51 protein-coding genes, 3 pseudogenes and 2 riboswitches (1 of these 56 cut by a window edge) are annotated in these 57,671 nt (G+C 40.9%); of the genes and pseudogenes, 47 read left to right on the forward strand and 7 right to left on the reverse strand.

What is annotated here, in order from left to right:
- Positions 1-487: pseudogene (locus tag ACFSMW_RS20380) on the reverse strand (transposase); the annotation flags it as partial.
- 140 nt (positions 488-627) lie between these two features.
- Here ACFSMW_RS20380 and ACFSMW_RS18985 point away from each other — a divergent pair.
- The 8 genes and pseudogenes from ACFSMW_RS18985 to ACFSMW_RS19020 all read left to right on the forward strand — a co-directional run bounded on the left by ACFSMW_RS18985 (position 628) and on the right by ACFSMW_RS19020 (position 7,401).
- On the forward strand, positions 628-819 hold the full coding sequence (locus ACFSMW_RS18985) for a GNAT family protein (RefSeq protein WP_390358134.1): 192 nt from the start codon (positions 628-630) through the stop codon (positions 817-819).
- Between the two features lie 399 nt (positions 820-1,218).
- Positions 1,219-1,320, forward strand: a pseudogene (locus ACFSMW_RS18990) (transposase); the annotation flags it as partial.
- A 431-nt stretch (positions 1,321-1,751) separates the two neighbouring features.
- Positions 1,752-2,444, forward strand: coding sequence for a response regulator transcription factor (locus ACFSMW_RS18995; protein ID WP_390357888.1), 693 nt, complete (start codon positions 1,752-1,754; stop codon positions 2,442-2,444).
- Positions 2,441-3,418: a sensor histidine kinase gene (locus tag ACFSMW_RS19000; protein ID WP_390357889.1), complete on the forward strand. Its 978-nt coding sequence runs from the start codon at positions 2,441-2,443 to the stop codon at positions 3,416-3,418. The genes ACFSMW_RS18995 and ACFSMW_RS19000 overlap by 4 nt, the downstream gene beginning before the upstream one ends.
- Positions 3,419-3,812: 394 nt before the next feature.
- Entirely contained in the window at positions 3,813-4,574 is a 762-nt protein-coding gene (locus ACFSMW_RS19005; RefSeq protein WP_390357890.1) for an ABC transporter ATP-binding protein, read from the forward strand.
- Positions 4,564-6,411: an FtsX-like permease family protein gene (locus tag ACFSMW_RS19010; RefSeq protein WP_390357891.1), complete on the forward strand. Its 1,848-nt coding sequence runs from the start codon at positions 4,564-4,566 to the stop codon at positions 6,409-6,411. Before ACFSMW_RS19005 ends, ACFSMW_RS19010 begins: the two co-directional genes overlap by 11 nt.
- Before the next feature lie 515 nt (positions 6,412-6,926).
- Positions 6,927-7,046 carry a PadR family transcriptional regulator gene (locus tag ACFSMW_RS19015; protein ID WP_390358135.1) on the forward strand — a complete coding sequence of 40 codons (120 nt, stop codon included), beginning with the start codon at positions 6,927-6,929 and terminating at the stop codon, positions 7,044-7,046.
- A gap of 73 nt (positions 7,047-7,119) precedes the next feature.
- Complete coding sequence (locus tag ACFSMW_RS19020; RefSeq protein WP_390358136.1) at positions 7,120-7,401, forward strand: hypothetical protein; 282 nt, start codon at positions 7,120-7,122, stop codon at positions 7,399-7,401.
- Between the two features lie 667 nt (positions 7,402-8,068).
- Here the strand turns inward: ACFSMW_RS19020 and ACFSMW_RS19025 are convergent.
- Entirely contained in the window at positions 8,069-8,605 is a 537-nt protein-coding gene (locus ACFSMW_RS19025; protein WP_390357892.1) for a dihydrofolate reductase family protein, read from the reverse strand.
- 105 nt (positions 8,606-8,710) lie between these two features.
- Between ACFSMW_RS19025 and ACFSMW_RS19030 the strand changes: the two genes are divergently transcribed.
- From ACFSMW_RS19030 to ACFSMW_RS19050, 5 genes are all read left to right on the forward strand, one after another.
- Complete coding sequence (locus ACFSMW_RS19030; RefSeq protein ID WP_390357893.1) at positions 8,711-9,673, forward strand: helix-turn-helix transcriptional regulator; 963 nt, start codon at positions 8,711-8,713, stop codon at positions 9,671-9,673.
- 828 nt (positions 9,674-10,501) lie between these two features.
- Positions 10,502-11,431, forward strand: a complete 930-nt coding sequence (locus ACFSMW_RS19035; RefSeq protein ID WP_390357894.1) for an L-lactate dehydrogenase — start codon at positions 10,502-10,504, stop codon at positions 11,429-11,431.
- 1,657 nt (positions 11,432-13,088) lie between these two features.
- The gene (locus tag ACFSMW_RS19040; RefSeq protein WP_390357895.1) at positions 13,089-14,093 is read left to right on the forward strand and encodes a metal ABC transporter substrate-binding protein; all 1,005 of its coding nucleotides are present in this window, start codon (positions 13,089-13,091) and stop codon (positions 14,091-14,093) included.
- A gap of 85 nt (positions 14,094-14,178) precedes the next feature.
- Positions 14,179-14,898, forward strand: coding sequence for a metal ABC transporter ATP-binding protein (locus ACFSMW_RS19045; protein ID WP_390357896.1), 720 nt, complete (start codon positions 14,179-14,181; stop codon positions 14,896-14,898).
- Entirely contained in the window at positions 14,832-15,668 is an 837-nt protein-coding gene (locus ACFSMW_RS19050; RefSeq protein ID WP_390357897.1) for a metal ABC transporter permease, read from the forward strand. Before ACFSMW_RS19045 ends, ACFSMW_RS19050 begins: the two co-directional genes overlap by 67 nt.
- A gap of 179 nt (positions 15,669-15,847) precedes the next feature.
- Here the strand turns inward: ACFSMW_RS19050 and ACFSMW_RS19055 are convergent, their stop codons facing one another.
- A complete protein-coding gene (locus ACFSMW_RS19055; RefSeq protein WP_390357898.1) occupies positions 15,848-16,402 on the reverse strand; it encodes a TetR/AcrR family transcriptional regulator in 555 nt (184 codons plus the stop codon).
- Between ACFSMW_RS19055 and ACFSMW_RS19060 the strand changes: the two genes are divergently transcribed.
- The 3 genes and pseudogenes from ACFSMW_RS19060 (at position 16,393) to ACFSMW_RS19070 (ending at position 20,038) form a co-directional block, all read left to right on the forward strand.
- On the forward strand, positions 16,393-16,869 hold the full coding sequence (locus ACFSMW_RS19060) for an MFS transporter (RefSeq protein ID WP_390357899.1): 477 nt from the start codon (positions 16,393-16,395) through the stop codon (positions 16,867-16,869). The two genes, ACFSMW_RS19055 and ACFSMW_RS19060, sit on opposite strands and share 10 nt — an antisense overlap.
- A gap of 308 nt (positions 16,870-17,177) precedes the next feature.
- Positions 17,178-18,428, forward strand: coding sequence for an N-acetylglucosaminidase (locus ACFSMW_RS19065; protein ID WP_390357900.1), 1,251 nt, complete (start codon positions 17,178-17,180; stop codon positions 18,426-18,428).
- 407 nt (positions 18,429-18,835) lie between these two features.
- Positions 18,836-20,038: pseudogene (locus ACFSMW_RS19070) on the forward strand (Bcr/CflA family efflux MFS transporter).
- Between the two features lie 95 nt (positions 20,039-20,133).
- Here the strand turns inward: ACFSMW_RS19070 and ACFSMW_RS19075 are convergent.
- Positions 20,134-20,370: a helix-turn-helix domain-containing protein gene (locus ACFSMW_RS19075; RefSeq protein WP_390357901.1), complete on the reverse strand. Its 237-nt coding sequence runs from the start codon at positions 20,368-20,370 to the stop codon at positions 20,134-20,136.
- Positions 20,371-20,678: 308 nt separating this feature from the next.
- On the opposite strand from ACFSMW_RS19075, the gene ACFSMW_RS19080 reads away from it, so the two are divergent.
- From ACFSMW_RS19080 to ACFSMW_RS19145, 14 genes are all read left to right on the forward strand, one after another.
- On the forward strand, positions 20,679-20,840 hold the full coding sequence (locus tag ACFSMW_RS19080) for a Spo0E family sporulation regulatory protein-aspartic acid phosphatase (protein WP_390357902.1): 162 nt from the start codon (positions 20,679-20,681) through the stop codon (positions 20,838-20,840).
- Between the two features lie 439 nt (positions 20,841-21,279).
- Positions 21,280-21,600 carry a PTS sugar transporter subunit IIB gene (locus ACFSMW_RS19085; RefSeq protein ID WP_390357903.1) on the forward strand — a complete coding sequence of 107 codons (321 nt, stop codon included), beginning with the start codon at positions 21,280-21,282 and terminating at the stop codon, positions 21,598-21,600.
- Positions 21,597-21,926 (forward strand): PTS sugar transporter subunit IIA, encoded by a 330-nt coding sequence (locus ACFSMW_RS19090; protein WP_390357904.1) that lies wholly within the window; start codon positions 21,597-21,599, stop codon positions 21,924-21,926. The genes ACFSMW_RS19085 and ACFSMW_RS19090 overlap by 4 nt, the downstream gene beginning before the upstream one ends.
- 5 nt (positions 21,927-21,931) lie before the next feature.
- Positions 21,932-23,179, forward strand: a complete 1,248-nt coding sequence (locus tag ACFSMW_RS19095; protein ID WP_390357905.1) for a PTS sugar transporter subunit IIC — start codon at positions 21,932-21,934, stop codon at positions 23,177-23,179.
- Between the two features lie 5 nt (positions 23,180-23,184).
- Positions 23,185-24,636 carry a glycoside hydrolase family 1 protein gene (locus ACFSMW_RS19100; RefSeq protein WP_390357906.1) on the forward strand — a complete coding sequence of 484 codons (1,452 nt, stop codon included), beginning with the start codon at positions 23,185-23,187 and terminating at the stop codon, positions 24,634-24,636.
- Positions 24,637-24,889: 253 nt separating this feature from the next.
- On the forward strand, positions 24,890-26,806 hold the full coding sequence (locus tag ACFSMW_RS19105; RefSeq protein ID WP_390357907.1) for a BglG family transcription antiterminator: 1,917 nt from the start codon (positions 24,890-24,892) through the stop codon (positions 26,804-26,806).
- A 292-nt stretch (positions 26,807-27,098) separates the two neighbouring features.
- Positions 27,099-29,048 (forward strand): BglG family transcription antiterminator, encoded by a 1,950-nt coding sequence (locus ACFSMW_RS19110; protein WP_390357908.1) that lies wholly within the window; start codon positions 27,099-27,101, stop codon positions 29,046-29,048.
- Positions 29,049-29,071: 23 nt separating this feature from the next.
- The gene (locus ACFSMW_RS19115; protein ID WP_390357909.1) at positions 29,072-29,509 is read left to right on the forward strand and encodes a PTS sugar transporter subunit IIA; all 438 of its coding nucleotides are present in this window, start codon (positions 29,072-29,074) and stop codon (positions 29,507-29,509) included.
- A 16-nt stretch (positions 29,510-29,525) separates the two neighbouring features.
- The gene (locus tag ACFSMW_RS19120) at positions 29,526-29,816 is read left to right on the forward strand and encodes a PTS sugar transporter subunit IIB (RefSeq protein ID WP_390357910.1); all 291 of its coding nucleotides are present in this window, start codon (positions 29,526-29,528) and stop codon (positions 29,814-29,816) included.
- Positions 29,817-29,839: 23 nt separating this feature from the next.
- Entirely contained in the window at positions 29,840-31,114 is a 1,275-nt protein-coding gene (locus ACFSMW_RS19125; RefSeq protein ID WP_390357911.1) for a PTS ascorbate transporter subunit IIC, read from the forward strand.
- Positions 31,115-31,130: 16 nt separating this feature from the next.
- Entirely contained in the window at positions 31,131-31,877 is a 747-nt protein-coding gene (locus tag ACFSMW_RS19130; RefSeq protein WP_390357912.1) for a sugar isomerase domain-containing protein, read from the forward strand.
- Between the two features lie 118 nt (positions 31,878-31,995).
- Positions 31,996-32,400 (forward strand): DUF1259 domain-containing protein, encoded by a 405-nt coding sequence (locus tag ACFSMW_RS19135; RefSeq protein WP_390357913.1) that lies wholly within the window; start codon positions 31,996-31,998, stop codon positions 32,398-32,400.
- 317 nt (positions 32,401-32,717) lie between these two features.
- A riboswitch (purine riboswitch) is annotated at positions 32,718-32,819 on the forward strand.
- 16 nt (positions 32,820-32,835) lie between these two features.
- Positions 32,836-32,994, forward strand: a complete 159-nt coding sequence (locus ACFSMW_RS19140) for a hypothetical protein (RefSeq protein WP_390357914.1) — start codon at positions 32,836-32,838, stop codon at positions 32,992-32,994.
- Between the two features lie 76 nt (positions 32,995-33,070).
- Positions 33,071-34,402: an NCS2 family permease gene (locus ACFSMW_RS19145; protein ID WP_390357915.1), complete on the forward strand. Its 1,332-nt coding sequence runs from the start codon at positions 33,071-33,073 to the stop codon at positions 34,400-34,402.
- A 138-nt stretch (positions 34,403-34,540) separates the two neighbouring features.
- On the opposite strand, the gene ACFSMW_RS19150 is transcribed toward ACFSMW_RS19145, so the two are convergent.
- Positions 34,541-34,969 (reverse strand): cell wall hydrolase, encoded by a 429-nt coding sequence (locus ACFSMW_RS19150; protein WP_390357916.1) that lies wholly within the window; start codon positions 34,967-34,969, stop codon positions 34,541-34,543.
- 509 nt (positions 34,970-35,478) lie between these two features.
- On the opposite strand from ACFSMW_RS19150, the gene ACFSMW_RS19155 reads away from it, so the two are divergent.
- Entirely contained in the window at positions 35,479-35,814 is a 336-nt protein-coding gene (locus ACFSMW_RS19155) for a GNAT family N-acetyltransferase (RefSeq protein WP_390357917.1), read from the forward strand.
- Positions 35,815-35,977: 163 nt separating this feature from the next.
- Positions 35,978-36,376 carry an SRPBCC family protein gene (locus tag ACFSMW_RS19160; protein WP_390357918.1) on the forward strand — a complete coding sequence of 133 codons (399 nt, stop codon included), beginning with the start codon at positions 35,978-35,980 and terminating at the stop codon, positions 36,374-36,376.
- A 215-nt stretch (positions 36,377-36,591) separates the two neighbouring features.
- Here the strand turns inward: ACFSMW_RS19160 and msrA are convergent, their stop codons facing one another.
- A complete protein-coding gene (gene msrA / locus ACFSMW_RS19165; protein ID WP_390357919.1) occupies positions 36,592-37,119 on the reverse strand; it encodes a peptide-methionine (S)-S-oxide reductase MsrA in 528 nt (175 codons plus the stop codon).
- Between the two features lie 211 nt (positions 37,120-37,330).
- Here msrA and ACFSMW_RS19170 point away from each other — a divergent pair, with 211 nt between their 5' ends.
- Positions 37,331-38,038, forward strand: a complete 708-nt coding sequence (locus tag ACFSMW_RS19170) for an MOSC domain-containing protein (protein WP_390357920.1) — start codon at positions 37,331-37,333, stop codon at positions 38,036-38,038.
- A gap of 1,361 nt (positions 38,039-39,399) precedes the next feature.
- Here the strand turns inward: ACFSMW_RS19170 and ACFSMW_RS19175 are convergent.
- Positions 39,400-39,834: an Hsp20/alpha crystallin family protein gene (locus tag ACFSMW_RS19175; protein WP_390357921.1), complete on the reverse strand. Its 435-nt coding sequence runs from the start codon at positions 39,832-39,834 to the stop codon at positions 39,400-39,402.
- Between the two features lie 234 nt (positions 39,835-40,068).
- Here ACFSMW_RS19175 and ACFSMW_RS19180 point away from each other — a divergent pair, with 234 nt between their 5' ends.
- From ACFSMW_RS19180 to ligA, 14 genes are all read left to right on the forward strand, one after another.
- A complete protein-coding gene (locus ACFSMW_RS19180) occupies positions 40,069-40,731 on the forward strand; it encodes a DUF2179 domain-containing protein (RefSeq protein ID WP_390357922.1) in 663 nt (220 codons plus the stop codon).
- A 155-nt stretch (positions 40,732-40,886) separates the two neighbouring features.
- Positions 40,887-40,986, forward strand: a riboswitch (purine riboswitch).
- Between the two features lie 230 nt (positions 40,987-41,216).
- Complete coding sequence (gene purE, locus ACFSMW_RS19185; protein ID WP_390357923.1) at positions 41,217-41,708, forward strand: 5-(carboxyamino)imidazole ribonucleotide mutase; 492 nt, start codon at positions 41,217-41,219, stop codon at positions 41,706-41,708.
- The gene (gene purK / locus ACFSMW_RS19190; RefSeq protein ID WP_390357924.1) at positions 41,695-42,816 is read left to right on the forward strand and encodes a 5-(carboxyamino)imidazole ribonucleotide synthase; all 1,122 of its coding nucleotides are present in this window, start codon (positions 41,695-41,697) and stop codon (positions 42,814-42,816) included. The genes purE and purK overlap by 14 nt, the downstream gene beginning before the upstream one ends.
- Before the next feature lie 122 nt (positions 42,817-42,938).
- Complete coding sequence (gene purL / locus ACFSMW_RS19195) at positions 42,939-45,167, forward strand: phosphoribosylformylglycinamidine synthase subunit PurL (RefSeq protein ID WP_390357925.1); 2,229 nt, start codon at positions 42,939-42,941, stop codon at positions 45,165-45,167.
- A gap of 66 nt (positions 45,168-45,233) precedes the next feature.
- A complete protein-coding gene (purF, locus tag ACFSMW_RS19200; RefSeq protein WP_390357926.1) occupies positions 45,234-46,604 on the forward strand; it encodes an amidophosphoribosyltransferase in 1,371 nt (456 codons plus the stop codon).
- A gap of 22 nt (positions 46,605-46,626) precedes the next feature.
- Positions 46,627-47,646 (forward strand): phosphoribosylformylglycinamidine cyclo-ligase, encoded by a 1,020-nt coding sequence (gene purM, locus ACFSMW_RS19205; RefSeq protein WP_390357927.1) that lies wholly within the window; start codon positions 46,627-46,629, stop codon positions 47,644-47,646.
- The gene (gene purN, locus ACFSMW_RS19210; protein WP_390357928.1) at positions 47,643-48,218 is read left to right on the forward strand and encodes a phosphoribosylglycinamide formyltransferase; all 576 of its coding nucleotides are present in this window, start codon (positions 47,643-47,645) and stop codon (positions 48,216-48,218) included. The genes purM and purN overlap by 4 nt, the downstream gene beginning before the upstream one ends.
- A gap of 57 nt (positions 48,219-48,275) precedes the next feature.
- Complete coding sequence (gene purH / locus ACFSMW_RS19215; RefSeq protein ID WP_390357929.1) at positions 48,276-49,808, forward strand: bifunctional phosphoribosylaminoimidazolecarboxamide formyltransferase/IMP cyclohydrolase; 1,533 nt, start codon at positions 48,276-48,278, stop codon at positions 49,806-49,808.
- Positions 49,809-49,957: 149 nt separating this feature from the next.
- Positions 49,958-51,199 (forward strand): phosphoribosylamine--glycine ligase, encoded by a 1,242-nt coding sequence (gene purD / locus ACFSMW_RS19220; RefSeq protein ID WP_390357930.1) that lies wholly within the window; start codon positions 49,958-49,960, stop codon positions 51,197-51,199.
- Positions 51,200-51,526: 327 nt separating this feature from the next.
- Positions 51,527-53,266, forward strand: a complete 1,740-nt coding sequence (locus ACFSMW_RS19225) for an adenine deaminase C-terminal domain-containing protein (protein WP_390357931.1) — start codon at positions 51,527-51,529, stop codon at positions 53,264-53,266.
- Positions 53,267-53,377: 111 nt separating this feature from the next.
- Positions 53,378-53,689: a YerC/YecD family TrpR-related protein gene (locus ACFSMW_RS19230; protein ID WP_390357932.1), complete on the forward strand. Its 312-nt coding sequence runs from the start codon at positions 53,378-53,380 to the stop codon at positions 53,687-53,689.
- Between the two features lie 391 nt (positions 53,690-54,080).
- The gene (pcrB, locus tag ACFSMW_RS19235; protein ID WP_390357933.1) at positions 54,081-54,767 is read left to right on the forward strand and encodes a heptaprenylglyceryl phosphate synthase; all 687 of its coding nucleotides are present in this window, start codon (positions 54,081-54,083) and stop codon (positions 54,765-54,767) included.
- Positions 54,768-54,804: 37 nt separating this feature from the next.
- Positions 54,805-57,039 (forward strand): DNA helicase PcrA, encoded by a 2,235-nt coding sequence (gene pcrA / locus ACFSMW_RS19240; RefSeq protein WP_390357934.1) that lies wholly within the window; start codon positions 54,805-54,807, stop codon positions 57,037-57,039.
- Positions 57,040-57,056: 17 nt separating this feature from the next.
- A protein-coding gene (ligA, locus tag ACFSMW_RS19245) for an NAD-dependent DNA ligase LigA (RefSeq protein WP_390357935.1) crosses the window boundary here: on the forward strand, positions 57,057-57,671 show its 5' end (the start). Its footprint extends 1,392 nt past the window's final position; 615 of the gene's 2,007 nt are visible here — the first part of the coding sequence; the start codon lies at positions 57,057-57,059; its stop codon lies off the right edge, out of view.

Below are 57,671 nucleotides of genomic sequence, written 5' to 3' on the forward strand. Positions count from 1 at the left end.
ACTGTCTTTTGCGACACATTCCAGCCATTCTCATTTAGTATTCTAGTGATTTTCGGACTTCCATATCTTTTCTCAGATTCAACAAATATTCGTTTGACCTGTGCTGCAAGCTTTTTCTTTCGCTTTTTTCGTTTGGACTGGGGTCGATCCCTCCAATGGTAATACCCACTTTTGGACACTCCCAACACCTGACACATCCTCGCTACACGAAACTCGTGGCGGTGTTTTTCAATGAAGTCATAAATCACTTCTGGTTTTTTGCGAAGATGCCCATAGCCTTTTTTAAAATAGCTACTTCCTCTTCCAAATCACGAATTCGTTTGTCCTTTTCATATTCTGCTTTATCATTCGGGCTTCGGTTTCCACTGCCTACAAAACCATCTCCCTGCTCCACTTTATATTTTGCAACCCATTTGTGCAATGTCTGATGCACCAAATCCAATTCCCTTGCGACTTCCGCAACCTTCTTGCCGTCTTCCACTACCAATTTGACAGCATATAGTTTAAACTATTTATCGTAACCTTTAGTCATTTTGGACACTCCCAGAAATTATTATTTACAGTATAAAAATCTCCATTCTCTGTGTCCAATTATTAGATTAGCATCACTATTTAGCAGCCCTCTTTATTGACGTAACGCATCAAAGTAATGGGTATGGAAAAGAACTGTTGAATTTTGTAAAGAAACAAAGAGATGTAATTCAACTGAAAGTATATAAGGAAAATGCACCCGCAGTAGGCTTTTATTTTAATAATGGCTTTGTATTAAAAGAAGAATTAAGAGATGAACAGACAAGAGTATTTAATGGAGTGGAATAAAAACTAACATGTTTGTGCAACAACGGGCCATTTTCTACAGTAATTATTTATCGTATTCAACGTATACAAACATAGAACTTTACGTGGAGAGGTGGGTATGATAGGCTTGATTGCCTGATGAAACACTGTTTCAGCCTTTCAAGACAAACCGTACCCACAGGGGCTTCACATCAATTTCTTAACCACTTAACTTCGCATTCATGTACACGATAATAAAAGGTGCATTCTATCAACCTTTTTTCCATGTTACTGGAGATAATGGCCCTTTTGCGGAATAAGACTTCTAAGCGTATCCCCCCGCTTTAACTTACAAATGCGTGGTCTAACTCCACCGTCTTTAGACGGTATAAGCTTTTAGCCTTCTCCTTCTATGTCTATACTAGTATATGAGGTGAAAGTATGGACGGATACAGAAAGAGTGGTCATGCAGTTTATGATATCAAGTATCATGTAATATGGGTGACAAAATATAGATATAAGGTATTGCGAGGCCAAATTGCATAGAGAACAAGAGAGTTGATTAGGCAAGGCTGTGAGGTAAGGATAATTTTGCGCCACAGTTGGTTCGACAACAGATGAAATAATAAGAAATTATATAGCAAATCAATTCAATGAAGGTAAGGATGAAATATTCAGGATTGAAGAATGAGTTTACTCAGTATTAGTGTGTGCTTCAGCATATGGACTTTGAGCAGGTCTTCAGCCTGTAAAGCGACTTTAGTCATCGATATTTATGTCTAAATCCACCTGCTTTTGCAGGTGGTCGTTTAAGACTGTTCGGTAAATCTTTTGCTAATGCACCTTCATAGTAAATCTCAACTTCTGCTTTATCATCTGTATAGGTTAAGAGCGACAACGAAGGCACAGGAACGACTGGAAAAAACTTTTTCTATAATATTGAAATGGCGATTCAAAATACACAGGAGGATGCAATGTATAAACTATTAATCGTTGAAGATGAAATGAATATTGCGAATACATTAAAGAATCATTTTGAAAAATATAATTATGATTGCCATACTGTAGAGGACTTTAAAAGAGTCCTTGATATCTTCAATGAATTCCAACCGCACCTCGTCATAATGGATATTAATCTTCCAGCTTTTGATGGCTATTATTGGTCTCGAAAAATTAGGCAAGTATCAAATTGTCCCATTATGATACTTTCTGCCCGTATGAGTGAGTTAGATCAAGTTTATGGTATTGAAAATGGGGCAGATGATTTTATAATAAAACCTTTTTCAATGGATGTAGTTCTAGCAAAGGTAAAGGGACAAATTCGTCGAGTATATGGGGAATATGCGAAGGATTTGCAAACCCGAATATTGAAAGAGGGCAATACAACTTTAAATTTAGATACTGTTCGATTATTTACACCTGAACAAGAGACAACATTGACAATAAAGGAACTACAGTTATGCTCTGTACTTTTCGAATCATTCCCAAAAGTTGTGACAAGGCAGCAGTTGCTCGCAGCCATTTGGGATGATGAGACATTCGTTGAAGAAAATACATTAACAGTCAATATTGTTCGATTACGCAAAAAATTAGAATCTATTCATTCATCATTGGAAATAATAACTATCCGAGGGATTGGCTATCAATTAGCGGTGAAAAGCTTATGAAGCTTTTTTTACGTGATCATTTGAGTTTTATAACGCTTTACATGATAACGGTGATTGGCTTACCAATTGTTATTCATCTGCTGGATGACTTTAGGAATCATTACGCTTACTTTATCTTTTTAGCTATTATTTTATTAGCCATTCTTCTTTTATTTCGATATATTCGACGCAAAAAAATATATGCACACTTGAATGAAAAGGGATTAGATGCAGATAACTTATTGATTCACTATCCAAAAGCTGCCGTTGAAACGGCATATGCAAATCAAATGCGGTTCATTCATTCCCTTTTTCTATCAAAAGAGGACGAACATAAAGCTTCCTTACATGAACAGCAACTTATGGTTTCGCAAACCGTTCATCAAATGAAAACACCGCTTTCCGTCATTCAATTACTTATAGAAACCAATCAATTAAAAGAACCAAGTTTATTCCAAGAATGGCAAAAAGTAAAAAAGGAATGTGACAAAGTAAATTTTTCTTTAAATCAACTGCTAACTTATAGCCGATCATCCCAATTATTAGCTGATTTAAAGATTGAACCGATATCTTTAAAGAGTATCGTTCAAGAAGTCGCTAACGATTTAAAAGATTACTTTATTGAGATGGAAGTATACCCTAAAAGTACAATCGAAGAAAATATCTTCGTTTATTCCGATCGCAAATGGCTTGGAGTTGTTATCCACCAGCTACTAAGTAATGCTGCTAAATATGGCGAAAAGCAATCCTCTGTTCTCATTTGTTATGAAAATGGTCAGTTGTGTATTAAGAACAAAGGCGAAGGGATACCAGAAAGTGAAATTAACCGTGTATTTGAATTGTTTTACACTGGAACAAAGGGACGCATCCAAGGTGAAGCGACTGGTATCGGCCTATATTTAGTCAAAAAAATACTCTCTACACTACATCACCCATATAAGTTATCCTCTACTCATAATGAAACGACCTTTATGATTGATTTTTCCGGAGTATAGACGGCTGCCAAATAAGGTAGCCTTTTTTGATCGTCCAGCTCTAGTGCTAAATCCGTAGTGGACTTCCTTCACCTCCGTAATCTAAATCAACATCGGCTCAGATAATAAAGTAGGTCGGCTAAGTTCGGGCTTTGTGCCCGACGCCGACACTTCTCTATGAAGAGGCGTGTTTCCTTTATCTCCTTCGGGATGAATGTTCTATTAAAAGTATCGCTCCTGTGCTCCAACATCGAACCGCCTTGCTTGGCAAGGCGCAGTTCATACGTCGCTAAACTAGCTTTAAGCTTTTGCTTTATGACAAATTTGTCATGTTGCTGTCATGTTTAAAGATTTTATGGGGAAACCAGTTTGTTTATACTAGATGTATCAAAGAACTCCAAGGAGTGAAATCGTAATGACAGATACAATTTTAAATGTAAAGCAACTACAAAAAGAATATACAGGAGAAGTCACATATAAGGCATTAAAAGGCATTGATTTTCATTTAAGGGAAAAAGAATTTGTTGCGGTGATGGGCCCATCTGGCAGTGGAAAAACGACCTTTCTTAACTGCGTTTCTACCATCGATCGCCCTTCGAATGGTTCCATCATAATCAATTCGAAAGATCCGTATGAATTAAATGATGATGAATTAGCAAGGTTCAGACGTACCGAATTAGGATTTGTATTTCAGGATTTTAACCTTGTCCATACATTAAGAGTGGAAGAGAATATATTACTTCCTTTAACACTTGATTCTGTACCCGAAAAAGAAATGAAACAGAATTTGGAGAAAATCGTAGACTTTTTAGGGATAGAGGATTTATTAAAAAAGCGAACGTTTGAAATTTCTGGTGGACAGAAGCAACGTGTAGCGATTGCAAGAGCGGTTATTCATAAACCTCAATTATTATTAGCAGATGAACCGACTGGAAACCTGGATTCTAAATCTGTGAATGGTGTTATGACATTATTTGAATCGATAAATAAATCTTTTGATACAGCTATTTTAATGGTGACACATGATGCCTACGTTGCTAGTTTTGCTCAGCGTGTCATCTTTATACAAGACGGTATTCTCTATAATGAGATACATCGAGGTAACAATAAACGACAATTTTACCAAGAAATTATGGACACACTCACATTTCTAGGTGGTGGTCAGCATGAATTTTAATCATATTGTTGTTCAAAATATTTTACGGGATAAGTCGACATACGTTTCCTACTTTCTAAGTAGTGTGTTTTCTATGATGGTTTTTTTCCTGTTTTCAACCATAGCTTTTCATCCAATGCTGGCGGAATTGGATCCATCAAGTACATTAGGAATAACAATGGTGCTTGCCAGCTTCTTTATTTATGTTTTTTCTATTGTCTTTATTATCTACTCGTTGTTCGCTTTTTTGAAAAAGAAAACGAAAACGTTAGGTACCTTTATGATGACGGGTGCTTCCATGAGGCAAATCCGCAAAATGGTTTTTAGAGAAAATATGATCATTGCTGGTGTAGCGATTATCACGGCTATTGTGTGCGGGCTTGTTATTGAGCCATTATTTTTAATGGTTGCTAAAAAGATATTACGTGCAGAAATATTTGGCATGTATGTCCCCATTCAAGCCATTCTACTAACGGTTGTTTTATTTTCTCTATTATTCTTGATTGTTACTAAAATAATGACACGTATGATTAAAAAAGAAGAGATTGTTCAACTATTAAAAGCAGATATGACACAGGAAAAGCGGATTAAACCAGCACCATTTAAACTGATCGTATCTATCATCGTGAGTGTTTTCATGCTCTTTTCTATGCTAAAGGAAATGAATTGGGTGGAATCCTTTGGGATTATCGCGTACATTGTGTTGTTTATCAGTCTGCTATTAGCCATTTACTTTACGATCACACAAGGAATGTTATTAGCCATTCGTATATGGCAAAAGCATCCATCGTATTTTAGAAAAACCAATATGCTTTTTGTATCTAACTTAAAGGCAAAAGAGCGTTCACATGCCCATATCATTTACTTATTAACCATCTTACTATTAGGTACCTTTGTATCTACAAGCGTACTATACAGCTCTTACTACAATGTAGAGGAAAAAACAGAAGCGTTATATCCTTATAGTTTCCAATATACATCAGTCCCCGGTAACGAATTAGAAGCTCAGAAAGATATAGCATTTATTGAAGAGACCTTAGATGAAACAGGAGATAATTATGAGGCTTATTATTCGTCCTTTAAAACCGATGATGAGCGTAGGATTGCTTTTATGTCCGTTTCGAATTTTAATCAACTGGGTCAGCATACGCCTTTAACGTTAAACGATAATGAATATTTTGTTGTAGCTGGTAATGAAGGTGTTCACCCCGATGAAGAATCTATTTATGATTACCCATTTGGTAACCTCGAATTTGCAGGGGTAGAAAAGAGAAATCTTTTAGTAACCGGGTTACAAAATGTATATTATATCGTTCCTAATGAAGTATATGAAACCATTGCGTATCCAGAATATAAAATATTCGCTTATGAATTGGATGATTGGACAAACAAGACTCAAGTGGCTGAAACTATTTCATCAAAAATTACTACAGAACTCGGTAAAAACTTAATAGCTTCTAAAATTGAATTATATGAAGCAGAGAAGTTTGTAAAAAGCATTACGTTCTTCATTGGCTTTATGCTTAGTCTGATTTTTATGAGTGCAGCAATGAGTATTCTTTATTTTTACCTTCAAACATCACTTGAACAAGAAAGAGAAAAATTCTCAGGCATTAGAAAAATTGGTTTTTCCATGAAAGAATTAACATCTGTTGTGACAAAAGAGCTGGCTACCTTAATTTTTATCCCATTTACAATTGCAGCTTTGATTTTATTTGCAACGGTGCTCGGTATGCATAACCATATTTCCTTGGCATTTTATCAACTAACAGCAATTGGTTTAGTTATATTTTTACTACTGTTTATAATAAGCTTTTTCTTTATACGAAAGGGTTATATAAATAAACTTGTGAATTAATGTTGCCCCATTTTATATGATAATCCCGATATATTCATTGGCAAAAAAATAAAATGGTATATCAGCTAAAAACTTAATAAAGTACCGTTAGATAGCTTAGAAATGGCTATATTTCGCTATTCATTTTTATTTACGTTTATACTGACTGGAGTATGGTAGTGAAAGTACTTTTGGGACTATTACTACTTATAGCTGGTTTAGTTCAGCTAATTTATAATTTCAATATGTGGAAGAGAACTGAAAATAGCTAAAGCCAAATTCAATTATCGGGCGCAGTTGTTGAATATGCATTGTGCCCGAATTGGGCCATTTAATTTAGAAGGGAATTAAACTCGACAATAAAAAGCTGATACAATTTACATTAGTAGACATTATTGAGAGGAAAATCCATTTCACAAAAACGAATACCATTTATGATAAAAAAGATTTTGAAAGTGATAATGAAGGTGCATTAATGGCTTACAATCAACTATTAGAAGATGCCAAAAAGATGAATGAAAATGAATTTGTAAGCAATACGAGAACCGTTAAGCGGATATGAAATGAAGCAGCAAATCAACAGCAGAATTACTCATTTCTATAAAATAAACAATAATCAGCTTTATCCATCTCTATCGAAATTGGAAAAATCCTGATTTATTGAATTGCAGGCCATTGAACAAGAGTCTTATCGTCCACCTCAGTGCCATTGACACTTTAAAGTCATGGGTGCGAGAGCTTCCCGAAGTTGAGGATTCAAAGACCTTTCTGTTGAAGCAGTACAGTTCATGGTTATTAAAGCCAGATGAATTGTTTAGCCTGATACAGAAGAATAAAGAACAACATGAACGTACGCTTGCGGATTATAAAAAGAGAATTTCTTCCTTCGAAGAACAGAACCCTGGCGTCAACCATCCCTTGTTCTCCACAATTTCTGTAATTAAAATGGGGATAAACTTAGAAGAGGCAAGTATTCTTTGGTGTGATAGGATGCTTCAGTTGTTAAGATAACATTTGTTTACTAATAGGTAGTAGACACCTAGAATAAAGGTAAACGCTTATTGCTCCAAGCTGCATCATTGGATTCCTGCCTGCGTCAGTGAACCTAAGTGATCATTTAAGACGAATTGAATAGGTTTTTAGGAGGGGATCATACATGTTTGATATACCAGACACACTAAGATCTAATGTAATCACAGCTCTCGCCAATGAAATTGTGTCACTAAACTTAGTCCCCCCAACAAGAGTTGCAGTAGATGGTCGATCTGCTGCAGGAAGGACTACATTAGCCGACGAGCTGGCGGAGGCAGTTCGCAAACTTACACCCAAAGCTATTACGATTATCTAAATAATTGTCTCCAAGCTGCTGATATTCCGTTAATCTGTTGGGGTAAGTATTTCTACATGTAGTGTGGGTGGACGCATTACTTTAACATAAACAGCTGTGTTACATGGCTGCTTGCGGTATTAACCAAATCTGACCTTGCTTTATGATATCGTTTTTGTGAATCCTTAAAAAGAATTAAACACTCCAAAATGAGGTGAATAACAAAACTTAAGATCGATTTTTGATTATGAATACATGTGTATTTTTCTATTCTACACGTTTCAAATCGTAAAGGGGACTTTAAAAAATAGCCCTCCTTATTAAAGCTGTTTATTTGCTAAGTCAGATAGTTTACCTTTTAACCTCATAATGCAATTCTACAAATTGATTAAATCGCCTTGTTCCTTTTAACAATAATTCTAAGTGGTAATCGCCATTGTTGAACAAAGGAATCCCTTTCCCTATGAGGGTTGGGGCAATGGTTATGATGATCTCGTCAACCATATTCTCTTTTAGGAAGGAATATAGCAGTTTTCCTCCTCCAACCATCCAAATATTTTTCCCTTCTTGTTTTTTTAATTTGCTTACAAAATCTTGAATATCAGGGCTTATAAATTTTACCTGCTCCGTATCAGCAATCGAAGACCGTGTGAACACATAACAATTTTTATCAGAATACGGCCAGCTATTGCCACCCTCATGTTCCATAATCCAATCGTAAGTTGCTTTCCCCATTAAAACGGTATCAATCGTGTCTAAAAACTCGGAAATGCCATTATCCCCTTCTCCCTCTACTTTAAACAACCATTCAAGTGATTCCTCTTTTGTCGCAATATATCCATCTAAACTCGATGCAATGAATAGTACTACATTTCGTTTTTGATTCATAATTATTCTCCTTTCCTTAGCTCTAAAATAAGTATATGGTTAAAACACGACACCTTCTGTCATATAAATATAAGTAATTATTATTTTATCGAAGGGGTGTATTTTATGAGAGCAGATAGATTAATGAGTATTATGATCTTGTTACAGAACAGAGGGAAAATGACGGCAAAAGAACTAGCTAATGAACTGGAGGTATCGAATAGAACCATTCTTAGAGACATGGATGCGTTAACAAATGCAGGAATTCCAATTGTTTCTCAAAGAGGTAAAGAGGGAGGATGGCATCTATTAGATAATTTTCGGAGTAAATTAAGTGGACTAAACATAGATGACATGAAATCTTTGTTTCTTTTTCCATCTGGTGAACTACTTGAAGATTTAGGGTTAAACAACCAGCCGCTTGATACGAGGCAAAAGCTGCTTGCAGCTATCCCAGATACTTATCGGGAGGAAGCGCAGGCAATGTGGGAAAGAATTCATATAGATTCGGGCACCTGGAGACAATCCAAAGAAAAGAAGCATGCTCTTAATGTTGTGCAACAAGCCGTTTGGGATAGTAAAAAGCTGAAAATTCACTATGAACAGCAAGGTGGTGAACAAAAGGAAAGGTTAGTTGAACCATTAGGGTTAGTGGCAAAAGGGAATAAGTGGTATCTTGTTGCTTTAAAAAATGGAGAGCTGCGTAATTACAGGGTATCACGTATACACAGTGCAAAAGTTGAAAGTGAAACTTTTAGGAGACCGCTTCATTTCAATTTGGCCACATACTGGGAACAATCAAAAGCAGAATTTGTACAAAACTTACCGAAATACGATGTACAAGTAGAAATACATACAAAAATTATTAAAAGAATTAATTTTACAGACAAATTTGTTAAAGTTATCAAAACAGAAAATCCAAATGGGGGCAAATGGATACCAGCAACGCTAAGATTCAATGATAAGCAAGAGGCTATAGAGTTTATATTGGGATTCGCAAACAAAATAAAGGTCGTTTCCCCAAAATATCTTCAGGATAAAGTCGTAGCTTTGGCCATGTCCGTTATTGATTTTTATAATGATGAATAATTATTTGCAGGATGCTATCAATTAATAGCACTGGATCAGGAAGAATTAACCATTCAAGATTGTAAATCGTTTCTATAAAAAACGATTTAGGAACCCATAGTTTTATCCACTTTCACCAGTATTTCATGTTTGCATGAGATGGTTCAATGATAAGTTATTGAAAAACCATCTTATTGTTTCGGTGATTAAGGATTTTTATTTATAGGTGAAACCACTCATATGAATGTTTATTGAAAATGTAAAGAAAAATAAAATGTACGGTCAGTGGAATGATAATGGTCGCCTCATCAATTATTGAGAAAAGTACATGCACTCTTCGAAGCTGACGGATGAACATTTTTTGGCAGGGTAAACTGAACTTTGAAAGTGAGAGTGCGTACGGCTCTTACTTCGCTGTTCAGTTTTTTATGGTTAGAATGAAACGAATTCACACGGAAGGTTATTTTAATGGCGAAAATGAGATGAAGTGCATGTACTGATTTATCTTTGAAACTAGTAGATTTGCCCACGCTAACAACTACCCATATTCATACAGAAGTATGAGGTAAATGCAAAAAATACATAATGATCGGATATAAATTAGAAAGAGAGGGTATAGTAATTGTGTTTACTTTGAGATATTTTCGACCGTATTGGAAGCGGATTTATTTTTAGAGTCTGATTTTCTATTGCAAATTTCTTTGTAAGGAATATAATTAGTATGTGAAAACATTCACATATTAATTATAGAATTTAACCTATTGGTTATTATTAATCATAGATAAATATCATATGTTCTTTTATTATCTGTGAAAATAATAACATATACAGAATTGGAGATGAGAATAAATGGAATTTACCCAAGGAAGCAAAACGGTGTTGGTTGGGACAGGTACAGTTGGCTCAAGTTATGCATATGCATTGTTAAATCAAGGGTTATGTGATGAATTAGTGCTTGTTGACCTAAATGAAAAGAGAGCAAAAGGCGAAGTAATGGACTTAAACCATGGCGTATTATATGCACCTAGCACGGTAAAAATCAAATTGGGTACGTATGAGGATTGTAAGGATGCCGCTGTTGTAGTGATTTGTGCTGGTGTAGCACAAAAACCTGGAGAAACAAGGCTGGATCTAGTTAGCAAGAATATGAAAATCTTTAAAGCGATTGTAGAAAATATTATGGAATCTGGTTTTAACGGTATCTTCTTAGTAGCAACAAATCCAGTTGACATTCTTGCTCATGCCACATGGAAATTCTCTGGTCTTCCGAAAGAAAGAGTGATTGGATCCGGTACGATTTTAGACTCTGCAAGATTCCGCTATTTATTAGGTCAGGAATTTGGAGTCACACCAACAAGTGTCCACGGTTATATTATTGGTGAACATGGAGATTCAGAACTTGCTATTTGGTCTTCTGCAAATATTTCTGGTAATCCAATAGCTCAAAGGTTAACAAAAGAAAGAAGAAATGAAATCTACATTCATGTTCGAGATGCAGCATATGAAATAATTGAAGCCAAGGGAGCTACTTATTATGGAATAGCTATGGGACTTGTCCGAATTACAAAGGCAATATTAAAAAATGAAGAAGTTGTATTGCCAGTTGGAACATTACTTGATGGGGAATACGGTTATGATGATGTGTTTATAGGGGTACCTACCGTTATTAATCGTAAGGGTGCAGTAGAAATTATTGAACTCTCACTAGATGAAGAAGAAAAGGAAAGATTAGGAAACTCTGTAGAATCGTTGAAAAAAATACAAGGTTTATTCTGGTAGTAGTTGATTTATTCGTAGTAACTCGTCTAACTTCAGGACGAGTTAAACAACAGGTTAGTAGAGACATGTGATCCGTTTGGAGTATATAGATTTCCACAACTGTTGTTCAAACAACTTAGGTACTAGGAGTGTAAACTGAGCTGTGTAAGTGAGAGTGCGTACGACTCTTCCTTCGCAGTTTAGTTTTTATTGTTAGATGAAAATAATTCAGATGGGAGGTTATCCTAATAGCGAAATAAAGCGAAATGAAAAATTTGTCAAGCTAGCGAACCCTAAAAGATAAATGAAATCGCCCGCTTGAAGCTTTATATCTGCATCTGCGGATTCAAGAACTGGAATCTCAGCAGGAAGAGGACCATATATAGAACTGGGGCGATGGTAATGAGCCAGTTATCACTTACACACTTTATTCGACAAACCCTCAGAGGAGAAGACGGACGAACACTTTATTTGTAAAGCCTCACTGCCTCCTCCAAAAAGGACAAATAATTAGCAATAAAATCTCCAGGCTCCATGATTTTAACTTTATTGACAAATCCTGCTAGAAACTGGTAGGCAATTGATTCTCAGGCAATTCAATGGTTGCAAGGTAATTTCTTTCAGTCATTTTTGTAACGGCGTTTTTTCCATATCTCTCAATAAATTGATCTCTTACAGCAATGTCTACCAGCAGCTGTTCACTAACTGTTGTTGTTTATGATGTTGTTTTTTTCTTCAACCACCTTATTAGGTTTTGGAACAAAAAAACGTCTTTTCGGATATTTATTATCCTTGCCAATTTAAATGTTCGGTAGGTTAATTTGCATTAACAGCGCTATACCTCGCCTGGAACATTTACTCTAAGCCATTAGTACCAGGCCCTGAAGTCCATTTAATGGGATTTCAGGGTTTGTTTTGTTTCTACTATCAAAATGAAAGTTGAGATGTGAATGGGTAAAAAATACTTTTATGGTGGGAGGAGGCTGGGAGGCAACGGAGTACTTCATTGGTCCTTTATGCAAGACGGCCTTTGTGAGGTTTAGTTTTATGTATGTATCAATCAATTTACCTTCCAGGTCTGTGGCTTCCTTATTTGTATATCCTATATCGATGGCCAAATGGAAGAGTATTAATAAATGTAATCTCTTGTCAAAATCAAAAAAGCATGGTAAGATCACAAATGTAAATCGTAATCGTTACGTTTTATTCAAAGGAAAATTGGAATGCTATAGCTGACTTTCCAAAAAGTACCGGAGGAGAAGGGTGATGACTAAAAATCCCAGATTGTTAAAAAAGGCAAGAGACAGTGGTAAAATATGCTGCGCAGCATATGAAGAAAAAAGAACAAGTTTCTGGTGAACAAATCCAACGGGTAAATTTGCTCTTCTATGACTGATTGATAAAGCAGGAGTGAAGTGGCGAAATCATTTTTCTGAAGCAAAAGAGTGTTTCAATCACATTGGTCCAAATGTATTTATGATTACAAAGTTTAATGCATACATTTTATATAGCCTGTGTCTTAACAGAAAGACATTCTGTTTGTACATAGGGCGGTTTTTGTTTCAACATAGAAATCTATCTTCAGCCAATTGTTTGGCTTCGAAACAAAGGATAGCTGCACGCTTTCAATCGTAATCATTACGCTTTGATTCGCAATAGAAACGGGGGAATACGAAAAATGAAACACTTAAAGGGAATTATTTTACTTCTGTTTGCTTGTATTTTGGTAATGGCGGGCTGCAGTAATACAACAAGCAAGTCAGAAGGTAAGAACAAGCAAGGTGAATCATCCGGCTCAAAGAAGCTTCATATTGTGACAACCTTTTATCCGATGTATGAATTCACGAAAAACATTGTCAATGGCGAAGCCCAAGTTGATCTTTTGATCCCATCTACAGTTGAACCACATGATTGGGATCCTTCGCCAAAAGATGTGGCAAACATGCAGCAGGCAGATTTGTTTGTATATAATAGCCCTTCAATGGAAACATGGGTGCCTTCTGTTGAAAAGAGTATGGGAGACAAACACCCGCAAATGGTAATTGCCAGTGAGGGTATTGACTTAATGGAAGGTACGCCACATGACCACGGAGATCACGGTGACGAAGAGGACCATGACCACGAAGATCACAAAGGTGAAGAAGATCACGATCACGGCGGCTTGGATCCGCATGTTTGGCTCAGTCCAGTATTAGTGCAAAAAGAAGTAAAAAACATTACAAAAGCGATTATCAAACAAGATCCAAAGAACGAGGAAGTATACAAGAAAAACAGTCAAAAATATATTGAACAGCTGCAAAAGCTTGACCAGAAATACAGTAAAACGCTTAAAGATGTTCCAAACAAAGAATTGATCACACAGCATGCCGCTTTCGGGTATTTAGCAAAAGAATATGGCCTGGAACAAGTTCCGATTGCGGGGTTATCTCCGGAGCAGGAGCCAAGTCCAGCAAAACTGGCTGAACTGAAGAAATTTGCAAAACAGCATGATGTGAACACTATTTTCTTTGAAGAATTGGCTTCACCTAAAGTTGCGGAGACGCTTGCAGAGGAAATTGGGGCGAAAACAGAAATACTGCATACACTTGAAGGCTTAAGCAAAGAAGAACAGGATAAGGGAATGGATTATATAAAGGTAATGGAAGAGAATCTGAGCATTCTTAAGAATGCATTACAAAAATAAAATAATATATAAAGAAGGGAAAGGGTGTGCATATGCAGCATTGCGCACCTTTTTCTGATGAATATTTAAGAGGGGGGAATACGTTATGAATCTTATTACCTTGGAAAACCTTGTGTTTGGTTATTCGCATGTTCCAGTTATAAACGGTGCATCATTTGAAGTGAAGAGCGGGGAATTTATCGGAATAACAGGACAGAATGGCGCTTCGAAATCGACATTGCTGCGATTAATGCTTGGATTATTAAAGCCCTGGCAAGGCAGAGTTACGATAAACAAAAGAAACGATCAAGGACAGCGCTTGAAAATCGCTTATGTGCCACAGCAGATTGCTTCGTTTAATGTCGGATTTCCAAGCACGGTGCAGGAGCTTGTTAAATCGGGCAGATATCAGAAGGGTAAATGGTTTAAACGACTGGATAAAAAAGATGGTGAACTGGTGGCAGATGCACTGGAAATGGTAGGTATGTCGGAATATCGCCATTCTAAAATTGGTTCGTTATCAGGCGGGCAAAAACAAAAAATATGTATCGCCCGCGCTTTAGCGTCTGAACCAGATGTGTTCGTATTGGATGAGCCTACGACTGGAATGGATGCAGAGAGCCGTGTGAATTTCTATCAGTTCATGCATCATCAGGTGAAAGTGCATAACAGAACAGTCATTATGGTGACACATGATCTTGACGAGGTGCAAAGTTATTTAGATAAACATATTTCTTTAGAGAAGGAGGCGCATGGAGAATGGAAATGTTTGATCTCGGATTCATGCAAAGAGCATTCTGGGTCGGTGGATTCATCGGCGTTATAGCACCAATTCTAGGTGTTTTTCTTGTCTTGCGAAGACAAGCGTTAATGGCGGATACGTTGTCGCATATTTCCTTGGCGGGAGTGGCCATCGGTTTTTTCTTCCATACAAATGTTACCTTCTCCAGCATACTTGTTGTCATTGTTGGGGCCATCGGGATTGAGTATATGAGAAGGGCATACCAAAGCTATTCAGAGGTATCTATTGCAATCTTGATGGCTGCCGGTTTATCGCTTGCTATGTTTTTGATAAGTTTAACGGAGGGCGGGATGACGACAACTATTGATCAATATTTATTTGGATCCCTTGTAACCATCAGCCAGGAACAAGTTTATATTATTTCCATCATAACCGTACTAATACTACTTTATTTCTTTATTTTGAGAAAGCCTTTGTATCTATTGACATTTGATGAAGATACAGCCCATGCCAGTGGTGTGAATACACATCTTCTATCACTATCTTTCAGTATGGCGGCTGGATTGGCGATTTCAATCATTATCCCAAGCGTTGGCGCCCTGCTGGTTTCAGCACTTTTGGTATTGCCTGCTGCATTTGCGATACGTGTTGCGAAAGGATTCATTATGGTACTTACTACGGCTGTGATTGTCTCGTTATTTGGTATTTTCACAGGGCTGGTTTCTTCTTATCAGTTGGGAACACCACCAGGTCCAACCATCACGTTATTTCTTGTCATTCTTTTGCTGATTGCTTTCCTTATTCAGAAAGTGATTGTGATGACCATGCAGCATCGCATAAGAAAAAGAATATAAAAATCGTGATCGGCGGTTCGTTATCCATCCAACAAGCCGAAACAAATTAAAATTAGAAAATCTGTCTCACGGATTACTAAAAATCACATATATTTTCGCTAAAACCCTGCCAGGAAAAATTCTTGGCAGGGTTTTTTGTCAGTGTTTTAGCGTCAAAAAGGGAGGATGTTATCGTGTGCTTATTGAATCAACGGAAGAAATATATCATCTACAATTTCTACAATTGTCTTTTCTGTTACAGGTTCATATGTGGTTAACAGCTCATGTCTGATCAGGTCAACAGGAAGCTTTGTTATCCTGTCTGTGACTTTTTCTACTTTAATTTCTCCCCGCTCTGCAGCCCGTTTTAAAATTGTCTGCATCGTATTCGTTCTTCGCAAATGTAATAACTCGGAAAATGGAATACCTGCAAGAACAGACATTAATCCATGTATGGTCTCGGGGCCAATTGTAGATATGAGATCATTGAGTCGTTCCAATACAATGATAACGTCATTTCTTATATTCCCAGTATTGGGAATGTCATCTGCTGGTTTTGGTATGTTTTTCCCAATAGCAGCTAATACAAGTTCTTCACGACTATCCCATCTGCGGTAGATCACTGGTTTACTTGTTTTCGCCTTGATAGCCACTTCTTCCATTGTTAAGTTTTGATATCCCACGTTCATTAGTTCATTCCAGGCGGCTTGCAAAATGGCATCTTCCAGCTCCGTACCTCTTCTCCTTGTATTCATTATTCCCTCTCCTTGCTATTTTTTATCTGCACAATCCAAATAAAAAACGTTGCGTTTCTTATATAGGGACTGCTCTTACGATCCTTGGTACACTTCCATTTGTCTTTAGCCAGGCAGATACATCCACCCTGTTCATTTCCCTGGCTCTGATTTTGCGTGGTGCAGGGCTTGGTGCTGTATTGCTTCCGGTTATGGCAACCGCTTATACCGGGTTAAGCAGGGAAGAAGTACCACATGTAAGCAGTATGACGCGGATCCTCCAACAAATTGGCGGAGCATTTGGGGCTTCTGTGCTTGCCATTATTTTACAAAGTCAGTTTGGTTCACTGCATGCGGCCGATATTGCTGCCAGGAATACGGCTTTTAACCATACGTTCATGTGGACGACCGTCTTTACAGCAATCTCCCTGATATTTGTTGTCATTTTGCCTAATCAAGCAGGTGAAAATCACTCTTTATCAGAATAAAAATTAACAGAAGGGGAGAGATAAAATGTCTTTCCCCTTCTGTATATTTAAGGTGCTGTTTCATTCCTCGCTGCCTCTTCAATCTTTCTATATTAAATTTCCCGTATCCGATCTACGCTAGATTGAGCATTCATAAATAGATTTTTCAAATGAAGACGTCGGTGAAGAATAATTGATCAAGTCCACAATAAATAAAATGAAATACCTTTCACAAAAATATCCCTCAATAAGTAATTATTACGTTTTAAGTTTCATAGCATAAGAATAGAAAAAAGCTAACGGATATTCATCTCTGAAAGGGGAAAAACATGAATCGCAGATCTTCATTCAACTTGTATGCTGTAATCATTGCCATTGTATCCGCAGAATTTATATTGTTACTTTTGTTTATCAGAACGGATTTATCATCCTTAATGGAGGGGGTAAACAAAGTAACAGAAGACTACATGCCGATGGAAGAAGGATCAACCCCGACAGAAAACAAGGTGCAGGAAGGGAAACAAGACAATGCAAAGGGATTTCAACCGTCTTCCGCCGAAGAAAAGAACACGTCCAAAGCTGCACTTTGGGATCCAGCCATGGCAAAAGGGAGCTCCTATTATTATGTGGAGGATGATATGCTGTATCATCACGTCAAGGGCGGCGCAGGGGGATCGTTTATATACGGACCAGCACCCGATTTCATGTCACAAAATCAAAAATACTACAGCCCGAATGGCAGCACCTTTTTTAGTGAAACAGGGAAGGAAAAAGGAACAGCGTATCAATACTTTGAAATTTTGCCGCTAAATACGGAAACATCGTATACGGCCGAACAACTGAATCAATATATTAAAAGTCATATCCCTGAAACGTATCAAAACAAAATGAATGGTTCCGGACCGCTTGCAACCCTTGGAGATAGTTTTATCGCGGCTCAGAATCAATATGGTGTTAATGCGCTTTATTTGTTGGCACATGCCATTCATGAAAGTGCGTGGGGAAGCAGTGCCATCGCACAAACGAAGTATAATTTATTCGGCTTTGGTGCGGTTGACAGTGATCCATACAACGGTGCAAAGAAGTTCAATTCTTACCAGGACGGCATCAATTATGTTGCCCAATACGTGGCTCATCAATATCAAAATCCGAAAGGAAGCTACTATCATGGAGCCATGCTTGGAAATAAGGCAGCGGGCATGAATGCGAAATATGCCTCCGATCCGTTATGGGGCCAGCAGATTGCCGGATACATGTACCGGATTGATAAAGCACTTGGAAAAAAAGACTTTGGCAGATATACTTCCGGTTCCTATAAGCTCGCAGTATCCACTGTAGATGCGCCATTGAATGTGAGGACACAACCATCCGCTTCAGACAGCAAAGATATCTCCTACCATTTGCCAAGCAGTGGAGCCGCCATGATTGTTTCCGGTCAGGTCAGCAATAGGGATGGTACATGGTATAAGATTTTTTCGGATCAGTCTAATTTTCTCGATAGGGAAACAGCCTATATCTATCACAATGGACCACGGGGCACACTATCCGAAATTGTAAATGTAGCCGGGGAGAAGCAATAATCTTTTGGGCTGCCATGGCTTTACCAGGTTTTCCATTTGAATAGAGGGATGGCTTTTTCAAGATGTATGAAAGCTCATAAATATGATAACAAGGTACTGGCTTTTGAAAGTTGGATTCTCCACTTTAACTTTCGGAAGCTAGTACCTTTCGTTTATTCTAAGGGTGTTTATAAATTTCCGGGAAAGGTTTTGTAAACTTTCTAATAAGCCTTGAATAGCACCTTTGTCTCGATATTAATATAAATAATCATGTTATAATGAGTGTTCTAATAACACTTATTAAAAGAAATGAAATAAATATTGCGTTGCCAGGCTCAATAGGATGCGTGATTTGATATGACATCAACTAGAAATGACAATGACGTGGTTAGGAATGATGATTAATGAACCTTGAAAAAGAAGTGACCATACAACATAACCCGACTGGAACAACTCGGCTGGAATTAGCATTGCTCCTCGGATTGCTGGCTTTTTTGGGGCCACTTAATATTGATATGTATTTGCCCAGTTTTCCTGGGATAGCTCAAGATTTAGATACAAGTGCTACCCTAGTACAATCGAGTTTAACGGCATGTTTACTGGGGCTCGCAATAGGTCAGTTGTTTGTTGGCCCTATTAGTGATGCGGAGGGAAGAAAGAAACCGTTATTGGTCGCTACATTCCTCTTTGCCTTCGCTTCCGTTCTATGTGCTTTTGCGCCTAATATCGGGATATTAATCGCAGCGCGGTTTTTACAAGGATTAACTGCCTCTGCAGGGGTGGTTCTTTCACGGGCAGTCGTACGGGATGTGTTTAGTGGACAAGCTCTTACCAAGTTTTTTTCTTTATTGATGGTCATAAACGCTGTAGCTCCCATGACTGCTCCTTTGATTGGCGGTTTCATTTTATCTTTTGAGTCAACCAATTGGAAAAGTATCTTTTTCTTTTTAGGCTTTGTTGGATTGTTCACTGTGATGATTATCGCTATGAAACTGAAGGAAACATTACCAGCAAATCAGCGGATTCCAAGTTCGGTTGGAGCCTCGTTAACAACTATGAGTAGTTTGCTCAAAGATCGATCGTTTGTTGGCTATGCTCTAGTGGTTGGATTTATCCATGGCGGCAGTTTTGCTTATGTATCTGGGACGCCGTTTGTTTATCAGGATATCTACGGTGTGTCTCCACAAACATTTAGTGTGTTATTTGGTATCAATGGACTGGCAATTATAACTGGCAGCTTTCTGATCGGTCGTCTTAGCGGGCTTATTCCGGAAAAAATGCTGCTTCAGATAGCTGTTGTGACTGCACTCGCTGTAACGACGTTATTACTGATCATGATAATTATAGAAGGTCCTTTAGCATCGCTCGTCCTTTTAATTTTTGTATATATGATAACGATGGGGATGATAACAACAAGTACTTTTACATTAGGGATGGCCCACCAGGGACATCGAGCAGGAAGTGCGAGTGCTGTCTAGGGCATGCTTCCCTTGCTGCTCGGATCACTTTTTTCACCGCTTGCAGGTATTAATGAGGCATCAGCGATTCCGATGGGTACTATCTTATTTACCACATCCCTCGTCGGCTTTATTGTTTTCTTTACAGTTGTCAAAAAGGCTCAAGCGGGATAATAAACCCGCTATGTTGTTGACGCAATGGTCATTCTTTAGTAAAACGGCTAATATGGAACCATATTAAAAATAGTGGTATTAATAAGATAAAGAGCTTATTTTAAATCATCTTCCTCTTTATCTTCTTCTACAATAGAAAAAATCTCGTTCATATCTTCAATATCGAGAGCCTGGACAATTTTTTCTAGATGTTCAAATTGAATTCGTTGTCTTTTTCCGTTTGCTAATTCGCTTAATGCAGCTAAGCGAATGCCAGTTCTAGCATGGAGTTGCGTAAGCGATATATTATGGTCGTGTAGTAGTTGATTGATTTGTAATGTAACCTTTTTCAATGACATAGCCCCTAGTATATTGACTTTACGTTTAAGCGTACATTATAATGAATGGAATGCATTACGCATAAGCGTACAGATTGCTGTGAAGAGAAATAATTTTCTTTATTAGAAGTATTTATAAAACTTCTAAATGGTCGATTCCTAGGTGTAGCCTATTTTTAAACAACTACTCGCACCCCTTTTGCTCCATATTTGGGTTTAGTTGGCCACCATAGCCAATATCCTTTCTAGCTTGTAAAACGTCGAGAGGACTATCAAGCTGCATATTGAATAACTTAGAATATAAGAGACAGGAGTTAAATAGTTTGAGGTCAAAAAAAGAAATCCGCAAAGAAATGAGGACTTTGCAAGTCAATATGATTCAGACCAGTGATGAAAAAGGCATGAACCATCCATTAACTATCCAAATCAGTCAGGAATTAGACAGGCTGATTAATGAATATATGAAATTGAGGCAAGAAAAGTAGCATTGCAAAACCGTTTTATGTAATGTGAGAGAAACTAGGATTAAATAGTGTTCAGCTACCAACGAGTACTTGGTTGCAGTAGTGAGCAGTTTAAAGTTTCAACGAGCCAAATAATTTGGTTGATCGAGAAATAATGCTAAAGGCGGCCGCTCCTGAGTTGAAAAGCAATGTTCATTTCCTTCAATTTAATGCCCCCAATGACATGCAAAATTTAAATGGGTGTTCAGTATTCCTATAAAAACCCATCAATCGCAAAGCAAGAATTTTGCGGTTGATGGGTTTTATTTTATATTACGAAAGCTTGGTTTCGTGGATATGGCTGGTTCTATTGGAAGATTGGCCGATGTTAGAAAGACTTCCTAATACTAGGAAGAAAATATAAATGTAAAGGCTTTCTCTGATTGATAGAATTTAATTAAACAAGAGGGAGGAAAATATGATGACAAAAAAAGTTTTATTAGTGTGTGGGGCAGGAGCATCCTCTGGTTTTATGGCAGCGGCTGCTAGAAAGGCTGCCAAAAAAAACAGTGCAGATATTGAATTTAAAGCGAAAAGCGAATCAGAAATAAATGCTCATTTAGATACGATTGATTTATTATTGGTCGCGCCACATTTGAAATATATGATTGAAGATGTAAAAGACGCTTGTGAGAAAGCAGGAGTCAAATATGGTGTCATTCCACAAAAAGTGTATGGCGCATTAGACGGAAAGGGCTTAGTGAAAGTTGCAGAAGAACACTTACAAGGCGGGGAACAATGATGGGACAGGTAGATAAAGAAGAACTTACATTAATTTCCATGAATGTGATACTACATGCTGGAAACGCACGTGATTATGTTTTTCAAGCTGTGAATAAAGCTTCAAATGGCGATTTCGATGAGGCAGATGAACTAATGCAGCAAGCAAATGACGAAGTGACAACTGCACATCAAGCGCAAACAAGTACGTTGCAAAAAGAGGCAGAGGGCATTGAAATCCCATACTCACCATTATTCGGTCATGCTCAGGACACGCTGATGACAGTTAAAACGGAAATAAATATGATGCAGGAAATGATAAAGCTCTATAAAACAATCAAGGGGTGAAAAAAATGGATAAATTTATGTCATGGATGACGGACAGTTTTTCACCAAAAATCAATAAAATTGCCAAAAACCCTTGGATTGCATCTATCCAAGATGCAATCCTGGCAGCCATGCCGATGATTTTTATTGGTTCATTTGCTACCATCTTGTCAATTGTCAGGGATTTTTGGAAAGGTTTCCCAGATCTTTCCATGATTAGTACGTTTTCATTCGGTTTATTTTCGATATTTTTGGCTTATCTGATACCAGAATCCATCATGAAACATAAAGGCCATAAGGATGTCTCAAGACAAGCGGGTCTTGCCGGGCTAGCATTTTTCCTCATGCTGGTCTATCCGCAAATTATCAACGGTGATCAAATACAATTTGATCTGAATACGTTCGGTACTGGTGGAATGATTGCTGCTTTGATTGCCGGTTTGTTTGTTGGCTTTGTAATGAATCTTTTTTCCAAGTGGAAATTTATAGGTGAGGATTCTGCCATTCCGGACTTTGTTGCTGTTTGGTTCAACACGTTGATTCCTATTATCTTGATATTATTAGTTGGATGGATATTTACGTTTGAGATGGATATCAGCTTATACAGTGTTGTTAATGCCATCTTTTCACCATTGGTTCACCTTGGCCAAAGCTTCTGGGGATTTGTGCTGATTTTCTTCCTTGGGTTTGCGTTCCTATATACTTTTGGGATATCAAGTTGGGTTCTTTACCCGGTCGAAGCTGCGATTGCATTACCGGCAATTGCACAAAACCAGGCGAATTTCGAGGCGGGCAAAGCAGTGACAAATATATTTACGGTTGAGGCAGGTTCCCTGTTTCTAATCGGAGGTGGCGGTGCCACATTGGCGCTATGTATCATGCTAGCATTTATGGCTAAGTCACAGCGGTTAAGGATGATCGGAAAGGCGTCGCTTATCCCTTCCGTATTCAATATTAATGAACCGATCGTGTTTGGTGCTCCGATTGCCTTCAACCCGATTTTGATGATTCCAATGTGGATCAATGGCTTAATAGGACCGGTTTTAACCTGGGTCGTGATGAAAATTGGATTGGTTCCAATTCCGCATGAGCCATTTCAACTGTGGTATGTACCTGGGCCAATCATGAATTGGATTATTACTGCCTCCGTTATTGGGTTGGTTTACTTTTTCGTATTGTTCGCTATTTCGTGGATTGTATATTATCCGTTTTTCAAGATTTACGACAAGCAAGCAGTTCAACAAGATGCTGAGTTAGCAGAGGAAGGGGAATGACACGAATGAGACAGAATAAATATGCAAGTTTTCCAAAGGATTTTCTTTGGGGCGGTGCGATTGCTGCAAGCCAAGCTGATGGTGCATACAGTGAGGATGGTAAACAGCCTAACTCATCGGATGTCCAGCCATATCTGAAAGGAATGTCAAATGAAGAAATTCAAAAACTCGAAAAGCAAGGCATGACATTGGATGAAGTGAAAAAGAATCTTGGGGATACAACGTATTATTTTCCGAAGCGACATGGTATTGATTTCTACCATACGTTTGAAACTGATTTAGAATTATTAGCCGAAATGGGTTTTAACACGTTTAGAACATCCATTGATTGGTCCAGGATTTTCCCAAATGGAGATGAAACAGAACCTAATGAAGCTGCTTTAAAGCACTATGACAAGATGATTGATAAAATGAAATCACTTGGCATTGAGCCGATCATAACCATGCTGCATTATGAAACACCGATTAACATTACGTTGCAGTATGGCGGTTGGTACAATAAAGCGGTAATTGATATGTTTGAACGTTACGGAAAGGTTTTATTGGACCGTTTTGGAGATCGGGTGAAGTATTGGATTGTTGTTAATCAAATTAACATGATTCAGATTGAACCATTCTTGTCGTTAGGTATGTGCAAAGACCAATACGATAATATGGAAGAAGCGGAGTATCAGGCCGTTCACAATCAAATGGTCGCCTCGGCGAAGATTCAAAAGTACGCTAAAACCTTAAATCATGACTTGGAAATGGGGACCATGGTTGCTGACATGACTGTATATCCATATTCTTGTAAGCCGGATGACGTTGTGCTGGCCATGCAGCATAACCGTATGCAATACTTCTTTACAGATGTTCAATTCCGTGGAGAGTACCCGACATATGCAAAAAAATATTTTGAAGAAAACAATATCACACTTGATGTTACTGCGGATGAGACGAAGCTTTTAAGGGAAAATACAATGGATTACCTTGGTATTTCCTATTATTTCTCCCAGATGGTTGATGCAAGCCGGAATGTGCATAAAGCGGATTCCACGTCAGTAAACCCTCATTTGGAAGCCAATCCATGGGGGTGGAATGTCGATCCACAAGGTTTATATAACACACTTTCGCAATACTGGGATCGTTATCAAAAACCAATCGTTATTGCTGAAAACGGATTTGGCATGTATGACAAATTGGAAGACGGCAAAGTTCATGACGACTATCGTATATCCTATCTGGGTGATCATATTGAACAAGTTGGACGTGCAATTTATGATGGCGCAAATGTTATCGCTTATTGTGCCTGGGGTCCGATTGATATCGTCAGCTGTTCTTCTCAGCAGATGTCCAAACGTTATGGTTTTATATATGTGGATTTGGACGATGAAGGTGAAGGATCAGGGGAAAGACTAAAGAAAGATAGTTTCGATTGGTATACACGTGTTATTTCAACAAATGGTTCGGAAATTTGATGGGCATGATAAAAAGGGAGTAGGCATACTCCCTTTTTCATATATAAGAGGATGTTCAAAATGTCCGGCGAAAACGACACTTCGAATTTCTTTGTCGGTTTGCTTTTCCGCTCCTCAAGTACGTAACTTTTATGTACGTTCCTTGCAAAAGAAAAGCACTCTTCCTGTGTTACAGACAGGCCGCCTGTGTTTTTAGCCGGCTAGGATTTTTTATCCTGCTATTGAATGAACACGCAATATAAGGACTGATTTTATGAAAAAAACAGATATGCTATTGGATTACCTTAAAAAACATGCTGATGAAGACTTTATATCTGCCAGAACATTAGCTGACTCGCTGGGTGTAACAGATAGAACAATCCGCCATTATGTCAGGTCGATCAATAACAAACAACCTAATCTTATTGAATCGAGCCGGGAAGGATACCGATTATGTAAAAATAACGCCAAGACGGTTAAAGAATCGGAGCATGGCAGCCATATTGATAATCGTCGTTTTTATATTCTTAGGCGTCTTATTAAAAGTTCTGGTCGTGGACTGGATTTATTTGATTTGGCAGACACACTCTATGTCTCGGATGCTACGATACGTTCCGATATGGCTTATCTCAACCGTTTGGTATCAAAACATGGCCTACAAGTTATGCAACAAAATAATCGCTATGTTCTCCAGGGGAATGAAAAGAGCCGCCGGAAGCTGATGATGGATTTAATCGATGTTTCTAAGCCGACGAAGACATCCCTTGAAGAAGAAGTCCAAAGGTTTTTGGGGGATATATCCCTGCAAACATTAAGGGTGTTAAGCAAAAGAAGTTTTGAAAAATACGGCATACACCCGAACACCTACTTTTTTAAGAACTTCATCTTGCATTTGGCAATAGCTGTTGATAGAGCGGCTGATAATGAACAATTGGAACAAAGCTCTTATCCAATCAATAATCGAAATGCCATCAGTTTCAAGACCGTGGATGATATCGCGGATAAACTTTATGAAAAATATCAAATTCAGTTTTCACAGGCTGATAAGGACGAATTGGCCATTTTATTCAACGGACAAATAAAAGACAATGAGATCAAAATGGAAGGTTATGCAAGTGATAAAGTTTCCAGAGCATTGGAACGCGCCATACAAGAAATAGGCGATGTTTACATGCTTGAGTTTAATAATGATAATTTCAAAACGCGTTTACTGGTACACGTACAAAATCTTTACAATCGCTTGGTACAAAACAAATATACTAGAAACCTAAGTGTTTTAAACATTCGGATCAAATATCCGATCATTTTTGATATAGCTGTTTACTTGGCATCTGTATTATCGAATGATCTGAACATCGAAATTAATGACGATGAGATTGCTTTTATTGCCTTGCACATCGGATCATACCTAAACAGCCAACGTGAGGAAAATAACAAAATCAAAACGATGATTATCACACCTTCATACTTATCCCAACAAAGTGATATTGAACATTCTATTCAAAAGCAATTTGGTGATGACTTGAATATCGTTGGGATTTATGAAGACGGTGACCATATAAATTCTTTACCTTTACCCGAATTAGTCATTACAACACAAGGCATAGAACATTCAGGCAATCATACTGAGATAGTAAACATTCGTGAATTCATGACAAATCACGATACGGCCTTAATCAGAAGGGCAATTGAAAAAATTAAACACCATAATTATGTGAGTTTCTTAAAAGTGAAAATACCTGAATTAATCATCGAGGATTTTTTTATCAACGTAGATGAGGAAGCATCTAAAGAACAAATAATGAAAACGATAGCTAATTGTTTTCAACAGAGTGGTTATGTAGACAGTGACTATCTACAGAAATTGAATGAACGGGAACAGGTCTCGTCCACCGCTTTTCCAAGTGGCGTTGCAATACCTCACACGATGAAATATGAAGCGGAGAAGACAGGTTTAATGATTTTAAAGCCTGCTAAACAAGTGAACTGGGGCAGTATTGATGTTACATTAATCATTGGAATTGCAGTGCATAAGGATGACTCGCATATGTTTAATCTAATTTTCCCGCGAATTATTGAATTAGTTGCAGAGCCTTACAACATTAATTATTTGGTGGGAGCGGGCTCCAGACATGGATTTATGGAACGCCTAATCGAATTAATGACACAGGACGATTACTTTCCGGAATAGCCCGGCTTCCCAAAACATGAAACTTCTAAATCATTTACGAATTACTTCGTTTGCATACTCGTTAGATGAGCACTATCTGTGATTACTCTTATAGATAGTGCTTTTTAGGAATTCCACTTTTGATTACGATCATACAACCTTCATGTTTCTCACGCATTTCAACCATGTAAAATGGTTCTCTTAACTTTTCTTTCACTAATTATCATATTTTTTGCCACATTCAAGGAACAACTTGGTTATTAACTTCATCAACCATAGGGATTACAATACGAAGTATAAGGGATGTGATCACATGATTTCCTTAACCGGTAGACAGGTTCATATCGTGGAAAAGCTAATGGCAGCTGCGAGCTACATCAATGTCAAAGAATTATCGGCCATGTTTGAAGTAAGCGATCGCACTGTTCGATATGACCTGGATTATATAGAGGCTTTTTTGAAGGAATTAAATATCTCATTGGTAAGAAAGCCAAAAAAGGGAATCTGCTTGCTAATTGATGCGGATCAGGAGCTGAGATTAAAAAAACATCTTTATGATCCCAATGCTTATGTAGCAACAAAAGAGGAATTCACCTGGCTGTTATGCATTAGGCTCCTTCTACATCAACATGTAACAATGGAAATGTTGGGGGATGCACTTGAAGCAAGCAAGAACAAAGTCTATCAGTATATGCATAGAGCAGAAAAGGAATTGAAGGGTTACGGTGTTGCCTTGGATAAAAAACCTTCCAAGGGAATTTCAGTACTCGGAAATGAACGAGATGTGCGAAATGCATTTATTTCCATCATTCATAAGGCTGTTCAATCATCCACCTATTCAATTATGTATTTTGAACGCCTATTTGATGAAAAGCTTAGAAGTAAAGTTCGTGAATTTACATCCGCCTATGAATCGTTGTCTGCTATACAATTTAGTGATGACTCGAGCTGGGAACTAAGATTGAATATGTGTTATCAATATCTTCGGATACAACAGAAGAAAAATGCGGTATTTCCATTTGTAGAAAAAAAAGAATTGATTCAAAAAAGTGGATTTCAACGGTTGCAAGCACTTTATACAGACATCTTTTCGAGGCAAATTCCCGATGATGAAGTGGTATACCTATTAAAGCAATTGAAGGGCGCTAAAATCTCAGTGCTTCCGGAAGATTTGAATATGATCAAAAAACAGGATGAGGCTTACCAAATAACTTGGATGTTTGCCAATGAGGTGGAACATCGTTTGGGTATCGATTTTAAACAGGACATTGAATTTATGAATGGGTTGATCGTTCATTTGCAAGTGGCTTTGCATCGGCTGGAGAACAAGCAAATCATTGAGAATCCGCTTACTGAGCAGGTGAAATATAAGTACAGGTATATTTTTGAAATTACACGTAAGGCCATCCAAAAAATTGAAACAATATATCATCTTGTGTTTCCCGAAGAAGAAATTGCATATATTGCCATGCACTTAGGTGCCAGCTATGAGCGCCATTCTTTTTCAGGTTACATGCCTACAGCATTGGTCGTCTGCGGTTCAGGGATTGCGACATCTTCATTACTGACTACCAGATTGAAGCTGATGGTGCCGGAGTTGAAAATTTGTGGAACTGTGCGTACGGAACATATTACGCATGATGAAGATGAATCAATTGATTTTATTATTTCAACGGTTCCTCTCTCTCTTGAAAAACCTGAAGTAATTGTTGTCAATCCTTTACTGGAACCGGATGAATTAATGAATTTGAAAAGGATGATATTTAAAAAATCATACCAGAAACAAATGGATGAATTAATACGCAAAGAATTACCAACGGAAGAGATAAACATACTTGGCGAATTTATTTCCGGCAGCCATATTCAAATCAAGGGGACTACCGAAGATTGGCGCGAAGCTATTAACATGGCGAGCAGACCACTGATTAAAGAGCATATTATAACAAAATCTTATGTGAAAGCAATGATTCATGCAGTGGAAGAATTAGGTCCCTACATGGTATTTATGCCTGAAGTGGCATTTGTACATGCTGCTGGTACAAAGGACAACGTCTTCAAAGAAGGTGCAAGTTTACTTGTGCTTGATCAGGCAATACCTTTTGGCGATGAACACAAAGTAATGGTCAGTATCATCATTGTGATTTGCTCCAAAGAATCAGACTCAAACATCTTTATCAATTTGGTGAAGATACTTGAAAGACAAGGGAACCTGGATAGGATTAAACATTCCGAAAGTATCGAGGAAATAACATCATTAAAATAACAAAGCAAGGTGAGGAATAAGTCATGGCAATTATAAGCAGCGATAATATTCGTGTACAGGTGGAGGTGGAAGGTTGGCAAGACGCAATTAGACAGGCTGGCGAGCTATTAAGAGATAACAAAAGTATCGAACCCGGCTATATTACAGATATGGTACAGGCCGTTGAAGATTTGGGACCCTATATTGTGATAGCTCCTCATATTGCACTTGCTCATGCAAGACCAAGTGAAAAAGTGATACGTAATGATATTAGCGTGATTACGTTGAAAAAACCGATAGCATTCGGAAGTGAGCATAATGACCCTGTTAACATAGTGTTTGCCTTTTGCGCGACAGAAAGCGATGGACACTTGGAACAGCTTACCAATGTCGCTGGACTGCTGGATAAACCGGAAGTGTTACAAACATTAAATGATAGCAATAATCAACAAGAGGTTTACAACATATTAAACAGCTTATAGAAGGAGAATGATGAAAATGGAAAAGTTAAACATTATTACTGTATGTGGATTTGGCGTAGGTTCTTCCATGGTTCTGAAAATGAAACTTGATGAAGTTTTAAAAGAGGAAGGAATCACAGCGAATGTAAGCACGGCCGATGTTGGTTCAGCTGCTTCGACGCCATGTGACATGATATTCACTTCAAATGAGTTAGGAGAGAAATTGACTCAGGCTGCAAGTGTACCAGTTGTCCAAATAAAAAACTTTATGGATAAAGAAGAAATAAAGGAAAAAGGATTGCCAGTCATTTCCGATTTGCTTTCTTAAATTACAGGAGAGGAAAATAATGTATGCAGGTAGTTAACTTTATCGTCAATCAAATTTTGCGCGAGCCAGCTCTATTTCTAGGGATTATTGCTGCACTCGGCTTAATCATACAACGAAAAAACTTTTCTGATATTATCAGCGGAACGTTTAAAACAGTTATTGGTGTCGTTATATTAACGCAAGGTACTAATATTTTGATTAGTTCTATCACCCCGTTGTCGGACGCGTTTAACGCACTTTATAAAATACCAGCTGATAAAGCATTGCATCCCATGGGCGCAGATGATTTTCTTAGCGCTTATGGCAGTCAGATAGGCCTGGCGATGCTGCTGGCATTTTTAATCAATATATTGGTTGCCAGATTTACCCCGTTGAAAAATGTCTTTTTGACCGGTCACATGTTGTTCTGGTTCCCGTTTGTATTTACTGCGGTCGCGGTTGAAAGCGGATTAAACGGAGCGGGAATCATAGTATTTGCCACAATCTTCTCGGCATTGTATTTTGTCATCGCGCCAGCCTTGATACGTCCGTTTGTCAGAAAGGTAACTGGCGGAGACACGTTTACGTTAGGTCACCCAACTATCGGACTCTCTCTTGTTTCAGGATTGTTGGGAAAAGCTTTCGGCAATAAAAATAAATCAACTGAAGATATCAAATTCCCCAAACAGATCGAGTTCTTACGGGAAATCACTATTACTTCTTCGTTAGTTATGTTCGTAGTCTATTTAGTTGTCGGCCTATTGATTGGCACGAATCAAGTGGATAGTATATTTGGCACAGAAAAAAGCCTTTTCACTTTTTCGTTGCTGCAAGGGGTTTTATTCGGTGCCGGACTGACAATTTTGCTGCAAGGTGTACGTATGATGCTCGCCGAAATTATTCCGGCGTTCAAAGGCATTTCGGACAAACTTATTCCAAATGCAGTTCCTGCACTGGATGCACCGATAATTTTCCCATTTGCCCCTAATGCGGTTATTATTGGCTTCCTTATGTCGATGGTAACTTCCATTGCTACACTATTCATCGTGGGACAAACTGGACTCTTTCCTTACGCCATTGTTCCACTGACAATCACTTGTTTCTTTGAAATTGGGACAGCTGCTGTTATCGGAAATGGTACTGGTGGATTAAGAGGAGCTATTATCGGATCGGGAGCAGCCGGTATTTTAATGATTTTCTTTGTCGGTTTGTCTATACCATTCTTACAGCATACTGTATCGGACTGGATCATTGTATTCGGTGGAAATGATTTGTCGTTCTGGTCCATTATTTCTGGTTTGATAGGTAAGATATTCTAAAGGGAGGTATCTTGAATTGACTGATTATATGAAGCGTTATGTTGAACATGTCCATGATATTTCTGAACGTGTCTTTGATACACAATATGATGCAATGAAGCAAACCGCCAAAGTATTCGCTGAAGCGATTAAAGCTAAACACACTATCTATGTGTTTGGCGCCTCGCATGCAGGGATCTTGGCTGAAGAACTGTTTTACCGTACAGGTGGATTGGCTGTTATCAACCCTATCCTACATCCGGCATTAATGCTAAATACCAGACCTGTAACGTTGACTTCACAAATGGAAAGGTTAAACGGTTTTGGAAGAGAAATATTTTCTTCCACCGCAGCAAAACGTGGAGATGTATTGTTAATTCATTCTGTCTCGGGACGTAATACAGTTTCTGTGGATATGGCGTTAGCTGCAAAAGAACAAGGTTTGACTACCATTGCCATTACCAATATGACTTATTCCGAGGCTGTCTCTTCACGGCATCCAAGCGGCAAAAATCTATATGAGGTGGTCGATGTCGTTATCGATAACTGTGGGGATTTTGAGGATTCTTCATTGCTGCTGGAAGGAATGGATCAAAAAATTGGACCGACCTCCACCGCCATTGGTGCAATGATTGTCAATGCAATTGTCATTGCTACTGCAGAAGAGCTGTTAAAGCTGGGAATCGTACCGCCTGTCTTCCATAGTGCGAATGTGGATGGCGGCGATGAATTCAATAAAAAAATATTGGAAGAAAATAAAGATAATATTCATTATATGGGATGAGCATGGTCTGGCCGGGTGGTTTTCACCCGGCCTTTTTGCGCGTCAGTCCATCGTAAAAGGTCCCTTTTAACATAAAACAATATGGAGCATCATATTTTTTTATAAAGGAGGCCGGTCGATGAATAATTTTGAATCAATTTGCGAGCAATTTGCCCAAATTCTTAAAGGAAAAAGTAACGTGGAGCAGGGGAGCTGTTCTGTATCATTACATCGTAATTTTCAGGTGTTAGTTCAAGGATACCAGAGCAGTTCTGTGGTGCCGGCAGGAGTCTTATTTGAGTCGATGGATCAAAGTGGTAATGCATTAAACCTGGCTGAAATTGCCGTTTTACAAGAAGAGATTCCTGGTTTTATGTACTCACTTATACAACAAGGTTTAATTGTGAGTGCTCTGCATAATCATTGGATATACACGGATCCCCTGATTATGTATGTCCATATACAGTCTGTGGAACCCCCATTAAACTTTGCAAAAAAGATGGCGCTCGCATTTTCATTTTTACGGAGCTATCCAGTTGCTTAGCATAACTTCATTGATTGAAGCCGCTCATTTAAAAATGCGCGGCCTTTATTAGTTTCGAAACATCTTTACTTGAATGAAAGTGTAATAGGATGCATTTAGAGGTTTTACTGTTTTAATAGGCAAGATACAGTGATTATATCGATTTGCGAGCAGGTAAAATTTAAACGGCGGATGTTGTTATCTTGAATAATGAATTTCGTCAAAACCGCCATACGATCCGAATGCATTCTATCGAAATAGTAGACAAGCAAAGCAAATGATGGTACAACAAGGATATCCGTTTTTATATTGGGGATAGTCCCCAGCTATGATAAGGTATAAATAACATATAATACATGCGTATAATCTTGGGAATAAGGCCTGGAAGTCTCTACCAAACCACCGTAAATGGTTTGACTACGCAAAATCCTGCAGCAGACAATAGGAGAAACCTGTTTGAAGCCTGGCTGGATTTTGAGTTGTTGGACACTTCCGCTTTTAGCAGAGGTGTCTTTTTTGTTTGGAATCATTTCTTATCGCTTGTTGCCGGGGCGGATCAAGTATGCAGCCCGCATTTGGATGGGAGAAGAAGTCTTTATACCAACTGTCAATTAACTTGCGTCATGTAGTAAAAGGAATAATCCTTGAGAAAACAGCCTTGTTTAAGGGGCTATAGGAGGAGGCAACGATAATGAAAAAATATTTTCGTTTTGAAGAATTGGGGACAAACTACCGGACGGAATTTATGGCCGGTCTTACAACCTTTTTGGCGATGGCATATATCCTTTTTGTCAATCCGACAACATTATCATTGGAAGGAATCGATTTAGGCCCTGGGGTCAGTCATATGGATCAAGGCGCAGTATTCACTGCGACAGCTGTATCAGCAGTGGTTGGGACGCTATTCATGGGGGTTATCGGAAAATATCCGGTAGCGCTTGCTCCCGGCATCGGGTTAAGTGCATTCTTTGCGTATACAGTCGTGCTTGGATATGGCATTCCATGGCAAACGGCATTATCAGGTGTACTTGTATCAGGAGTTTTTTTCATTATCCTATCTTTAACTGGCTTACGGGAAAAAATTATCAACGCTATTCCAGCTGATTTGAAGATGGCTGTTAGTGCGGGAATTGGTTTATTTATCACGTTCATCGGTTTTAAAAATGCGGGCATTATTGTTGGTAATGATTCGACGCTTGTTGCCATTGGCAATCTGTCGAGCGGTCCAGTTCTTCTGTCCATCTTCGGACTGATTGTTTCATTTATTCTGCTGGTCAGAGGTATCAAGGGAGCAATTTTCTACGGCATGATCCTCACCGCTGTAGTGGGAATGTTTACCGGTCAAATTGAACCGCCGCATGGGATAGGCGGAGTTGTTGGACATGTGCCGAGCCTTGCGCCTACATTTGGGCAAGCTTTCATCCATTTTGGAGATATTTTTACGTTGCAAATGCTTGTTGTCATTTTAACATTTTTATTTGTCGACTTTTTTGATACTGCTGGAACGTTGATGGCGGTAGCGAATCAAGCAGGATTGATGAAGGATAACAGACTGCCGAGAGCGGGACGTGCGCTGTTTGCAGATTCCGCGGCGACTGTAGCAGGAGCGATTGTCGGCACTTCGACCACAACGTCTTATGTGGAATCGACAGCAGGTGTCGGAGCTGGCGGACGGACAGGTTTTACTGCCATTGTAACTGCAGGATTTTTCCTATTGGCATTATTCTTTTCACCGCTATTAAGCGTGATTACGCCAGCTGTGACATCACCAGCATTAATCATTGTGGGGGTATTGATGGCCTCCTCATTGAAGCATATAGCATGGGAGAAAATGGAAATTGCCATTCCTGCCTTCATGACCATTATTGCGATGCCGTTGACATACAGTATTGCGACTGGCATCGCTGCCGGATTCATCTTTTATCCAATCACGATGTTGGTCAAGGGACGTGGCAAGGAAATCAACGGCATTATGTACATGCTGTTCATCATCTTCATTTTGTATTTTATATTTTTGACTTAACAATCTTGTATGCATTGGTAAGAAAAAGGCAAAGAACCACTCATCCTGGGTTGGCTCTTTGCCTTTTTTTGGTAACGTTGAACTGGCGGCAAGCATGCCAGTGGGTGCCGATTGAAATCAAAACTGGCATTGATCACATTAAAAGGTTGCATATACCGCTGCGCATTCTTCCCCGGTCGGCTCGTAAAAGCAGTGCAGCTTGTATCTTGCCACAAATGGCTGACCATACCATGTGGACGGACATTCTCCTTCTGGCCTGAAATACCACAGACTGTACTTTGCAGGCCAAAATCTTTCTCCATTCACGACACGACGCGCCAGCCTTCTTTCTACTTCCCTGGGTCTTTGATAAAAGTAACCATGTATTGTCGCTTCAAAGGCATGCGGTTGGTAAACCATTTGTCTGATGGTGCGGACATCTGTAAAATCGGAGCAATCAGCACGAACTCGGTTGATCCCAACGTTTCCTACAAGCAGCATGCCGAGCCGTCCTTCTCCTTCAGCTTCCGCTCTCAGCAGTCTTGCCAGCAAATCGATATCCGCATTAGTAGCCTTGACAACAGCCATCGCTTCACCTCCATTTTGGTTAGCGTTCCTTGTTTTGCTGCAGCCGTTTCCATAGAAAAATATGCCATCGCCCTCAGCGACTTGGCGAGTGCCTTGATCGCCTTATGAGCTAGGATAAAGGAATTTTTATAAAAAAATATAGGCTTTCAACACAATTAGTTTATGGAAGAACTTGTGAATGGTGAGAGAAAATGCAACGCAGATGAAAAGATTGATGTAGATGGAGAGCGATGAAAAGATTTGTTATCGACAAAACACATACCACGGCTAAGGAAATGTACTGGTATGGATGGATATACTAAGCAAAGATTCATGCGCATCCTTCCATCAAGCCAGAGATAATGGAGGGAAAAATGATAGAGATGGCTTATAATTCAGAAAATAACATGTTATACTAAAGGCAACTTATAACGAATAGCATCGTGAAAATATATGAATTAAAGGAGGCATCAGACAGTGGATAAATATTGGATCAACTCTTCAAAATAATATTTTGGGGAGGAAAATGAATGAGGATATATTTTAATAATGATAAAAAAATCAATAGAGACCAATTAGAAAAATTATATAATGACGTAGAATGGTATGCTTATACACAAGACTTGGAAGTCCTGCAACAGGCAATAGAGCAATCATTAGAAGTTATATCTGCATGGAGCGGCGAAGAATTGATCGGCTTAATTCGAGTTGTTGGTGATGGATTAACCATTATCTATATCCAGGATATTCTGGTGTTACATGCCTGCCAAAATCAAGGAATTGCTACCCAGCTAATGCAGCAAGTTTTGCAGAAATATAAGAATGTTCGTCAAAAAGTTCTATTGACCGAAGATGCCCGGATGTAAGACATTTTTACGAAAAGAATGGTTTTCAGTCATGCGATAAAGGTTCTTTAGTATCGTTCGCTAAGATGGATTAGAAAATGGCTTAATACGTGTAAATATCCGCGGACTTTCTTTTGAAACGCTTAGTCGAAAATGTACATTGAATACCGAGGAGGATTTAACGATGACAATAACGCCAACGAAAACCCTGAGTGTATCTATTGAAAGGAAGGCAAACGAGGTCTATGAATTCATTTTAAATCCGGAAAATCTTCCCCAATGGGCACCCGCCTTCGGTCAATCAATAAAAAAATCTGATGGCGAATGGGTTGTAGAAACATCAGATGGTCCAATGATCATCAGGTTCGTCGAGAGAAACAAACTAGGGGTGCTGGATCACTATGTTACCATATCCACGGGGCAAGAGATTTTGAATCCAATGCGGGTTATTCCTAATGGGTCTGGAAGTGAAGTAATGTTCACATTGTTTCAATCAACTGAGATCTCGGATGAAAAATTTGCTGAGGATGCCAAATTGGTTGAGAGTGATTTGAAAACCTTGAAAGACAAGCTGGAAACTTGATCTACAATAGTTTCAAAAAATAAATGAATTTGGATAGCCCCCAAGGACGTAACATTCGAATTGGGAACGATGTGAAAATCAACAGCCTCATTTCTCGCTAAAAGAAGGCGGAATGAGGCTGTTTTTTCTCCACTGAAGACTTGGCTTTAAAGTGGGGAAACGTACAAAAAGTATGGGAAGTATTCCCATACTTTTATTCGCGATGGCTCCAGTGATCACTTTCCCCAATTGTTCACAATGAATTCATCGCGGCCGGATTTCGCACGATCTTCTTTATATTCTTTTTCATTTTTCTTATAGAAATCCTGATGGTATTCTTCAGCTGGATAGAAGGTTTTCGCGGGCAGTATTTTCGTGACAATCGGTTTCGAAAATTTATTGCTCGCTTCCAATTGCTGCTTTGATTCTTTGGCCAGTGATTCTTGCTCCGTGTCATGATAGAAGATGGCAGTGCGGTATGAATCGCCGCGGTCCTGAAACTGTCCGCCATCGTCTGTGGGATCAATCTGGCGCCAATAGACGTCAAGAATGGTTTTATACGGAATGACGGCTGGATCATAGGTGATTTCAACAGCTTCATAATGGCCGGAGTTTCCTTCTTTCACTTCTTTGTAAGTCGGATTTTTCAAATGGCCCCCTGTGTAGCCTGAAACGATTTGAACGACGCCGTCCCATTGGTCGAAAGGCTTGACCATGCACCAGAAGCAGCCGCCGGCAAACGTGGCTTTTTTTAAATCAGTCATTGTTTTGCCTCCTTTTATAAGCATCATCTTTAATGAATTTGTGCTATAAATCAAGTAGAATATAAACATATCAGCTTGTCTGCAAATGAGTAGAATAGCTATCGAGTTTTATTTTCATTGGGAATGCGCTTCTTTCGTATACACTGCCGGTAAGCTTAACATATTGATAACTATTTATTAACTATACCATATCATTTTGGGGGATTGGGACATGAACGAACCATTTGTACATAAAATATTTACTGGTAAAGCAAAGACAATTGGCGATCCGAACGCAGAGAAAAAAATAGACCGTGAATGGACAACGGGAATGTTTAAAAAAGAAATGGGCGAACCGATTTGGTTATCGAAAACTGGTTTGACTGGAGATGAAGTAGGTGACAAGAAAAATCACGGCGGCCCGGAAAAAGCCCTATTCACTTATCCTGTGAAGCATTATACATACTGGAAGGAAAGACTAGGAGAAGATGCGATAGCGATTGGAGGCATGGGAGAGAATCTGGCGGTATTGGAAATGGATGAATACACCGTATGTATTGGTGATATTTATCAATTTGGGGATGCGGTCATTCAGGTATCCCAGCCAAGGAGGCCTTGCTGGCGTCCTGCCAGGCGTTACCGGACAATGGATTTGGCGCTGCAAATACAAAACAGCGGCAGAACTGGCTGGTATTTTCGTGTGCTTCAGGAAGGACAAGTCCTGTCTGGCATTGATTTAGAGTTATTAGAAAGGCCTTTGCCTGATTTCACCATTGCGGTGTGCAATGAAATCATGTATGTACGCAAAGAAGATTTGAACATGGCATATGAGCTTTCGGCATGCAATCTGTTGGCTGAAAATTGGCGGAGAACCTTTAAGAAACGTTTGCGTGGACAGGAATCGAATCTTGAAAAACGAGTCTATGGACCAAATAAATAGTGCAGCACTCAAATTTTCAAAAAGCGGAATTGCAGCGCTATTTTCGGGCAGTTATTGTTCATAGAGGAGCTCTATCGCCAATTGCAGCGCCGTTTTCGGAGAGTTATTGCTTTTAGAGAAGCTCTATCAACAATTGCAGCGCTATTTTCGGGCAGTTATTGCTTTTAGAGAAGCTCTATCAACAATCGCAGCGCCGTTTTCGGAGGGTTATAGCTTTTAGAGGAGCTCTATCGCCAATTGCAGCACTGTTTTGTAGAAGTTATTGCTCATAGAGGAGCTCTATCAACAATCGCAGCGCTGTTTTCGGAGGGTTATTGCTTTTAGAGAAGCTCTATCAACAATTGCAGCGCTGTTTCATGGCAGTTATTGCTTTTAGAGGAGCTCTATCAACAAATGCAGCGCCGTTTTCGGAGAGTTATTGCTTTTAGAGAAGCTCTATCGCCAATTGCAGCACTGTTTTGTAGAAGTTATTGCTCATAGAGGAGCTCTATCAACAATCGCAGCGCTGTTTTCGGAAAGTTATTGCTTTTAGAGAAGCTCTATCGCCAATTGCAGCACTGTTTTGTAGAAGTTATTGCTCATAGAGGAGCTCTATCGCCAATTGCAGCGCCGTTTTCGGAGAGTTATTGCTCATAGAGAAGCTCTATCAACAATCGCAGCGCCGTTTTCGGAGAGTTATAGCTTTTAGAGGAGCTCTATCGCCAATTGCAGCGCCGTTTTCGGAGAGTTATTGCTCATAGAGGAGCTCTATCAACAATCGCAGCGCTGTTTTCGGAAAGTTATTGCTTTTAGAGAAGCTCTATCACCAATTGCAGCACTGTTTTGTAGAAGTTATTGCTCATAGAGGAGCTCTATCAACAATCGCAGCGCCGTTTCAGGGAAGTTATTGCTTTTAGAGAAGCTCTATCAACAATTGCAGCGCTGTTTTCGGAGAGTTATTGCTTTTAGAGAAGCTCTATCGACAATTGCAGCGCTATTTTCGGGAAGTTATTGCTCATAGAGGAGCTCTATCAACAATCGCAGCGCCGTTTCAGGGCAGTTATTGCTCATAGAGGAGCTCTATCGCCAATTGCAGCGCCATTTCAGGGAAGCTATTGCTCATACAACAGCTCTGTCAACAATTACAGCGCTATTTTCAAGAAGTTATCTCCTTTAGACAAGCTCTATCAACAACTACAGCGCATTTCGCAGGAAGTTATTGCTTTGACAACAGCTAGTTCTGAGGAAGTGTTCTCGGTATGCTCTTATCTATCCGGGGTGTAAATAGTAAATAGTAATTATTAAATATGAAAAGTCAGGAGATGCAGCTGGTAACGGTCTGCATCTCCTTCTTTTCTACGGCTTTGTCTGGATGCTGGCAATTATTCATCGGCAAGCAATTTGACGTTCACGCGATTTTTTCGGCTGGTTTCTGATACAAGCCGGTGCAATTTGACATAGACAATGCCGTTTTTGTAGGTTGCTTTTATTTTATCGGAACGGACGGGGAAGGGGAGATGTACTTTGCGCTCGAACACGCCTTCCGTAATTTCCTGTGTGGATGCAGTATCTTTACCGAGTCCCAGGTCGATCGCACCTTTCAGTTCTAATGTGGCGTAATCAACATAAACATCGATATTATCCAGGCTATCCATACCTGGTACATTGATTAAAACGAAAATTTCGTGATCCGTTTGGTACAAATTGATTTGTGGAATGGAGGTTTTTATAAGGCCATCAAACTGTCCCCAAAAATTTTCACCAAAAAATTGATCCATATTTTTTTTCCAGTCATCCATATGTTCAAAAGGATTCATCGTTTCCACCTCTTTCCCAACTGATTACATTTATAATATATGCTGTATCTGAAAGTGGGTGCATGCCTATTTGTCGTGTATTAATGGACGCTGTGCATATCTTAAAAAATCGGAGCCTGCGTGTTTGGGTAAAAACAGTGGAAGAAGGGTAAAAATATAATGGTTTTGTGTTTTGCGTTTTATCATGTAAATGCGGTATTCTTATAACAACTTGAAATGTAGGAGGAGTCGAAATTGCTGTCAAATGCATTGGTGATGGTCGTCATCATTTTGGTTATCAATGTTGTGTATGTATCACTGAACACCGTCCGAATGATTTTGACGATGAAAGGACGCCGTAATATTGCCGCGTTCCTGAGCATGTTCGAAATTGTAGTATATGTGGTCGGCCTCGGAATGGTGCTGGATAATTTGGGGCAGATTCAAAATCTGATTGCATATGCTGTCGGTTTTGGACTTGGCGTCATCACCGGTTCCAAGATTGAAGAGAAGCTGGCACTCGGCTATATTACCGTTAATGTGATTACTTCCAATCCGGAACTTGAATTCACGCGCAAATTGCGGGAAAAAGGATATGGAGTAACGAGCTGGCCTGTATATGGGAAAGAAGGCGGCCGTCTGGCCCTGCAAATATTGACACCAAGAAAATATGAACTCCGATTGTATGAAGCACTGAAAGAAATTGATCCGAAGGCGTTCATCATTGCGTATGAACCGAAACAAATATATGGTGGTTTCTGGGTAAAACAGGTGCGCAGAGCACGGCTTTCTAAAAAAGGAAATGTCCCGAAGAATACGGATCTACCAAATCCGGAAGAAACGAAGCTGAGCGAGGAACCACTTGGGGATTCGCTTCCTACCAATAGTCAGCCTGGCCAGAGTAAACCGGGAAAATAGAAATGCATCACGTATAAGAGGTAATCCGAAATTTTTGGTTTGTCTGCCTGGCAACACAGCACGTTCCTTTGGTGAACGAAATGTGTAGAAAACAAATCAATGTTCGGTTTTTGCGTTGACAGCAGATTATCTATTTTGTTATGCTGTAGTCAGAAAAGTAATTGAATAACGTAACCCATATATTTTCGGAGATATGGTCCGAAAGTTTCTACCTGGCGCCGTAAATGCCAGACTATGGGGAAGATGATTTGTAAACATGTACTGAATAGGGTGTTTTTCATGAAAAAACGTAAATGGTCATGAAAAACATCTGGCGGAATAGCTGTATCTTTTTCAGCTGAGCTGCACGACTGTTTACAAGTTTTGGACATTGAATTTTCTGAATGATACTCAGCGTGATTCTATCAGTCTATCCATCTTCCTCTTTAAAATGGGGAAGTGGGTAGGCTTTTTTGTATGCTTGACGACAAGGAGGTTAAAAAGGAATGCCGCAAGTTGGTTTGATTATGGGAAGTATATCGGATTGGGAAACCATGCAGCATACTGCAGATGTGTTGGATGAGCTTTCCATCAGCTATGAAAAAAATATTATATCCGCACACCGCACCCCGGATGATATGGCGCAGTATTCCAAAACTGCCCGGAAAAACGGCCTGAAGGTGATCATTGCTGGAGCGGGTGGTGCCGCACATCTGCCAGGTATGGTAGCAGCGCAAACCACATTGCCTGTAATTGGCGTACCGGTAGAAAGCAAAGCATTACAAGGCATGGACTCCCTTTTATCGATTGTGCAAATGCCAGCTGGAGTACCGACAGCAACCGTCGCTATTGGTAAAGCGGGAGCGGTTAACGCCGGCATATTTGCCGCAGAAATTCTTGGGGCATTTGATAAAGATGTGGCTGCGGCGTTAGCAAATTACCGCCAGCAAATGAAACAAAAAGTTTCGGAAATGAGGGAGCAGCTTGCAGATAAATAGAAAAATCCTACCCCCTCGAACTATTGGCATTATCGGAGGAGGGCAGCTTGGCAGAATGATGGCACTGGCGGCTAGACAGATGGGCTATAGGATTGCTGTACTTGATCCGACACCAAACTGTCCGACTGCACAAATTGCAGATGAACAAATCACTGCACCATATGCCGATGCTGATGCCATTCAGAAATTGACGGACGTGAGTGATGTGGTGACATATGAATTTGAAAATGTCTCCTTGCAGTCGGCAGTGTATATTGCCTCGAGGGAGAAGCTCCCCCAAGGCAGCAGAGCTTTGGAGGTGACACAGAACAGGGAACTGGAAAAGCAGGTGATGACAGAAGCTGGATTGCCTGTCCCGCCGTACGTAATTGTACATGATGAGAGAGAAGTGGCAGAAGCGCTTCAGGCACTGGAGCTGCCAGTGGTATTAAAAACCTGCAGTGGTGGTTATGACGGCAAGGGCCAGTTGAAATTGGAAACATGGGAGCAAGCCGATGCAGCAGTGGAATTTGTGGCCCGAAATGGCACCTGTATTCTGGAGAAGTGGATTTCTTTTGACAAAGAAATCTCTATCGTATTCACCAGAGCCCAGACAGGGGAAATCAGCTTTTTTCCAACTGCAGAAAACGAGCATCGCAATCATATTCTTTATCGGACGACAGTACCCGCGTCAGTGAGCGGGACGGTTGCAGAAAAGGCTAGAAACGCAGCAGGTATTCTCGCTGAGAAATTGCAGGTCGTCGGCACATTTGCAATTGAAATGTTCGTAAAAGGTGATGATATTTACCTGAACGAAATGGCACCAAGACCGCATAATTCCGGTCACTATTCGATAGAAGCCTGCAATATTTCGCAGTTTTCCCAGCATATACGAGCGATTTGCAATTTGCCGTTGATGAAAGTGAAGCTGCTCGAGCCTGCAGTCATGGTCAATATATTGGGTCAGGATATGAAGCAGGCATTGGAGCAAATGGAGACGGATGGGGCAGGATATGTGCATATTTACGGCAAAGATAAAGTGAAGGAAAACCGTAAAATGGGTCATATCACATATACAGCTGAAAGTCTGGAAGCAGTTAAAGAAAAGCAGCATGTACACCAGAAGTAAAATCTGCATGAGCAACATACGGAAATTCACTAAAATGCTTCATTTGCCAGCAGTGTTAAATTATAGCTTCATTTGATAAAAAAAGCCTGAACAAATTTCAGCCTAATGGAGGGGAACTGCACATGGAAACCAAGGTTTATCCAACTGCAAGCCAGATTGAACAAGAGCAATTATATCGTGAAATGGGATTGACGGAAGAGGAATATGTCTTAGCTAAAAAAATGCTTGGGCGCCTGCCGAATTTTACAGAAACAGGAATTTTCGCTGTCATGTGGTCAGAGCATTGCAGCTATAAGACGTCAAAACCATTGCTGAAGCGTTTTCCAACGAGGGGAAAGCAAGTGCTGCAAGGTCCTGGAGAAGGTGCTGGCGTGGTAGACATTGGTGATAATCAGGCAGTGGTCTTTAAAATAGAAAGCCATAATCATCCAAGTGCGGTGGAACCATTTGAAGCTGCGGCAACAGGAGTTGGCGGTATTGTGAGGGATGTTTTCTCCATGGGTGCTAAGCCGATCGCTTCATTGAATTCGCTGCGGTTTGGCAAACTGGATAATCCACAAACCCAACATTTATTTAAAGAAGTTATTCGTGGCATCGCCCATTACGGCAATACGATTGAAGTTCCAACGGTTGGCGGCGAGGTGCAATTCGACGGGTGCTATGAAGGTAACCCGCTGGTGAATGCAATGGTAGTCGGCTTGATTGATCATCAAGATATGCAAAAGGGAGTCGCTTCAGGCATTGGCAATCTTGTTTTGTATGCTGGGGGTTCGACTGGTCTGGACGGTATCCATGGGGCGACTTTTGCCTCGGATGACTTGGCGGAAGGAGAAAATGACAGCAGTGCGGTAGCGATTGGCAACCCAGAATTGGAGAAAAGACTGATTGCGGCTTGCCTGGAAGCTGTACAATCCGACGCTTTAATCGGTATGCAGGATATGGGGGCAGCAGGACTGACTTCATCAGCAAGTGAAATGGCAAGTAAAGCAGGTACCGGTATCGAAATGAATCTTGACCTCGTCCCGCAACTGGAAAAAAACATGACTGCATATGAACTGATGCTTTCTGAGTCACAGGAAAGGATGCTGCTTGTGGTTGCTAAAGGGCGCGAACAGGAAATCATCGACATTTTCTCCAAATATGATGTATTGACGGCAGTTGTCGGTGAAGTGATTGAAGAGCGTGTCCTTCGTTTGAAGCAGCATGGCCAGCTCCAGGCTGAGATTCCAGTAGACGCACTCGCTGAGGATGCTCCGGTTTATCATTTGCCTGCAAAAGAGGCTGCATACTATCAAACTTTCCAGCAAATGAAACAGGAAATACCTCCTGTTGCAGATTATACGAAAACATTGAAACAACTCTTGCAGCAACCGACTATCGCCAGCAAAAAGTGGGCGTTTTCCCAGTTCGAAACTGGCACGGATAAACAAACAATCGCGGGGCCAGGGGCAGATGCAGCGATTGTTAAGATTGAAGGTAAAGAAAAAGCGATCGCTATCACAACAGACTGCAATTCACGATATATTTATCTGGATCCAAAAGCTGGCGGAAAAATCTCGGTTTCAGAAGCTGCGAGAAATATCGTTGCCTCTGGCGCGAAACCATTGGCGATTACGGATGGTCTGAATTACGGAAATCCAACGAACCCGGAAATATATTGGCAGATGGAACAAAGTGTCGCGGGGATTAGTGAAGCTTGTGAAACACTGGGTACACCAGTGATTAGCGGAAATGTATCTTTGTACAATCAATCGCAGGGGAAAGCGATTTTTCCTACACCTGTCATTGGAATGGTCGGACTATTTGAATCATTGGACCATATCACGCCGAACCATTTCCAGCATGCCGGTGATCTCATCTATTTGATTGGTGAGACCAAAGCGGAATTTGGCGGCACGGAGCTGCAATATTTGTTAGAAGGGTCGTACTCTGGGAAGGCGCCTGAAATCGACTTACAAGTGGAAAAGAAAAATCAGGAGGGTCTGTTGGCCGTAATTCAAGGTGGTATGATCACTTCTGCTCATGATGTGGCAGAGGGAGGTATAGCAGTCGCGCTTGCTGAAAGTTTGTTCTCCAACAACGATCTCGGTGCAGAGGTCAGTTTGCAAGGTGATATGACGACAGCATTATTTAGTGAGTCACAGTCGCGCTTTATTGTCACGATCGCTGTGGATCATCAAGCAGAGGCGGAAGCTCTGTTACCAAATGCGACACGAATCGGCCGAGTCACTGATTGCGGAAATTTGACTGTGTTGAATGGAAAAGAAACTATTATCAGTGAGAAGGCTGTCGAATTGCAGGATTTGTACGAAAGCGCGATTGAAGAGAAGTTCGATAAAGTACAACTTTAACATGCTGGAATGGATTTAACCGAAAACTTTCCCATTCAGAACAAAAGCAAAAAGCGAGGCGACATGATGTTTGGAATATGGGGACATGAAAAAGCAGCGGAAATAACGTACTATGCTTTGCATGCCTTGCAGCACCGGGGACAGGATGGTGCGGGGATTGTCGCTTGCGGCGGCGAAGCGTGGCAAATTCATAAAGATGTTGGGTTGTTGAATGATGTTTTCAGCCGGGGTGAATTAGACAGGCTGGCAGGTCAAAATGCAATTGGACAGATACACTATGCTATCAACGGCAATCAAGGCTTCGATAATGTGCAGCCGCATCTTTTTCAATCGCAAAAAGAAAGTATGGCTATCGTTCATAGTGGTAATATCATGAACGCCCATGCGTTGCGGGGAGAATTGGAAGCATCAGGAAGCATTTTCCAGACGGATGCTGATACGGAGCTGCTGGCGCATTTGATCAGACGTCATGGAGCGGTTGTGAACGAGGCCGCTATAGCAGACGCGCTTGGTAAAATTATTGGGGCCTACGCTTTTATGTTAATGACAGAGGATTGCATGTATATCGCGCTGGATCCACAAGGCATCCGGCCATTGACAATCGGCAGACTGCAGGACGCATATGTCGTTTCTTCAGAATCCTGTGCATTCGATTTGATTGGTGCACAAAAAATATTCGAAGTGCAGCCAGGGGATCTGATACGAATTGATGCTGCAGGCTGGCAGCGAAAAGCGGTTATACCATCTGAACGGCAGCGCTTATGCGCCATGGAGTATGTGTATTTTTCGCGGCCGGATAGTGATTTACAGCATATTAATGTCCATGCTGCGAGGAAGCGCATGGGCATGCAACTTGCAGAAGAAGCAGCCGTTCGGGCAGATGTCGTGACTGGTGTACCGGATTCCAGTATTTCAGCTGCAATCGGATATGCAGAGGCAAGTCACCTTCCTTATGAAATCGGTTTGATCAAGAACCGTTATGTCGGGCGGACGTTTATCAAACCCTCTCAAGAATTACGTGAACAAGGGGTTAAAATGAAGCTATCTCCTGTAAAAGGCATCGTCGCAGGAAAGAGAGTCGTCATGGTCGATGATTCCATTGTCAGAGGAACGACGTCAAAAAAAATAGTCAGGATGCTGAAGGAGGCTGGCGCAGCAGAGGTGCACGTCAGGATTGCTTCACCTCCGGTTAAACACCCATGTTATTATGGTATCGACATGTCGACAACAGAGGAATTATTTGCTGCAAATCACACATTAGATGGCATGTGTGAAGCAATCGGTGCAGACAGTCTGGCTTATTTATCTCCGGAAGGTTTGGAAAAGGCTATCATTGCTGCCAAAAAAAATCCCGATAAGGGTATATGCAATGCATGCTTTACAGGCAATTACCCAGTCGGGGCAGACATACTGCTGCAAGAAAAAGTACGATCATAACAGAGGAAATCAGGAGGAACCAATGACACATTCTTATAAAGATGCTGGTGTGGATGTCAAACGAGGATATGAGGCTGTTGAACGGATGAAAAAGCACATAAGCAGAACCACACGACCGGAGGTACTCGGTGGATTAGGAGCATTTGCTGGTATGTTCGATCTGAGCAGTTTTTCTTATCGGGAGCCTGTGCTGGTTTCCGGAACAGATGGCGTGGGAACAAAACTGGTACTGGCACAGCAAATGGACCTGCATGAAACCATCGGCATCGACTTGGTTGCCATGTGTGTCAACGATGTGGCGGCACAAGGTGCAGCACCACTGTTTTTCCTTGATTATATTGCCTGTGGAAAAAATGAACCGGAGAAAATAGAACAAATCATTTCCGGTGTTGCAGAAGGCTGTGTACAGGCAGGTGCAGCACTAATTGGGGGAGAAACGGCAGAGATGCCTGGTATGTATCAAGCGGAGGAATATGATTTGGCTGGTTTTGCGGTGGGGATTGCCGAAAAATCGCAGCTCATTGATGGCAGCACCATTCAGAAAGGTGACGCAGTGATTGGCTTGGCCGCGAGCGGCATTCATTCCAACGGTTATTCTCTTGTAAGAGCGATAGTGGAAGAGATGGATTTGACAAAGGTCTACCCGGGACTGCATCGTCCACTAGGTGAAGAATTGCTGTGCCCGACGAAAATTTATGCCAAGCTGATCGCTGCAATGCAGGAGCATTGCCGATTAAAGGGAATCTCACATATTACAGGCGGCGGTTTCTATGAAAATTTGCCAAGAATGCTGCCAGATGGTATTGGTGTGGCCATTCAAAAAGATGCCTGGGAAGTGCCATCCATTTTCACATTTTTACAAACGCATGGACAGATTCCAGCACAAGATATGTTCGAGGTTTTCAATATGGGGATTGGTATGGCGCTCGTTGTGGAGCAGGCGGATGTAAATAATATCTTGGAACTGGCAGAGACAATGGGAGAAAAAGCATTTGTAATCGGCGAGACTGTTGCCGAAGAAGGAGTGCATTTCCTGCCATGAGTAAAGTGAAAGCTGCCGTGTTCGCCTCCGGAACGGGAAGTAATTTTCAAGCCATGCTTCAGAAAAAATTTCTGGAAGCTGAAATCGTATTGCTCGTTTGTGACCGTCCAGATGCTAAGGTCATCGAGATTGCGGACAAATACCATATTCCGGTCTACGCCCGCCCTCCAATGGACTTTCCAAGTAAAGCGGCGTATGAAAAGAAGGTGCTGAAACAGCTGCAAGTTCATCGAGTGGAGTGGATATTCCTGGCAGGATATATGCGTCTGATCGGGGATACGCTGTTATCTGTTTTTCCCAACAGAATTATCAATATCCATCCATCTTTACTGCCGGCATTTCCTGGAAAAGAGGCCATTGAACAGGCAGTTCGAGCAGGCGTGAAGGTGACAGGGGTGACCATCCATTTCGTTGATTCCGGCATGGACACGGGTCAGATTATCGCACAACAAGCTGTGAAAATGAAAAAGGGCGAAAGCCTGTCGCAATTAACCAAGCGCATCCAGTCGGTGGAACATCGTTTATATCCGGAAACAATTAATAAGCTTTTATCGCGAAGTAATGGACTTTGATGTTGCGGGCATTGACAACAACCTATACAACATGGGAAGAAAGGCAGGAGGAAAGTGATGAAAAAACGTGCATTAATCAGTGTTTCAGATAAAAGAGGAATTGTCGAATTTGCGTCTGGCTTGCAGAAACTAGGGTTCGAAATCATTTCAACAGGAGGTACATTGGCTGCACTGCAGCAAGCTGGTGTTGAAGCAACAGGCGTAGAAACGGTCACGGGTTTTCCAGAGATCCTCGATGGACGTGTAAAAACGCTGCATCCGCTTATTCACGGAGGTATTTTGAATAAACGAAACGATGAACTTCAGCAACAACAATTGCGAGAAAACAACATTGAACAGATTGATATCGTGGCAGTCAATTTATATCCATTTAAAGAGACGGTTTCTAAAGAAAACGCATCTCATGAAGAAATCATTGAAAACATTGATATCGGAGGGCCGTCCATGTTGCGGGCTGCAGCCAAAAACTATCAGGATGTACTCGTGATAGTTAATCCGGAAGACTATGAAAATGTACTTGATAGACTAGCTTCTGGCCAAGCAACTGAAGCGTTTCGCCAAAGGCTGGCAGCGAAAGTCTTTCAACACACAGCCCAATATGATGCATTGATCGCTCAATATTTTTCAGATAAGACCGACCAAGCCTATCCTCAAGATTTTACTGTTACATATGAAAAGGTCCAAGATCTTCGCTACGGGGAGAATCCACATCAGACGGCTGCTTTTTATCAAACGCCGCTGGCGGTGCCGATGAGTCTGGCCGCTGCGGAGCAATGGCATGGAAAAGAGTTGTCCTACAATAACATTCAAGATGCGAATGCCTGCTTGGAGATGCTTGCAGAGTTCAGCGAACCTGCAGCAGTTGCTGTAAAGCATATGAATCCATGCGGCATCGGTGCGGGTACGGACATTGAGGAGGCTTTCGGGAAGGCGTATGCCGCAGACCCCATTTCTATTTTCGGCGGAATTGTTGCAGTCAACCGGGAGGTCACGACGAAATTGGCAGGAAAGCTAAGCAGCATTTTCCTGGAAATCGTCATCGCCCCTGCCTATTCATCGGAAGCAAAAGAGATACTGACCAAAAAGAAAAACATCCGCTTGCTCACGTTGGCAATGAATGGTGCATCAACTGCCTTGATGAAGCTGACCTCTGTCAAAGGCGGCCTTTTGGTACAGTCAAGTGACAGCAAGGTATTGCACGCAGCTGATTTCTCTTATCCAACCAAGCGGAAGCCGACAGATACAGAAATGCAAGACTTGCTATTTGCTGAAAAAGCATGCAAGCATGTGAAATCCAATGCAATTGTCGTTGCGAAAAATCAGCAGACGCTTGGTGTTGGGGCAGGTCAAATGAACCGAGTCGGTGCAGCCTTGATCGCTTTGGAACAAGCCGGTAAAAAATCCCAAACAGCGGTGATGGCATCCGATGCATTTTTTCCAATGCCGGATACGGTAGAAGCGGCTGCGAAAGCAGGGATAGCCGCAATCATTCAGCCTGGCGGATCCAAAAGAGACCAGGATTCCGTGGCAGTTTGCGACGAACACGGTATTGCCATGGTTTATACGAACACAAGACACTTTAAACATTAGGAAGTAGTGGGAACATGGCGATCGATAAAGATGACTGGTAGCTGCCTGTGAGTGGGTGTTGCTCGTGAAAAACGCTTCCTGCTTAACAGCGAGCTAATGTTGCTCGCCACAAACTCGATAGGATTTTAATTCACAGGAGGAATGTGAATATGAATATTTTGATTGTCGGCCGCGGTGGACGTGAACACAGTTTGGTTCAAAAAATAGCCGCCAGTCCGCGTGTGGGGAAACTATTCGCGGCTCCAGGAAATGCCGGTATGGAAGAAGCGACCGTCGTTGATATAATGGAGAATGATTTGGATGGTTTGGTAGCATTCGCGAAACAAAATAAGATTGATTTGACCATTGTCGGGCCTGAGGTTCCACTGATGCTAGGTATCGCCGACAAGTTTCAGGAGGAGAACCTAGCTATTTTTGCTCCTGACAAAGAAGCAGCTTTACTCGAAGGGAGCAAAAAGTTCGCTAAAGATTTGATGGTGAAATATGGGGTGCCGACAGCCAATTATGCAGTTTTTCAAACCGCTGAAAAAGCGAAAGCTTACATTCATGAAATGGGTGCGCCAATCGTTGTCAAAGCAGACGGTCTTGCAGCGGGAAAAGGTGTGGTAGTCGCTCAAACGGTTGATGAAGCCTGTCGGGCTGTTGATCATATGCTGGTTGATAAAGCATTTGCTGAAGCGGGAGCTGCTATCGTTGTGGAGGAATATATGCAAGGAAGGGAATTTTCCCTGATGGCTTTTGTTCATCATGACCGTGTTTTTCCAATGATTGCTGCCCAGGATCATAAACGTGCGTTTGACCATGATCAGGGTCCAAACACAGGCGGCATGGGAGCATTCGCACCGATAACAGAGATCACGGATGACGTTTTAGCCACTGCATATGAAGAAGTACTGGAGAAGACTGCCAATGCAATGGTTATGGAAAGCAAGCCATTTACGGGAATTTTATATGCGGGGCTGATGCTGACGGATAAAGGTATCAAAGTGATTGAATTTAATGCGAGATTTGGCGATCCGGAAACCCAGGTCGTTTTGCCGCTTCTGAAAAATGACCTATTGCAAGTGCTGGAAGATGTCCTGGCAGGTAAAGATCCCGGTCTGCAATGGAAGAATCAATCTTGTGCCGGTGTCGTTCTTGCTGCAGCAGGCTACCCGGCCACCTATCAGAGAAACGTTCCGATTCCTTCCTGTTCAGCAACTGATCATTGTTTTGTCAATTTCGCAGGTGTCAAACAAGATGGGGAGCGGCTAGTGTCATCCGGCGGACGTGTTTTACTTGTCGGCAGTCTGGCGGAAACGTTAGACCAAGCCGCGATGAATGTCTATGAAAATATCACTGCGTTAAATACGAGTGAGGGATTCATTTTTCGAAGTGATATTGGAAGATAGCACCGCAACCATCATAAAAACACCCCCGGGCATGCGTGTGCCTGGGCTTGTTTTTTGATTGTCAGAAAAAAACTTGAAATATATAACGTTTGCAGGGTGACAATGCGACAAAGCGCTACGATGAGTCTAAGGCAGGGCAAGCTATTTCATGCTGATGTTGAATTTAAAACTATATTTTTCGGCAATGTCAGCAGCTTGGCGCCTTTGCATGAAAACGTCACCAAATGTTCACTTTAATATGATGAAACTTTGCAGTATAAAAGCTGAAATATGATACAATAGGTATCATACAATATATTTATAAAGTTAGTCATTGGAGTGTTGATTATGCTGGAAAACGGCTTTTGGAGAAACAGAGATTTGCGAAAACATGTAAGTATCATGGATGGCATAACAGCGCCGACACTTGTACTGAAAAATGGTACCTATTTGAATATGTATACGAAGAAATGGTTAAACGCCAATATTTGGATTTACTGCGATCGAATAGTTTATGTGGGCGAAAAAATGCCAAGCAACTGTGAAGACACGGAGATTGTGGATTGCAGTGGAAAATATCTTGTTCCTGGGTATGTGGAAATGCATGCACACCCGTTTCAACTATATAATCCGGAATCTCTCGCCATACACGCTGCAACATTTGGAACAACAACATTGGTGAACGACAACTTGATGTGGCGGTTTTTGTTAGACAAAAAGAAAGCGTTTTCTTTGATTGGGGAATTTGATGAGCTGCCGGTATCCATGTATTGGTGGGCACGTTTTGATTCACAAACTGTCCTTCATGACGAAGAGGCTCTATTCAATACGGAGGATGTACTCGCATGGCTCAAGCATCCTTCTGTCGTGCAGGGAGGAGAGTTGACCTCATGGCCAAGCCTGCTCAACGGTGATGATATCTTGCTATATTGGATGCAAAAGGCAAAACAGCTTGGCAAGCCAATTGAAGGTCATTTTCCGGGTGCGTCTGAAAAAACGCTGACGAAATTGAAATTGCTCGGCGTCAATGCTGACCACGAGTCTATTTCGGGAAAAGATGTCATCAAACGTATGGAATTAGGATATCAAACCGGATTGCGACATTCTTCTATCAGACCTGATCTGCCTAGGTTGCTGGATGAGATTTTGGCAGAAGGCGTGGACGTATTTGATAGTCTATCCTTTACTACAGATGGTGCCACACCGGCGTTTTATAAAGAGGGTTTGATCAATCGCTGCATTAAGATCGCCATTGATAAAGGAGTACCACTTGCAGATGCCTATCGGATGGGCAGCTACAATCCGAGCAAGCATCTGCATTTAGAAGAAAAAATCGGCAGTATTGCTCCGGGAAGACTTGCCCATATCAATATTTTATTAGATAAAACAGATCCTGACCCGGAAAGTGTTCTTGCCAAGGGGAAATGGATCAGAAAAGCCGGTAAGGTACTTAAGATGGAATCGACGATAGATTGGCAGAAATATGATTTAGATCGTTTCCATTTGTCCTGGGATTTGTCACTCAGCGATTTGCAATTTTCCTTGCCGATTGGGCTGGATATGGTCAACGATGTCATCATGAAACCATATGCCATTCAAACGGATATCACGCCCGATCAGCTTCCTGAAAATCGTGATGATGCGTTTCTCTTACTGATGGACCGGAATGGGCAATGGCGATCCAATACAACCCTTCGCGGTTTTACGAAAACGTTAGGAGGTCTTGCCAGCTCCTATTCCACAACTGGTGACCTGGTATTCATCGGCAAAAATAAACATGATATGCTGCTGGCTTTTCGCAGGTTGAAAGAAATTGGCGGCGGCATTGTAATTGCTCATGAGGGGGAAATCCTGGTGGAAATCCCATTAAAGCTCAGTGGTATCATGTTTGAAGGCAAAATGCCAGAGCTGATAGAAAAAGAAGAAGCTTTGCGAGCTTGTCTTGAGAAGTACGGCTATTCATTCGGCGATCCGGTATACAGCATCCTCTTCTTGTCATCAACACATCTGCCGTATATTCGGATTACCCAAAAAGGTATCGTCGATGTTAAAAAAAGAGAAGTGTTATTTCCTTCGACGATCAGATAAGCAAAAGTGACAACTTCGACAAAAACAGGTATTATCATAGTAGAGATGCCCTGTCATTCCCGATTTTTTTTGCAAATGTTATCGGATTTTGAATAGGAGGAGGGGGTTGACTTGCAAATTGATAAATTGCGAGGAGAGCAGCTTGATCGGTTTTTCGATGCGATTCTATCTTTGAAGAACCGTGATGAATGCTATCAATTTTTTGATGATGTAGCGACCATGAGCGAGATACAATCATTATCCCAGCGCTTGCAGGTGGCCAAGATGCTGCGCGATGGCCATACGTACAGTGTGATTGATAAAGAGACCAATGCATCCACCGCAACTATTTCCCGAGTCAGACGCTGTATCAAATATGGCAGCGACGGATACGACCTAGTGTTGAAACGCCTGGATGAAAAAAATATATCGGATAATGAATGACTGTTACACAGGTGCTGTACTGACGGCGTGATATAAACGCTGAAAGTCGGCACCTGTTTTGATTGTGATAGTTTGATTTGCTGGATGGGGTGTTACTTAGAAAAAGGATCTTTGTTCGGGAGCAAGAGGATGTTGCCCTTGCAGATGCGGAAACACTGCTCGCCAGCCTAAGTAACCAACTTGCCCAAATTAGAGATCCTCCTGATCATGGGTGGCTGCCCGCAAAATAATACCTTTGCTCACCACTCGGTTCTTTTCGCTTGAAAACCGCCAATCCCGCACCCCAATCGGTCCCCGCTTCCCAAGCAAAAAAACTTTTCCATATCACTCTTTTCATAATCGGATTTTTGCTATAATGAAATAATGGAACATAATAATGGAGGACAAATCTGTGTATACACAATTAAGTGAATGGAAACATATTTTCAAGCTTGATCCTAATAAAGAGATTTCAGATGAAGCATTGGAACAAATATGCGAATCAGGTACGGATGCAATCATTGTCGGCGGTACGGATGATGTGACACTTGACAACGTCCTTGAGTTATTGTCGAGCATCCGCAGATATACGGTGCCTTGTTTTCTGGAAATTTCAGACATGGAAGCACTCACTCCCGGATTTGATGGCTATTTGGTACCGATGGTTTTAAATAGTACGGATAAACAATGGATCTTGGGCAAACAGCATGAGGCCATTAAAGAATATAGAGATATCATGAACTGGGACGAAATTTTCATGGAAGGCTACTGTATTATGAATCCAGACTGCAAGGCCTTCCAGAAGACGAGCTGCCAGCTGCCGATGGAAGAGGATGTGCTGGCCTATGCCTATATGGCTGAGCATGTCTTCCATCTGCCAGTGTTTTATTTAGAATACAGTGGCAAATATGGCAGTGCGGAGCTTGCCGCAAAGGTGAAAAATGAATTGAACAAGACACAGTTCATTTATGGCGGGGGCGTCGAAACGGCCGAGCAAGCTCGGGAAATGAAAGAACATGCTGACACGATTATCGTTGGCAACAGTATTTACAGTAATTTAAAAGAGGCATTGAAGACGGTCAAGGCCGTGAAACAGTGATGCATATTCCTCATTTTGAAAAGGTGGTGCCAGGAAGATGAATCCGACAAGAGACAATTTATTAAAAGGATTGAATAAACAACAACAAGAAGCTGTCAAGCACACAGAAGGACCGCTATTGATCATGGCAGGGGCAGGGAGTGGTAAGACGCGTGTGCTGACACATCGCATCGCTTACCTGATGAATGAAAAGGATGTCTCACCAAGAAATATCCTTGCCATCACCTTCACCAATAAAGCTGCCAGAGAAATGAAAGAAAGGGTGCAGCGGCTGGTGGGTGCTGCAGGCGACAATATGTGGGTGTCAACCTTTCACTCCATGTGTGTACGAATTTTACGCAGAGATATCGACCGAATTGGATATAACCGCGCTTTTACCATCCTGGACAGCAGTGACCAACTTTCAGTCATCAAGCAAGTGTTAAAAAACCGCAACATCGATCCGAAAAAATTCGAACCGAGAGCCATGCTGAGCCAAATCAGCTCAGCGAAAAATGAGCTGGTGACACCCGAGCAGTTCAATGAAAAAGTGGGTAATTTTTACGATCGCCAGGTTGGACAGGTATATGAAGGCTATCAAAAGATTTTGCGTAAAAACCAGTCACTTGATTTTGACGATTTAATTATGCAGACGATCAATCTGTTTCAAAAGGTGCCAGAAGTGCTGGAATACTATCAACGCCGCTTTCAATATATCCATGTCGATGAGTATCAAGATACGAACCATGCGCAATACTATTTGGTAAAGCTGCTGGCAAGCCGTTTTCAGAATCTGTGCGTTGTCGGGGACTCCGACCAATCGATTTATCGCTGGAGGGGTGCTGATATTACCAATATCTTATCCTTTGAAAAAGACTATCCATCCGCCAGGGCGGTATTTTTGGAACAAAATTACCGGTCGACGAAGTCCATCCTGCAAGCGGCTAACAAAGTGATTGCCAATAACAGCGGCCGCAAGCCTAAAAACTTATGGACTGAAAATCCGGATGGTGCTAAAATCAGTTATTTCCAAGGATCGACAGAGCAGGAAGAGGCGCTGTTTGTCACAGATAAGATTCAGCAGCTCATCCGCGAAGAAGGCTACAAGCCAAGTGATATGGCCATCCTGTACAGGACGAACGCACAGTCACGTGCAATTGAGGATACGTTCATGAAATCGGGAATCGGCTATCAGATGGTGGGCGGCACGAAGTTCTATGACCGCAAAGAAATCAAAGATATGATCGCTTATCTTCGTTTGATCACGAATCCGAATGATGATATCAGCTTCACTCGTGTGGTCAACGAACCGAAACGCGGCATCGGTAAAACCTCCATGGAAAAACTCGCGGCCTATGCCACTCAGCACGGCATTTCCTTATTTGATGCGGTGAAGGAGGTCCAGTATACTGGGGTCTCTAAAAAAGCTGCCAATGCTTTGGACGGCTTTGCTCATTTGATTCAAACCCTGTCACAGCAGCAGGAATTTTTAACAGCTACCGATATGGTAGAGGCTGTGCTGGAAAGAACCGGCTATGAAGAAACCTTGAAAAATGAAAGAACGATTGAAGCACAAAGCCGTTTGGAAAACCTGGAGGAATTCAAAACGGTTACTCATGATTTTGAAGAGAAAGCGGAAGAGGACAAGACATTGCTTGCCTTCTTGACAGATCTGGCTTTGATTGCCGATATCGACAAAGTGGACGAAGAGGATCCTGACAATGACAGCAAGGTAGTCCTGATGACCCTTCACGCTGCGAAAGGTCTGGAATTTCCGGTAGTTTTCCTAATCGGTCTAGAGGAAAATGTATTTCCACACAGTCGTTCAATGTTTGATGATGATGAAATGGAAGAAGAGCGCCGTCTTGCATATGTAGGTATTACACGAGCGGAAAAAATTCTCTACTTGACGCATGCGAAGATGCGCACCATTTACGGACGTACGAATATGAACCCAATTAGCCGATTCATCAATGAGATCCCGGAAGAGTTGATCGATGGCATCGAACAGGCAAGGGAAGCCATGTTTGGTACATTCCGCAAAGGATTCAGTCAAGGCCAAAAGCAAGCTGAGACAGCACCGAAACGTCAGGCGCAACGTTTGCAGAAAACGACAGGTGCCGAAAACAAATCGTGGAATCCTGGGGACAAAGCTAGTCATAAAAAATGGGGTGTAGGCACCGTTGTCAAGGTCCAGGGAGATGGAGACAACATGGAATTGGATGTAGCATTCCCGGCGCCGGTTGGTGTCAAGCGTCTGCTTGCGAAATTTGCCCCGATTGAGAAACAGTAATATAGGAGGCTGAATCAGTGGATAAACAACAGGCAGAAGAACAGATTCTCGCGTTACGAAAAAAGTTGGACCAGTATAGTTATGATTATTATGTGCTGGACAATCCAAGCGTGCCTGATTCTGAATATGACCAAAGGCTGCGTGAGCTCCAGGAGCTGGAAGCACAATTTCCTGAGCTGATCACCGCTGATTCTCCGACACAACGAGTCGGGGACAAGCCGCTGGAAGGCTTCGTGAAGGTCAGGCATACTATCCCGATGCTTAGCCTTGGTAATGCATTCAACGAGGATGAACTGAGAGATTTCGACCGTCGTGTACGCCAGGGTCTTGGTGACGATTTTTCCTACGTATGTGAATTGAAAATTGATGGACTCGCTGTATCTTTACGATATGAAGATGGAAAGTTTGTGCTTGGGTCGACCCGCGGCGATGCGACAGTAGGGGAAGATATTACAGGCAATTTGCGTACGATTCGCAGCATCCCATTGTCCATCGCTGAAAAAAATACGATTGAGGTGCGCGGTGAAGCATATATGCCTCATAAATCTTTTCTTGCGTTAAATAATATTCGGGAAAAGCAGGGACAGGAGCCATTCGCCAATCCACGGAACGCTGCTGCGGGTTCGCTGCGG

This window comes from Tigheibacillus halophilus, from assembly GCF_042683165.1.
Lineage (GTDB): Bacteria > Bacillota > Bacilli > Bacillales > Amphibacillaceae > Tigheibacillus > Tigheibacillus halophilus.

Coding starts and splice junctions, on each gene's coding strand:
- purE (WP_390357923.1), top strand. CDS start 41,217: ATGCCGCAAGTTGGTTTGATTATGGGAAGTATATCGGATTGGGAAACC.
- ACFSMW_RS19035 (WP_390357894.1), top strand. CDS start 10,502: ATGGAATTTACCCAAGGAAGCAAAACGGTGTTGGTTGGGACAGGTACA.
- ACFSMW_RS19160 (WP_390357918.1), top strand. CDS start 35,978: ATGACAATAACGCCAACGAAAACCCTGAGTGTATCTATTGAAAGGAAG.
- ACFSMW_RS19090 (WP_390357904.1), top strand. CDS start 21,597: ATGATGGGACAGGTAGATAAAGAAGAACTTACATTAATTTCCATGAAT.
- ACFSMW_RS19010 (WP_390357891.1), top strand. CDS start 4,564: ATGAATTTTAATCATATTGTTGTTCAAAATATTTTACGGGATAAGTCG.
- ACFSMW_RS19095 (WP_390357905.1), top strand. CDS start 21,932: ATGGATAAATTTATGTCATGGATGACGGACAGTTTTTCACCAAAAATC.
- purM (WP_390357927.1), top strand. CDS start 46,627: ATGACACATTCTTATAAAGATGCTGGTGTGGATGTCAAACGAGGATAT.
- ACFSMW_RS19025 (WP_390357892.1), bottom strand. CDS start 8,605: ATGAATCAAAAACGAAATGTAGTACTATTCATTGCATCGAGTTTAGAT.
- purN (WP_390357928.1), top strand. CDS start 47,643: ATGAGTAAAGTGAAAGCTGCCGTGTTCGCCTCCGGAACGGGAAGTAAT.
- ACFSMW_RS19170 (WP_390357920.1), top strand. CDS start 37,331: ATGAACGAACCATTTGTACATAAAATATTTACTGGTAAAGCAAAGACA.
- ACFSMW_RS19105 (WP_390357907.1), top strand. CDS start 24,890: ATGAAAAAAACAGATATGCTATTGGATTACCTTAAAAAACATGCTGAT.
- purF (WP_390357926.1), top strand. CDS start 45,234: ATGTTTGGAATATGGGGACATGAAAAAGCAGCGGAAATAACGTACTAT.
- ACFSMW_RS19005 (WP_390357890.1), top strand. CDS start 3,813: ATGACAGATACAATTTTAAATGTAAAGCAACTACAAAAAGAATATACA.
- ACFSMW_RS19120 (WP_390357910.1), top strand. CDS start 29,526: ATGGAAAAGTTAAACATTATTACTGTATGTGGATTTGGCGTAGGTTCT.
- ACFSMW_RS19115 (WP_390357909.1), top strand. CDS start 29,072: ATGGCAATTATAAGCAGCGATAATATTCGTGTACAGGTGGAGGTGGAA.
- ACFSMW_RS19125 (WP_390357911.1), top strand. CDS start 29,840: ATGCAGGTAGTTAACTTTATCGTCAATCAAATTTTGCGCGAGCCAGCT.
- purD (WP_390357930.1), top strand. CDS start 49,958: ATGAATATTTTGATTGTCGGCCGCGGTGGACGTGAACACAGTTTGGTT.
- ACFSMW_RS19135 (WP_390357913.1), top strand. CDS start 31,996: ATGAATAATTTTGAATCAATTTGCGAGCAATTTGCCCAAATTCTTAAA.
- ACFSMW_RS19145 (WP_390357915.1), top strand. CDS start 33,071: ATGAAAAAATATTTTCGTTTTGAAGAATTGGGGACAAACTACCGGACG.
- ACFSMW_RS19225 (WP_390357931.1), top strand. CDS start 51,527: ATGCTGGAAAACGGCTTTTGGAGAAACAGAGATTTGCGAAAACATGTA.
- ACFSMW_RS19055 (WP_390357898.1), bottom strand. CDS start 16,402: ATGAATACAAGGAGAAGAGGTACGGAGCTGGAAGATGCCATTTTGCAA.
- purH (WP_390357929.1), top strand. CDS start 48,276: ATGAAAAAACGTGCATTAATCAGTGTTTCAGATAAAAGAGGAATTGTC.
- pcrA (WP_390357934.1), top strand. CDS start 54,805: ATGAATCCGACAAGAGACAATTTATTAAAAGGATTGAATAAACAACAA.
- ACFSMW_RS19085 (WP_390357903.1), top strand. CDS start 21,280: ATGACAAAAAAAGTTTTATTAGTGTGTGGGGCAGGAGCATCCTCTGGT.
- ACFSMW_RS19045 (WP_390357896.1), top strand. CDS start 14,179: ATGAATCTTATTACCTTGGAAAACCTTGTGTTTGGTTATTCGCATGTT.
- ACFSMW_RS19030 (WP_390357893.1), top strand. CDS start 8,711: ATGAGAGCAGATAGATTAATGAGTATTATGATCTTGTTACAGAACAGA.
- ACFSMW_RS19110 (WP_390357908.1), top strand. CDS start 27,099: ATGATTTCCTTAACCGGTAGACAGGTTCATATCGTGGAAAAGCTAATG.
- ACFSMW_RS19175 (WP_390357921.1), bottom strand. CDS start 39,834: ATGAATCCTTTTGAACATATGGATGACTGGAAAAAAAATATGGATCAA.
- ACFSMW_RS19065 (WP_390357900.1), top strand. CDS start 17,178: ATGAATCGCAGATCTTCATTCAACTTGTATGCTGTAATCATTGCCATT.
- ACFSMW_RS19150 (WP_390357916.1), bottom strand. CDS start 34,969: ATGGCTGTTGTCAAGGCTACTAATGCGGATATCGATTTGCTGGCAAGA.
- ACFSMW_RS19000 (WP_390357889.1), top strand. CDS start 2,441: ATGAAGCTTTTTTTACGTGATCATTTGAGTTTTATAACGCTTTACATG.
- purL (WP_390357925.1), top strand. CDS start 42,939: ATGGAAACCAAGGTTTATCCAACTGCAAGCCAGATTGAACAAGAGCAA.
- ACFSMW_RS19040 (WP_390357895.1), top strand. CDS start 13,089: ATGAAACACTTAAAGGGAATTATTTTACTTCTGTTTGCTTGTATTTTG.
- ACFSMW_RS19155 (WP_390357917.1), top strand. CDS start 35,479: ATGAGGATATATTTTAATAATGATAAAAAAATCAATAGAGACCAATTA.
- ACFSMW_RS19050 (WP_390357897.1), top strand. CDS start 14,832: ATGGAAATGTTTGATCTCGGATTCATGCAAAGAGCATTCTGGGTCGGT.
- msrA (WP_390357919.1), bottom strand. CDS start 37,119: ATGACTGATTTAAAAAAAGCCACGTTTGCCGGCGGCTGCTTCTGGTGC.
- ACFSMW_RS18995 (WP_390357888.1), top strand. CDS start 1,752: ATGTATAAACTATTAATCGTTGAAGATGAAATGAATATTGCGAATACA.
- ACFSMW_RS19100 (WP_390357906.1), top strand. CDS start 23,185: ATGAGACAGAATAAATATGCAAGTTTTCCAAAGGATTTTCTTTGGGGC.